Annotated in this window: 43 protein-coding genes (1 of these 43 running past the window's edge); 24 read left to right on the top strand and 19 right to left on the bottom strand. The window is 72.0% G+C overall.

Features of this window, described 5'->3' with window-relative positions; all coding sequences use genetic code 11:
• Window positions 1–12 carry the 3' portion of a helix-turn-helix domain-containing protein gene (locus Cco03nite_RS28440; RefSeq protein WP_203695498.1) on the top strand. The gene continues 936 nt to the left of window position 1, outside the view, so only the last 12 of its 948 coding nucleotides appear in the window; its start codon lies beyond the left edge, outside the window; the stop codon is at window positions 10–12.
• Between the two features lie 77 nt (window positions 13–89).
• Here Cco03nite_RS28440 and Cco03nite_RS28435 read toward each other — a convergent pair whose 3' ends face one another.
• Window positions 90–983, bottom strand: coding sequence for an NAD-dependent epimerase/dehydratase family protein (locus Cco03nite_RS28435; RefSeq protein WP_203695496.1), 894 nt, complete (start codon window positions 981–983; stop codon window positions 90–92).
• A 199-nt stretch (window positions 984–1,182) separates the two neighbouring features.
• Here Cco03nite_RS28435 and Cco03nite_RS28430 point away from each other — a divergent pair, with 199 nt between their 5' ends.
• Window positions 1,183–2,382 carry an MFS transporter gene (locus Cco03nite_RS28430; RefSeq protein WP_203695494.1) on the top strand — a complete coding sequence of 400 codons (1,200 nt, stop codon included), beginning with the start codon at window positions 1,183–1,185 and terminating at the stop codon, window positions 2,380–2,382.
• A 64-nt stretch (window positions 2,383–2,446) separates the two neighbouring features.
• Here Cco03nite_RS28430 and Cco03nite_RS28425 read toward each other — a convergent pair whose 3' ends face one another.
• On the bottom strand, window positions 2,447–3,619 hold the full coding sequence (locus Cco03nite_RS28425) for a hypothetical protein (protein WP_203695492.1): 1,173 nt from the start codon (window positions 3,617–3,619) through the stop codon (window positions 2,447–2,449).
• Between the two features lie 340 nt (window positions 3,620–3,959).
• Between Cco03nite_RS28425 and Cco03nite_RS28420 the strand changes: the two genes are divergently transcribed.
• Entirely contained in the window at window positions 3,960–4,418 is a 459-nt protein-coding gene (locus tag Cco03nite_RS28420) for a hypothetical protein (protein WP_203695491.1), read from the top strand.
• A 66-nt stretch (window positions 4,419–4,484) separates the two neighbouring features.
• Here Cco03nite_RS28420 and Cco03nite_RS28415 read toward each other — a convergent pair whose 3' ends face one another.
• The 3 genes from Cco03nite_RS28415 to Cco03nite_RS28405 form a co-directional block, all read right to left on the bottom strand.
• Window positions 4,485–5,738: an amidohydrolase/deacetylase family metallohydrolase gene (locus Cco03nite_RS28415; protein WP_203695489.1), complete on the bottom strand. Its 1,254-nt coding sequence runs from the start codon at window positions 5,736–5,738 to the stop codon at window positions 4,485–4,487.
• A 110-nt stretch (window positions 5,739–5,848) separates the two neighbouring features.
• Window positions 5,849–6,751, bottom strand: a complete 903-nt coding sequence (locus Cco03nite_RS28410) for an HAD family hydrolase (RefSeq protein WP_203695487.1) — start codon at window positions 6,749–6,751, stop codon at window positions 5,849–5,851.
• The gene (locus Cco03nite_RS28405) at window positions 6,751–8,610 is read right to left on the bottom strand and encodes an arylsulfatase (protein ID WP_203695485.1); all 1,860 of its coding nucleotides are present in this window, start codon (window positions 8,608–8,610) and stop codon (window positions 6,751–6,753) included. Before Cco03nite_RS28405 ends, Cco03nite_RS28410 begins: the two co-directional genes overlap by 1 nt.
• A 111-nt stretch (window positions 8,611–8,721) precedes the next feature.
• On the opposite strand from Cco03nite_RS28405, the gene Cco03nite_RS28400 reads away from it, so the two are divergent.
• The 5 genes from Cco03nite_RS28400 (at window position 8,722) to Cco03nite_RS28380 (ending at window position 14,230) form a co-directional block, all read left to right on the top strand.
• Window positions 8,722–9,429 (top strand): ZIP family metal transporter, encoded by a 708-nt coding sequence (locus Cco03nite_RS28400; RefSeq protein WP_203695483.1) that lies wholly within the window; start codon window positions 8,722–8,724, stop codon window positions 9,427–9,429.
• 158 nt (window positions 9,430–9,587) lie between these two features.
• Window positions 9,588–10,358: an HdeD family acid-resistance protein gene (locus Cco03nite_RS28395; RefSeq protein WP_203695481.1), complete on the top strand. Its 771-nt coding sequence runs from the start codon at window positions 9,588–9,590 to the stop codon at window positions 10,356–10,358.
• Window positions 10,359–10,426: 68 nt separating this feature from the next.
• Complete coding sequence (locus Cco03nite_RS28390; RefSeq protein ID WP_203695528.1) at window positions 10,427–11,350, top strand: formylglycine-generating enzyme family protein; 924 nt, start codon at window positions 10,427–10,429, stop codon at window positions 11,348–11,350.
• A gap of 205 nt (window positions 11,351–11,555) precedes the next feature.
• Entirely contained in the window at window positions 11,556–12,797 is a 1,242-nt protein-coding gene (locus Cco03nite_RS28385; RefSeq protein ID WP_203695479.1) for a hypothetical protein, read from the top strand.
• A 104-nt stretch (window positions 12,798–12,901) separates the two neighbouring features.
• Window positions 12,902–14,230 (top strand): ATP-dependent 6-phosphofructokinase, encoded by a 1,329-nt coding sequence (locus Cco03nite_RS28380; protein ID WP_203695477.1) that lies wholly within the window; start codon window positions 12,902–12,904, stop codon window positions 14,228–14,230.
• Window positions 14,231–14,296: 66 nt separating this feature from the next.
• Here the strand turns inward: Cco03nite_RS28380 and Cco03nite_RS28375 are convergent, their stop codons facing one another.
• Window positions 14,297–15,649 (bottom strand): Fic family protein, encoded by a 1,353-nt coding sequence (locus tag Cco03nite_RS28375; protein ID WP_203695475.1) that lies wholly within the window; start codon window positions 15,647–15,649, stop codon window positions 14,297–14,299.
• Between the two features lie 134 nt (window positions 15,650–15,783).
• Window positions 15,784–18,372, bottom strand: a complete 2,589-nt coding sequence (locus tag Cco03nite_RS28370) for an MGH1-like glycoside hydrolase domain-containing protein (RefSeq protein WP_203695473.1) — start codon at window positions 18,370–18,372, stop codon at window positions 15,784–15,786.
• Between the two features lie 253 nt (window positions 18,373–18,625).
• On the opposite strand from Cco03nite_RS28370, the gene Cco03nite_RS28365 reads away from it, so the two are divergent.
• The 10 genes from Cco03nite_RS28365 to Cco03nite_RS28320 all read left to right on the top strand — a co-directional run bounded on the left by Cco03nite_RS28365 (window position 18,626) and on the right by Cco03nite_RS28320 (window position 32,032).
• On the top strand, window positions 18,626–20,587 hold the full coding sequence (locus tag Cco03nite_RS28365; RefSeq protein ID WP_203695471.1) for an amylo-alpha-1,6-glucosidase: 1,962 nt from the start codon (window positions 18,626–18,628) through the stop codon (window positions 20,585–20,587).
• Between the two features lie 146 nt (window positions 20,588–20,733).
• Window positions 20,734–22,068 (top strand): glycosyltransferase family 4 protein, encoded by a 1,335-nt coding sequence (locus tag Cco03nite_RS28360; protein WP_239167728.1) that lies wholly within the window; start codon window positions 20,734–20,736, stop codon window positions 22,066–22,068.
• 137 nt (window positions 22,069–22,205) lie between these two features.
• Window positions 22,206–24,047 (top strand): 1,4-alpha-glucan branching protein GlgB, encoded by a 1,842-nt coding sequence (gene glgB, locus Cco03nite_RS28355; RefSeq protein WP_239167727.1) that lies wholly within the window; start codon window positions 22,206–22,208, stop codon window positions 24,045–24,047.
• Window positions 24,048–24,204: 157 nt separating this feature from the next.
• On the top strand, window positions 24,205–26,487 hold the full coding sequence (locus tag Cco03nite_RS28350; protein WP_203695466.1) for a sensor histidine kinase: 2,283 nt from the start codon (window positions 24,205–24,207) through the stop codon (window positions 26,485–26,487).
• Window positions 26,484–26,888 (top strand): roadblock/LC7 domain-containing protein, encoded by a 405-nt coding sequence (locus Cco03nite_RS28345; RefSeq protein WP_203695464.1) that lies wholly within the window; start codon window positions 26,484–26,486, stop codon window positions 26,886–26,888. Before Cco03nite_RS28350 ends, Cco03nite_RS28345 begins: the two co-directional genes overlap by 4 nt.
• A complete protein-coding gene (locus Cco03nite_RS28340) occupies window positions 26,878–27,267 on the top strand; it encodes a DUF742 domain-containing protein (RefSeq protein WP_203695462.1) in 390 nt (129 codons plus the stop codon). The genes Cco03nite_RS28345 and Cco03nite_RS28340 overlap by 11 nt, the downstream gene beginning before the upstream one ends.
• Window positions 27,260–27,859, top strand: a complete 600-nt coding sequence (locus Cco03nite_RS28335; RefSeq protein ID WP_203695460.1) for a GTP-binding protein — start codon at window positions 27,260–27,262, stop codon at window positions 27,857–27,859. The genes Cco03nite_RS28340 and Cco03nite_RS28335 overlap by 8 nt, the downstream gene beginning before the upstream one ends.
• Window positions 27,860–27,936: 77 nt before the next feature.
• A complete protein-coding gene (locus Cco03nite_RS28330) occupies window positions 27,937–30,324 on the top strand; it encodes a hypothetical protein (protein WP_203695458.1) in 2,388 nt (795 codons plus the stop codon).
• Window positions 30,325–30,333: 9 nt separating this feature from the next.
• Complete coding sequence (locus tag Cco03nite_RS28325; protein WP_203695456.1) at window positions 30,334–31,533, top strand: YibE/F family protein; 1,200 nt, start codon at window positions 30,334–30,336, stop codon at window positions 31,531–31,533.
• Window positions 31,534–31,618: 85 nt separating this feature from the next.
• On the top strand, window positions 31,619–32,032 hold the full coding sequence (locus Cco03nite_RS28320; RefSeq protein WP_203695454.1) for a DUF7144 family membrane protein: 414 nt from the start codon (window positions 31,619–31,621) through the stop codon (window positions 32,030–32,032).
• A 105-nt stretch (window positions 32,033–32,137) separates the two neighbouring features.
• Here Cco03nite_RS28320 and Cco03nite_RS28315 read toward each other — a convergent pair whose 3' ends face one another.
• Both Cco03nite_RS28315 and Cco03nite_RS28310 read right to left on the bottom strand, forming a co-directional pair.
• Entirely contained in the window at window positions 32,138–33,703 is a 1,566-nt protein-coding gene (locus tag Cco03nite_RS28315) for a CocE/NonD family hydrolase (RefSeq protein WP_203695452.1), read from the bottom strand.
• Window positions 33,704–33,879: 176 nt separating this feature from the next.
• Window positions 33,880–34,638: an SDR family oxidoreductase gene (locus tag Cco03nite_RS28310; protein WP_203695450.1), complete on the bottom strand. Its 759-nt coding sequence runs from the start codon at window positions 34,636–34,638 to the stop codon at window positions 33,880–33,882.
• A gap of 248 nt (window positions 34,639–34,886) precedes the next feature.
• On the opposite strand from Cco03nite_RS28310, the gene Cco03nite_RS28305 reads away from it, so the two are divergent.
• From Cco03nite_RS28305 to rocD, 4 genes are all read left to right on the top strand, one after another.
• Window positions 34,887–35,444, top strand: coding sequence for a sigma-70 family RNA polymerase sigma factor (locus Cco03nite_RS28305; protein WP_203695448.1), 558 nt, complete (start codon window positions 34,887–34,889; stop codon window positions 35,442–35,444).
• A complete protein-coding gene (locus tag Cco03nite_RS28300; RefSeq protein WP_203695446.1) occupies window positions 35,437–36,213 on the top strand; it encodes a hypothetical protein in 777 nt (258 codons plus the stop codon). Before Cco03nite_RS28305 ends, Cco03nite_RS28300 begins: the two co-directional genes overlap by 8 nt.
• Before the next feature lie 174 nt (window positions 36,214–36,387).
• Window positions 36,388–37,221, top strand: coding sequence for a dimethylargininase (gene ddaH, locus Cco03nite_RS28295; protein ID WP_344350260.1), 834 nt, complete (start codon window positions 36,388–36,390; stop codon window positions 37,219–37,221).
• Window positions 37,218–38,438: an ornithine--oxo-acid transaminase gene (rocD, locus tag Cco03nite_RS28290; protein WP_203695442.1), complete on the top strand. Its 1,221-nt coding sequence runs from the start codon at window positions 37,218–37,220 to the stop codon at window positions 38,436–38,438. Before ddaH ends, rocD begins: the two co-directional genes overlap by 4 nt.
• Before the next feature lie 106 nt (window positions 38,439–38,544).
• Here rocD and Cco03nite_RS28285 read toward each other — a convergent pair whose 3' ends face one another.
• The 6 genes from Cco03nite_RS28285 to Cco03nite_RS28260 form a co-directional block, all read right to left on the bottom strand.
• Complete coding sequence (locus Cco03nite_RS28285; RefSeq protein ID WP_203695440.1) at window positions 38,545–39,597, bottom strand: FHA domain-containing protein; 1,053 nt, start codon at window positions 39,595–39,597, stop codon at window positions 38,545–38,547.
• Window positions 39,598–39,666: 69 nt separating this feature from the next.
• Window positions 39,667–40,287 (bottom strand): SHOCT domain-containing protein, encoded by a 621-nt coding sequence (locus tag Cco03nite_RS28280; protein ID WP_203695438.1) that lies wholly within the window; start codon window positions 40,285–40,287, stop codon window positions 39,667–39,669.
• Between the two features lie 62 nt (window positions 40,288–40,349).
• The gene (locus Cco03nite_RS28275; protein WP_203695436.1) at window positions 40,350–44,051 is read right to left on the bottom strand and encodes an SCO7613 C-terminal domain-containing membrane protein; all 3,702 of its coding nucleotides are present in this window, start codon (window positions 44,049–44,051) and stop codon (window positions 40,350–40,352) included.
• Window positions 44,052–44,079: 28 nt separating this feature from the next.
• The gene (locus tag Cco03nite_RS28270; RefSeq protein ID WP_203695434.1) at window positions 44,080–45,747 is read right to left on the bottom strand and encodes a hypothetical protein; all 1,668 of its coding nucleotides are present in this window, start codon (window positions 45,745–45,747) and stop codon (window positions 44,080–44,082) included.
• On the bottom strand, window positions 45,747–46,199 hold the full coding sequence (locus tag Cco03nite_RS28265) for an SHOCT domain-containing protein (RefSeq protein WP_203695432.1): 453 nt from the start codon (window positions 46,197–46,199) through the stop codon (window positions 45,747–45,749). Before Cco03nite_RS28265 ends, Cco03nite_RS28270 begins: the two co-directional genes overlap by 1 nt.
• Window position 46,200: 1 nt before the next feature.
• The gene (locus Cco03nite_RS28260; protein ID WP_203695431.1) at window positions 46,201–46,641 is read right to left on the bottom strand and encodes a DUF6325 family protein; all 441 of its coding nucleotides are present in this window, start codon (window positions 46,639–46,641) and stop codon (window positions 46,201–46,203) included.
• A gap of 79 nt (window positions 46,642–46,720) precedes the next feature.
• Between Cco03nite_RS28260 and Cco03nite_RS28255 the strand changes: the two genes are divergently transcribed.
• On the top strand, window positions 46,721–47,326 hold the full coding sequence (locus Cco03nite_RS28255; RefSeq protein WP_203695429.1) for an HdeD family acid-resistance protein: 606 nt from the start codon (window positions 46,721–46,723) through the stop codon (window positions 47,324–47,326).
• Between the two features lie 146 nt (window positions 47,327–47,472).
• Here the strand turns inward: Cco03nite_RS28255 and Cco03nite_RS28250 are convergent, their stop codons facing one another.
• The 4 genes from Cco03nite_RS28250 to Cco03nite_RS28235 form a co-directional block, all read right to left on the bottom strand.
• The gene (locus Cco03nite_RS28250; RefSeq protein WP_275412083.1) at window positions 47,473–48,288 is read right to left on the bottom strand and encodes a patatin-like phospholipase family protein; all 816 of its coding nucleotides are present in this window, start codon (window positions 48,286–48,288) and stop codon (window positions 47,473–47,475) included.
• A 136-nt stretch (window positions 48,289–48,424) separates the two neighbouring features.
• Window positions 48,425–51,007 (bottom strand): chitinase C-terminal domain-containing protein, encoded by a 2,583-nt coding sequence (locus tag Cco03nite_RS28245; RefSeq protein WP_203695427.1) that lies wholly within the window; start codon window positions 51,005–51,007, stop codon window positions 48,425–48,427.
• A gap of 211 nt (window positions 51,008–51,218) precedes the next feature.
• Window positions 51,219–52,679, bottom strand: a complete 1,461-nt coding sequence (locus Cco03nite_RS28240) for a sensor histidine kinase (protein ID WP_203695425.1) — start codon at window positions 52,677–52,679, stop codon at window positions 51,219–51,221.
• Window positions 52,680–52,687: 8 nt separating this feature from the next.
• Window positions 52,688–53,401, bottom strand: a complete 714-nt coding sequence (locus Cco03nite_RS28235) for a response regulator transcription factor (protein ID WP_203695423.1) — start codon at window positions 53,399–53,401, stop codon at window positions 52,688–52,690.
• A gap of 320 nt (window positions 53,402–53,721) precedes the next feature.
• Here Cco03nite_RS28235 and Cco03nite_RS28230 point away from each other — a divergent pair, with 320 nt between their 5' ends.
• The gene (locus Cco03nite_RS28230) at window positions 53,722–56,931 is read left to right on the top strand and encodes an efflux RND transporter permease subunit (protein ID WP_203695421.1); all 3,210 of its coding nucleotides are present in this window, start codon (window positions 53,722–53,724) and stop codon (window positions 56,929–56,931) included.
• Window positions 56,932–57,671 lie beyond the last annotated feature (740 nt).

Raw genomic sequence — 57,671 nt, 5'->3', positions numbered from 1 at the left:
GGCTGGATCTGACCGCCCCGCTGCAGTTTCGGGGAAACCGGCCCTTCACCCGGCCGGGTTACTGCAGTTTCCCCGAAACTGCCGGAAGCTCACGGGCGCGGGTTGTTCCGGACGAAGTCGGCGATGTACGCGTCCAGGGCCACCTTGGGCTCCCAGCCCAGGTCGCGGACCTTCGTGTTGTCGGCGCGGCCGTGGGTGCGCTCGCCACGCTTGGCCGGGATCATCACGTACTCGGTGCCGAACATCTTCGCGACCTCGGTCAGCTCCCACTCGCGGCCGTTGCCGAGCAGGTAGCCGTCGCCCTTGCCGCCCTCGGCGGAGACCAGGATGCCGGAGATGATGTCCGAGATGTGGGTGAAGTCGCGGGTCTGGGTGCCCGGGGACACCACGGTCAGCGGCTCACCGGCCAGGTACTGGCGCTCGAAGATGCCGAGCACGGTCGCGTAGGTGCCGGCGCTGATCTGGCCCGGCCCGTAGGCGTTGTAGAAGTACGTGATCACGTAGTCGAGGCCGTACCACTCGCCGTAGTTCTTGATCAGCTCGACATTCTTGGCCTTGGTCCAGGCGTACGGGTTGAGGTGCTCGTCCTTGCCCTCGTTGCCGAACTTCGAGCTGGACGCCGAGTAGACCAGACGCGCGCCGTGCTGGGCGGCGAAGCGGATGACCTCCTTGGTGCCGTGGGTGTTGTACTCCCAGGTGCGGTCGAACTCGTCGAACGACTGCACGATCCGGGCGTACTCCCCCAGGTGGAACACCATCTTCGGGGACTCGAAACCGTGCTCGGCCCAGATCTTGAAGATGTCCACCGTCGAGCCGTCGAGGTACGTCACCCGCTCGTCGACGATCTCGTTGTCGTGGCGGCCGGTGAAGTAGTTGTCGACGGACACGATCCGCGCGGTCGGACGGGTGTCCAGCAGTGCCCGGATGAGATGTGTTCCCACGAAGCCGGCACCACCGGTGACCAGCAGCGTCTCGTTCGACATGATTCTCGGCTCCCGCAGTTCTCGACCGGCACTAGTCAGCTCCCGGCCGGCCACGAGCGGGCCCGCCGCTCGAACCCAGGGCCTGGCCAGGGCACTGCGCAGCATACAGGCTCGCCCGCCGGGGCGACCGGGCTGCGGGCGGCGCGAGGGGCGCATACATTCATGATGTTCGCACCCGCCCCCCTCGGAGACGGACCCCATGACCTCGTCACTGCCTGACCGCGTCCCGCTGTACCGGGCCCGGATCGCCGTCTGCCTGCTCTTCGGGCTGTACGGCGTGATCCTCGGCACCTGGACCGCCCGCATCCCGGCGATCAAGGAGGGCCTGCGGCTCAGCGACGGTGCGCTCAGCCTGGGCCTGCTGGCGTTCGCCGCGGGAGCGATCATCGGCATGCAGGCGGCGGGGCGGCTCGTCGACCGGTACGGCACCGGCCGGCTGCTGCTGCCCGTGGTGCTCGCCGACGGCGCGCTGCTGGTCTCCCCCGCGTTCGCGCCTAACCTGGCGGTCCTGGCCGGCTGCCTGCTGGCCTTCGGCACCGCGCACGGGCTGCTCAACATCACCATGAACACGGCCGCCGTCGAGGTGCAGCGGGCCTGGCAGGCCCCGATCATGTCCTCGTTCCATGCCGTGTACAGCATCGGGGGCTTCCTCGGGGCGGCGGTGGGCGGGCTGTGCGCGTATGCGGGGCTCGGCGCGACGGCCACGTTCCTGCTCGTCGCCGCGGTGGTCGCGGTGACCGGCCTGGTGGCCGCCCGCTGGCGGCTCGCCCCGCAGGCCGTCCCGGCGGCGGAGACCGGGCCGGGCGGGGGCGGGCTGCCGGGCGTGACGTTCCTCGGGGTGCTGGTGTTCTGCTGCCTGGTCGGCGAGGGCGCGGCGGCCGACTGGAGCAGCGTCTACCTGCGCGACAGCCTGGGCAGCACGGCGGGCTTCGCGGCAGCGGCATACGCCGCGTTCTCGATCATGATGATGGCCGGCCGCCTCGTCGGCGACCGCCTCACCGCCCGCCTGGGCGCGGTACGCCTGGTCCGCTACAGCGGCGTGCTGGCCGCCGCGGGCCTCGGCACCGCCCTGCTGATCGGCCACCCCGTCGCCGGGGTCGCCGGCTTCGGCATGCTCGGCGCGGGCCTGGCCTGCATCGCCCCGCAGGTCTTCTCCGCCGCCGGCACCCAGGACCCGGCCCGCGCCGGCCAGGCCATCGCCCGCGTCGCCAGCCTCGGCTTCCTCGGCTTCGTCATCGGCCCCCTGGTCATCGGCGCCCTCGCCGAGGTGGTCGACCTGCCCGCGGCGCTCGCGGTGCCCGCCGTGCTGGCCCTGTTCGTCGCCGCAGCCGCCCCCGCCCTCCGCCCGAAGGAAGGGCACCTTCCCATCGCCATACGTAGCGGAAGGGCACCTTCTTAACGCTCAGGCCCTGCGGGCCTGCGGGTTTGCTGCGGCCTCGCGGGGGGGTGCTTGCGCGGGCGGGTCATCTGCGGAGGGTGGAGGACTTGACGGTGGGGTTGCGAGCGCCGAGGAAGAAGATGCCGGGGAAGCCCTGGGTCTCGAAGCCGTCGCTCGGGTTGCGCTGGAGGGTGGACGATTCGATGGTCATCGTGCCGGTGCGGTCGTTGCTGACGAAGAAGACCGCGCCCCCGCCCTCCTCGGCGTGGTTGTCGGTGACGATCGAGCCGGCGATGCGTACCGTGAACAGGTTGCCGTCGGTGTAGATCGCCCCGCCGCTGCCACCGCCGGGTTTGCCCGCGCGGGCCGGGTTCGCCCCGCTGCCGATGGCGCTGTTGTGGGTGAGCACGCTGTTGAGCACCACCCACGAGACGCCGATGCTGCTCAGCGCGCCGCCGTTGGAGCAGCGCCCGCCCAGGCCCTTGCCGCCGCCGAAGGTGCTGTTCACGATGTACACCGGCAGGCCCTTGGACTGGCTGAGCACCCGGATCGCCGCCCCACCGAGGTCCGGGCCGGTGCTGTCGCAGCGGTTGCGGATGAAGCGCGAGTTGACGACCTTCAACCGCCCGCCGCGTACGAAGATCGCGCCGCCGCCCCCGCCCTCCGCCGTCTCGCCGGTCGAGTTGCCGTCGGCGAAGGTCAGGTTCTGCACCGTGAGCTGCGGATGGTCCTGGTCCTGGCAGTGCGAGGTGGTCCAGCCCTGGGCCTTGTCACAGGTGTTCATGTAGAGGATGCGCCGCTTGCCGCCGCCGCTGAGGGTGATCTTCCCGCCGCCGTCGAGCACGATCTTCGGCCCGTTCGCGTTCCTGACCTTGGCCGTCGCCGCCATGGTGATGGTCAGCGGATCCGGCCCGCAGTCGAACGTGATGATCCCGCCCGCCGCGACCGCCGCGACGACCGCCTTCGAGGTGCAGCTCGCCGGGGTGCCGTCACCGATCTTCCGAGTGGGCCGCGAGGTGTCCACGGCCTTCGCCTCGGCCGGCACGGCCGCCCGGCCCTTCGGGTTGCCCACCACCACCTGGGCGGGCGCGGGCGACGGGGGCGCCGCGCTCGGGGCCGACGACGACGGCGCGGCACCGGCCCCGGCCGCCACCCACTCGCCCTGCGGCTGCTCCGGGGCAGCCTCCGACCCGCACCCCGCCGGCAGCAGCGCGATCAACGCACCGGCGACGACCGCAACACAGGAACGCCAACGCACCGCAGGAGCCTAAGCCCTCACCCCGCATCCGGCACCCCGTGCCGGGCCGCCCGGACCCGACCACCCCGCACCTCCGCCAGCCGCCACGTCCCGCCCGCTCGCAAGATCGTTCGACTTGCCTGGCAGGTGGCCGTATCTTGACCCGCGTTTCGACCATTTGCCCGGCAAGCCGAGCGATCTTGGATGCACTGTTCGGGCAAAAAGGCATATACGGTACGCATCAGCGGCGGTCCTGTTGCCGGGTTCGCGGAGTTCGCCCAGGCCCCAGGCGCGCGGGCGGACAATGGTCGTCTTGGGTCGGCTCTCCCAGCCGGGCCCGCGGCCCCGATTGGAGGACGTCATGCGACGCCTCTCACGTGCAGCCTGCATCCTCTCCACCACCGTCCTGGCCGCGCTCGGATTCAGCGCGGTGCCCGCCGCGGCGGAACCCACGCCGCAGGTCTGCACCAAGACCGCCAAGACCGTCGAGGACGGCCTCAGCCAGTTCGCGCGGGAGCTGACCAAGGTCACTCAGGCCGCCGACTCCGGCGACATGGCCGCCGCCGACCAGTCCGTCAAGGCCGCCGGCGGCGAGCTGGTCGACCTCGCCGCCAACCTGCGCACCGACGCGTCCACGGCGGACGCCGCCGACGTCAAGAGCACGCTGGGCCAGCTCGCCGACGAGTTCGAGGCCCAGGGCAAGAGCCTGACCGACATGAACTCGCTGCAGAAGCTCGACGTCACCAAGATCGACGCCCTCTCCGACCAGATGATCGCCATCTGCGGCGCCGCCTCCGGCACCCCGGCCACGCCCCGCTGACCAGATCCGGCCTGCTCCCACTCCGAACGCGGGTCGCGTGCCGCTGATCAGCCTCGGGTGGGCCGGTCAGGCGCGGGGGAACTGCTCGGCCAGGCCGCCGGGGGGCACCAGGGGCACGGTGAGCAGGGCGCGGACCGCACGGTCGCGGTCGGCGAGCGCGGCGCGCTGGGCGGCGGTGAGCGGGACCCACGGCGGCGGCGGCGCGGGCAGGCTCGGCGGGAGCAGCCGCCCGGCCACGTACGTCGCCTCGTTGCGCAGCCGCATCGGCGCACTCCGGACCTGGCCGTGCGCGTCGGCGAGCGGGAAGCCGCCCCGCTCCACGGCGAACACGGCGAGGTCCGCCGGCGCGCCGACGGCGAGCGTGCCGGTGCCCGCGGGCAGGCCGAGGGCACGGGCAGGCGCGCAGGTCGCCGCCGCGACGACCTGCCCGAGCGGCAGGCCCACCGCGAGCAGCTTGGCCATGGTGGTCGGCAGGTCGAAGGCCGGCCCGTGCAGCGAGCGCGCATGCAGGTCGGTGGAGACGACGTGCGGCGGCATACCGGCGGCGAGCTGGGCTTCGAGCACGTCGTACGCGAAGCCGCCGGAGCCGTGGCCGATGTCGAACAGCACGCCCGCGTCGTACGCGCGGCGCAGCGCCGGGTCCAGGCCGCCCCGGCCCAGGGCTATGCCGCTGGCGCAGTGCGTGACGATGTCGCCCGCCCCGAGCAGTGGCAGCAGTTCGGCGACCGTGGGCGGCGCGACTCCCACGTGCACCATGACGGGCACCTCGCAGGCCCGCGCGACGGTGATCGCCCGGCGCAGCGGCTCCAGCCCGTTCGCCCCGACGGTGTTGGCGTCGATGCGGGCCTTGACGCCGTACACCACGTCGCGGTTGGCCGTGATCGTGGTGATCGCGAGGTCGGTGTCGCAGGCGGCGAGGTCGCGGGATTCGCCGGTGAGCCCGGTCAGACCGACCGCGGAGATGTTGAGCAGCACGGGCACCCGGACCCGGTGGCCGCGGATCGCGGCGCGCAGCGCGTCGATGCCGTACGCCCCGGCGGAGCCCGCGTCGACCCAGGTGGTGACGCCGGAGCACCAGGCGGCCGGGCCCGGGTCGATGCCCCAGTAGGTCGCGCCGGGGAACACGTGCGTATGCAGGTCGACCAGCCCCGGCGTGACCAGGCGGCCGGTCACGTCGACGACCTCGCGGGCGGCCGCGCGGGGCAGGTCCGCGCCGACCGCGGCGATCCGGCCCCCGGCGACCGCCACGTCGGCCGCCCCGTCCCGGCCGCCGTCCGGATCGATCACCCGGCCGCCGACGAGCAGCAGGTCGTAGGGCATGCCGACGCTCCTCCGGTTGGCAAAGCACCTTGCCCGACGCATAGCGATGTGCCGCGCTGACGCGAGCCGACGATGCCCTTACTTTGTTCTGGGGGAGTTTAGTGGGCGGGTCAGGCCGGGAAGACGGTCGACCAGTCGTCGCGCATGGACACCACCGTCCAGCCCAGACGGTGGGCCGTGGCGGTGATCGGTTCGGTGTCGGTGAGGGTCACCGCGGCGGAGGCGTACGCGTACTCGCGCTCGGCGTCGTCGTGGTCGATGAGCACGGCGAGGCTGGGCGTGCCGGCGGCGCGGGCGTACTCGAGCATCTCCCGGTCGCCCGCGGAGTTGCCCGCCGCGAAGATCGGGCGGCGGCCGAGCTGGGTCTGGATGTGCTCGACCTTCGCCCAGCCCTCGTTGACCTCGGCCTGCGCCTGCGCGGTGCGCACCAGCGCCGGCCCGTCGCCGTGCTGCTCGTGGTGGTACTCGACCAGCGTGCCGACCACGTCGTCGGGGCGCACGCCGTACAGCTCGCGGCTGACCGCGCGGACGAACTCGGTGCCGCCGCCGGTGACGATGAAGACGTCGAAGCCGCTGCCGTGCAGCGCCTCCAGCAGCTCCAGCATCGGCTGGTAGACCATCCTCGGGTACGGCGCGCCCCGCCCCGGGTGCTTCTCCTGGGCCATGAAGTCGCGCACCCGGCCCGTGAACTCGTCCGGCGTCCAGCCCGCGCACAGCTCCAGCAGGGCCAGCGCGACCCGCTGCAGCCCCAGCTCGCCCAGCGTGGCCCGGTCGCCGTCGAGCAGCGCGCGGTACTCGGCGCGCTCGCCGAGGCCGGGGTCGTGCTCGACGGCGGCGTGCAGGGTGCGCACGAGGAAGTCGTACTGGACGTAGTTCGGTTTCTCGCACCACAGCGTGCCGTCGTTGTCGAGCACGGCGACCCGCTGGTCGGCGGGCAGCGCCAGCGACTCGTCGAGGAACGACGTGATCGCGTCGCGGGCGGGGCCCGGCCGCCAGGACGGGAGAAACGACATCAGTGGCTCCCTATGCCTTCCATCATCTTCTCCATGACCTGGTCGATGGTGAAACTCGCCGCCTCCTGCCGCGGTGGGAACTCCCGGAAGGTGGCCAGGAAGTCGGCGGCCAGCTTCTGCGCGGCCCCCAGCAGGTACGCCCGGTCGAGCAGCCAGTCGTAGTAGCTGTTGGAGGTGACGTCGGCGCGCTCGAACGGGTCCGTGCGCAGGTTGTAGATCTTCGGCACCCGCAGCACCGTGAACGGCTCGGCCCATACCCGCAGCGTGCCGGGGGCCCGCTGCTCCATGAAGACCAGCTTCCAGTTGTCGAACCGGATCGCGGTCAGGTCGCCGTCGTCGGAGAAGTAGAAGAAGCCCTCGCGCGGGCTGTGCGGCTCGCCGTCGGTGAGGAACGGCAGCAGGTTGAAGCCGTCCAGATGCACCTTGAACGTCCGGCCCGCGGCCTCGTGCCCGGCCTTCAGCTCCTCGACGACGTCCGGGTCGCCCGCGGCGGCCAGCAGCGTCGGCAGCAGGTCCAGGTGGCTGACGATCTCGTTGGAGACCCAGCCGTCGGGGATCCTGCCGGGCCAGCGCAGCATCGCCGGCACCCGGTAGGCGCCCTCCCAGTTGGAGTTCTTCTCGTTGCGGAACGGCGTCATGCCCGCGTCGGGCCACGTGTTCATGTGCGGGCCGTTGTCCGTGCTGTACATGACGATGGTGTCGTCGGCGATGCCGAGCTGGTCGAGCAGGTCGAGCAGCTCGCCGACGATCCGGTCGTGGTCGACCATCACGTCGTGGTAGTCGGACTGCCACGGTCCGGCCCAGCCCTTGATCTCCGGTCGCGGATGCGTCTTGAAGTGCATGTGCGTGGTGTTGAACCAGACGAAGAACGGCGTGTCCGCGGCGGCCTGCCGCTGGATGAAGTCGGACGCGTGCTCGAAAACCTCGTCGTCGATGAGCTCCATGCGCTTGCGGGTCAGCGGGCCGGTGTCCTCGATCTTCTGGCCGCCGCCGGGCAGCGCCCAGCAGTGCAGCACCCCGCGCGGGCCGAAGTTGCGCCGGAAGTCCGGAAAACGCCGCGGGTCCGGGTAGTCCTCGTGCTCGGGCTCCTCCTCGGCGTTGAGGTGGTAGAGGTTGCCGAAGAACTCGTCGAAGCCGTGCGCCGTCGGCAGGAACTCGTCCTTGTCGCCCAGGTGGTTCTTGCCGAAGTGGCCGGTGGCGTACCCGTGCGGTTTGAGCAGCTCGGCGACGGTCGGGTCGGCTGCCTGCAGGCCGAGGTCCGCGCCGGGCATGCCGACCTTCGACAGGCCGGTGCGGAACACGGCCTGGCCGGTCAGGAACGCGGCCCGCCCCGCGGTGCAGCTCTGCTCGCCGTAGTAGTCGGTGAAGCGCACGCCCTCCGCGGCGATCCGGTCGATGTTGGGGGTGCGGTAGCCCATCAGCCCGTCGCTGTAGCAGCTCAGGTTGGTGATGCCGATGTCGTCGCCCCAGATCACCAGGATGTTGGGTTTGCGGCCCGCGCCCGCGCCGCCCGCCGCGGCTCGGGGCGCGGACTTGCGGGCAGGGCCCCGGTCGGCCGCGGTTCGCGCGGCGGCCCGGGTGGGTGGGGCTTTCTTCGCGGGTACGGGCGCGGCGGCCTTCTTGCCCGGCCTCGCCCTGCGCGGCGTCGGGCTGCCCACGGGCGGGGCGGCGGCCGTCTTGCGCGTCCGCTTGGCGGGAGCGGCCTTCGCGGTGCCGGCGACCGGCGACGTCGCCTTCGCCGGGGCGGCCTTGCGGGCGGCCTTCGCCACGGTGGTCCCGGAGACGCCGGCGGCGGCGCCGCTCTTCTTCGCGGCCTTCTTCGCGGGGGTCTTCTTCGCCGTCGGCTGCGTACGCGGCATGTCGCCTCCCAGAGACACGGATACCGCGGTCCAGTATTCCGGAGATGCGAACCATATTTCCGTTATCACCGTATTGCGTTGATACCGTCGGGTGCAGACGATGGAGGTCCGATGGGCGTGCTGGCCGCGGCCGGGTGGGCCGCACTCGCAGCGTTCTCCCTGGTCATCGGGGCGTGGTTGGCGTACCGGCCGACCCCGGTGCCCCCGTCGCGGGTCGGCATGGTGATGGGCTTCGGCTCCGGCGCGATGCTCGCGGCGATCGCCTACGAGCTGGTGCCCACCGGATTCCACCAGGACGTGCTGCTGTTCTCCGCGTTCGGCCTGGGCGCGGTCGTCTTCTTCACAGCCGACGCGGTCGTCGCGGGCCGCCGCAGCATGGGCGCGGCCTCTGCCGAGCGCTCCCTGGTGATCGGCGCGCTGCTGGACGGCGTGCCGGAGTCGCTGGTGCTGGGCGTCGGCGTGGCCATGGGCGGCGAGGTCGCGGTGGCCTTCCTGGTGGCGGTGTTCGTGTCCAACCTGCCCGAGGCACTCGGCGCGACGGCGGCCATGCGCGCCCACGGACACACCAAGGCCCAGGCCTACCGGGTCTGGTGGACCATCGTGGCGGCGTCGGCGCTCGCCGCGTCGCTCGGCTACCTGGCCTACCGGGTGGTGCCCCGGGCCGACGGCGGTTACGTCGAGGCGTTCGCGGCCGGGGCGGTGCTGACCATGCTGGCCGACTCGATGATCCCGGAGGCCTACCGGCAGGGCGGCAAGGCGACCGGCCTGCTCGCGGTGCTCGGCTTCGCGGTGGCCGGCGCGCTGTCGGCCCTGGATTAGCCGAATGTTCGTGACAGATTGCCGAATCGCCGCATATCACCATGAGCCGGTGCATAGTCTGCAACCGGATGGCTCTTACTTCCGGCGGCACGCATAAGCGAGCGAGGAGAAGGCATGAGCGAGCCTCGCGAGCGAATCAACAGCAGTGAGGAGAAGGCATGAGCACCGCATCGCCCAGCAGCCCCAGCACCGGTAAGCCGGGCCAGGCCGCCGCGGCCGGCGCGCACGCGGCGAAGGAGGCCGAGGGCGTGGCCACCGGCACCGCTCGGGCCGCCACCGGGGCCAAGCCCGGCCCTGTGCCACCGGGCACGACGTCGACCGGCGACGTCTTCAGCGGCGCGACCCCGCTGCCCGCGTCCCGCGTGCCGTGGTGGCTGTTCCTCATCACCGGCGTCTGCTGGATCATCGTCAGCTGGTTCGTGCTGGCGTTCAACCAGTCGCCGGTACGCAGCATCGGTGTCGTCGCCACGCTGGCCGGCATCGTCGTGCTGGTCGCCGGCGTCTTCGAGCTGTTCCAGGCGTTCACCGCGCCCGGCTGGCGCTGGCTGCACGCCATCCTCGGCGTGCTGTTCCTGATCACCGGCTTCATCTGCTGGATCAACCCCGGCGGCACGGTGTTCTGGCTCGCCGCGTTCATCGGCTGGTATCTGCTGTTCAAGGGGGCAGCCGACATCGTGCTGGCCTTCCTCACCAAGAAGGAGCACGACGGCTGGTGGCTCGGCCTGGTCGTCGGCATCATCGAGATCCTGCTCGGCTTCTGGGCCGCGGGGCGGTTCACCCGCTCGTTCTTCCTGCTCATCGTGTTCGTCGGCGCGATCTGCCTGGCCCGCGGCATCACCGACTTCATCATGGCGTTCCGGATGCGCGACCTGAAGCACAAGGCCGAGCAGGGGCTGGTGGGCCCCGGCGGCACGGTGCTGCCCGCGTGAGCGGACCATTGACCCTGACCCGGCCCGGCCGGGACGGTGAGGCGCCAGGCCCGCCGCCCCGGCCGGGCATGGTGTGGCTGCCGGGCGGCACGTTCCGGATGGGCTCCGACGCGCACTACCCGGAGGAGGCCCCCGCGCACCGGTCCCGGGTCGGCGGCTTCTGGATCGACCGGCACCAGGTCACCAACCGCCGGTTCGCCGAGTTCGTACGGCAGACCGGCCACGTCACCGTCGCCGAGACCGCCCCCGACCCGGCCGACTACCCGGGGGCCGACCCGTCGCTGCTGGTCCCCGCCTCGGTCGTGTTCGTCAAACCGCGCCACCGGGTGGACCTGCGCGACGTGCGGCACTGGTGGCAACTGCTGCCCGGCGCGCACTGGCGGCGGCCGTACGGCCCCGGTTCGGACCTGCGCGGCCTCGACGACCACCCGGTCGTGCACGTGGCCTGGGCCGACGTCGCCGCGTACGCGGCCTGGGCGGGCGGCGACCTGCCGACCGAGGCCGAGTGGGAGTACGCCGCGTCCGGCGGCGCGAGCGACCCGGCCGAGTACGCCTGGGGCGACGAGCTGACCCCGGGCGGCGAGCACCTGGCCAACGTGTGGCAGGGCGAGTTCCCGGTGCTCAACCTGGCCGCTGACGGCTACGAGAGGACCTCGCCCGTCGGCTCGTTCCCGCCGAACGCATTCGGGCTGTCCGACATGATCGGCAACGTGTGGGAGTGGACCTCCGACTGGTACGGCCCGCACGAGCCCGCCGGGCAGCAGGCCTGCTGCGCCCCGGCCCGCCCGCGCGGCGACGCCGAACGGGCCAGCTGCGACCCGGCCACGCCCGAGGTCCGCATCCCGCGCCGGGTGAGCAAGGGCGGCTCGTTCCTCTGCGCCCCGAACTACTGCCGCCGCTACCGCCCCGCCGCCCGCATGCCCCAGGCCGTCGACACCTCGACCTGCCATCTCGGCTTCCGCCTGGTGATCCGCCCCGACGCGCGACCCTGACCGGCCGCATCGCGCAACGCGCCGTCCCGCCGGGCACGCCGCGCCCGGCACGGCAGCCATGATCGTTCGATTTGCCTGGCACCTGTCGGTATGCGGCCTCAAGATACGCACAGGTGCCAGGCAAGTCCGACGACCTTGGTGACGGTCGCCGCCGGGTGGGGACCCGGGCTGCGGGCGGGGACGGGTTCCGGGGAGGATTCTGTCCATGTCCTCAGCGCCCGCCGCCGTCCTCACCCGCGAGGCCCCGGCGACCGCTCCCCAGGACGCGCCGCGATGGCGAAGCAGAGGCCGGGCGCTGCTGCCGCCGGTGCTGGCATACCTGGTCGGGCATCTGCTGTACACGGTGGCCGGGGCGCTGGTGGCCGAGCCGTTCCTGCCGATCACCGGCCGGGTCCGCGCCGACTCGGGGCTCTACGTCAAGATCGCCGAGCAGGGGTACGAGCTGTTCCTGTGCGACAGCGATCCGATCCTCGCTCCGCAGTTCGCGCCCGGCGCGTGGTGCGGCACCGCGGGCTGGTTCCCGCTCTACCCCGGCCTCATCCGGCTGCTGACGTCCATCGGGCTCGGCTCGTACGAAGCCGCCCTGCTCGTCACCGAGGCCAGCCTGCTGCTGTCGTTCGTGCTGCTGTGGCGGCTGCTGCGGAACACGGCGCGACCCGTCGCCGCGGCGGTGCTGGCGCTGGCGACGCTGCTGCCGGCGGGCGTCTACCTGCACGCCGTCTTCCCGATGGCGCTGGCCGGGGCGCTGCTGCTGGGCTGCGTCACGTTCACGGCGGCCCGCCGGTGGGTCCTGGCGGGAGTCGCGGGCGCGCTGGTCGCCGCGGCGTACCCGATGGGGGTCGCGGTCGCCGCGATCGGCTTCGGCGCGGTGGCGACCCTGCTCGGCCGCGGTGAGCTGCGCCCGTGGGCGGCGCTGCGGGCCGGGCTGGCCGTGGTGGGCCTGCCGCTGGCCGGGCTGGGCGCGGTGTTCGGCCTGCACCACCTGACGCTCGGACACTGGAACGCGTACCTGCTGATCCAGGAGCACTACGGCAACGGCGTGCACAACCCGCTGCACTCGCTGGCCAAGCTGGCGATCGAGCCGTCCGTGATCGTCATCGCCGAGCCGCGGCAGGACCTGCTCTGGGTGCTGCACACGTTCACCGACGCCGAGCTGTGGTGGGCGCTGGCGCTGGCGCTGCTGGCCGTCGCCGCCGCGGTGATCGCGTCGGGCCGCGGGCGGCTGCGGCCGTTCGACGCCGGGCTCGCGCTGTACGCGGTGGCCATGTTCGTCGGCCCGCTGATCGCCGGACCCGGGGTGTCGCAGTACCGGTCGCACACGCTGCTGCTGCCCGCGCTGCTGGTGCTGCGGCACCTGCCCGCGCGCCTGCTGTGGCCCTACGCCGCCGTGGCGGGTGTGATCGCGCTGCCGATGGGCATGCTCTTCTCGACCTGGCTGCTTTTCTGAGCGATGATCCACCTGCCGGTACGCGGCGGCGCAGCCGCGCACCTGGCGAAACATTGTCACGACGGGCTGCCCGCCCCGCTGCGGCAGCCGCTTGGAGGACGGCGATGGCTCCCGAGTCCGTTGACCTGACCGTGCGCACGCTCGGCGACTGCCGCATCGAATCACCGCTGGCACCGCTGCTGGCCTCGTCCGAGAGCACCGAGCACTACGTCGACGAGAACGACCGGGTGCTGTTCGACGACACCGTGCGCATGGTCGCCGCACGCAAGGCGAAGCTGGACGCGCTGCCGAGCTTCGAGCCCGGCGGACCCCGCCGCAAGATCTTCTTCCAGCCGTCGAAGACCCGCGTCGGCATCGTCACCTGCGGCGGCCTCTGCCCCGGGCTCAACGACGTCATCCGGGGCCTGGTCCTGGAGCTGACCTCGCACTACGGCGTCACGAAGATCTACGGCTTCCAGAACGGCTACCAGGGCTTCATCGCCAAGTACGGCCACCCGCCGATCGACCTCGACGCCGAGGCGGTCAGCGGCGTCAACGAGTACGGCGGCACCATCCTCGGCACGTCCCGGGGCAGCCAGGACCCGTACGAGATCGTCGACTGCCTGGAGTCGATGAGCATCAACGTGCTGTTCGTCATCGGCGGCGACGGCTCCATGCGCGGCGCGCTGACCATCGCCGACGTGGTCAAGGAGCGCGGCCTGAAGATCGCGGTGATCGGCGTGCCGAAGACCATCGACAACGACATCCCGTACATCGACCAGAGCTTCGGCTTCCAGACCGCCTTCTCCAAGGCCACCGAGTCGCTGCGCAGCGCCCACGTCGAGGCCCGCGCGGTGCCCAACGGGGTCGGCCTGGTGCAGGTCATGGGCCGCCACTCCGGCTTCATCGCCTGCTACGCGGCGCTGGCCAACAACGACGCCGACTACGTGCTCATCCCCGAGGTGCCGTTCCAGCTCGACGGCGACGACGGTTTCCTCGCCCACCTGCGCCGCCGCGTCGCGCAACGCGGGCACGCGGTGGTCGTCGCCGCGGAGGGCGCGGGCCAGGAGTACCTGGAGTCCGACGAGCCCGGCCAGGTCGACAAGTCCGGCAACCGCAAACTCAAGGACATCGGCCTCTACCTGCGCCGGCGCATCGCCGACGACTTCGCCGCGCACGGCATGGAGACCAGCCTCAAGTACATCGACCCGAGCTACGCCATCCGCAGCGTGCCCGCCAACCCGTACGACAGCGTCTACTGCATCCGCCTCGCCCACGCCGCCGTGCACGCCGCCATGGCCGGCCGCACCGCGATGGTCGTCGGCCGCTGGCGCGGCCGCTTCGTCCACGTCCCGATAGAACTCGCCATCAGCAAACGCAACCAGGTGGACCCTGCAGGCGATCTTTGGATGTCGGTCCTGGAAACCACCGGCCAGCCACGGACCTTCGGCTGACCAACGAATCCAGTCAGCCGGAGCAGCACCCTGGGGCAGTACGGGCGGTCGCGGGTCGCCCCAGGGTCAGCCGATCCTCGCACCTCCGTCACGAAGTCTCTCGGCGAGGTCAGCAACCGGACGATAGATGAACTTTTTTCCGGAGCGCTGCCTCACCAACAGGCTGGCCTCTTCGAGTTCGACCAGATCTTTGCGAGCAGTCTCCATCGCAATGCGATGTGCCCTCATGTGCGACTGCACCGAGTACGGGAAGGTAGAATTCCTGAGCGCATTCCTGATGACAGCGATCTGACGAGCGTTGAAGTTCTCCTCTTCGCGGGCCAGCAAGTTTCTGACCTCGCTCATCTCTTCGGCCTTGCGCGCAAGATAGGAATTCAGCTGGTCGATGCATCGATGAAGGATGCTCAGATGGTAGATGAAGAAGTAGGTGAGATCACCCTCGTCGGTCTCGGTATAAAGGAAAGACCTTCCATACTGAACCTTTGCCGCGTTCAGCAAACTGGAAACACTGATGAACTCGGTCAGCCAGTAACCCTTATTGAGCATCGACCAGTAAAAGAGGATGCGTGCGGTACGGCCGTTACCGTCCTCAAACGGATGTATGTAACCGACCATGAAGTGAATCGCCAATGCACGCAACACACCGGGCAGGTAGTACTTCGACGACTCCTCGTTTGCGAAGGCGCACAGCTGGGCCATGCGCGATTCGATCTCCTCGGCCGGAGGCGGCTCGTGCAGCAGCTGGCCCTGATCATCGAAGACCCCAACGCGTTCCTCGCTCACCAACTGGAACCGACCCGCGCAATCGGGGTTGTCCAGCGTACCTTCCGTCACTAGCCGATGCAGCTCACAGATCACTTCAACCGTCAGCGGCTCGTCCCGCAATTGACTAACGCGTTCCATCGCGTAGTAGTTGTTCAGGATCATGCGTTCGCTGCGATCGCGCGGCTGTCGCCCTGACTGGATCATTTCCTTGGCGACACGCTTGCTAGTGGAAGCACCTTCTAGCTGGCTGGACGTGATCGCCTCTTCCATCAACGATCCGACCAGATACTGCTCACGTGTCGCCGGATTGGTGACCTGTTCGTTAACTGCGATCCGACCCCGAAGATAGGATGCGCCGAAGTCCAGCTCCCGGAGCACTTCGTCAGGCAGGTTATAGCGGAACTTGCCACCGTCGAGGTCCTTGAGCGGGAGATCACGCATACCAGACGCACGGGACAATTTAGTCAGGAACCACCACTCTTCGATGGTTTCCACCTTGTCAGGCGGTTGGCGGTGCCGCAACTCGTCCCAGTGTCGGTACGGCTGGCTCTCGCGTAGCTCGGGAAACACGGACATCAGGCGCGGCAGAGCACCTGAGTTCGCAATGCGTTCTACAACTTCAGGCCAAGGCGGCGGTGCCATGGGACGGCGCATCAAGATTCCTCACGTCTCGTTGCTCCCACACCGGCATTGTCGTGGTAGTTGAAACTACCAGTTTGCTCCCACCAACTCCCAATCGTGGGAGTTGGTGGGAGCAAACTGGTAGTTAGTAAGGCCGTAACGTCTGTTCAGCGACTTGGCCGGTTGCGGGTCAGGATCAGGTCGAGGACGAGGGCCGTCCAGCCGGTCTGGTGGGTGGCGCCAAGGCCTGTGCCGTTGTCGCCGTGGAAGAACTCCGGGAACGTCAGGTGGGCCGTCCAGTCCGGGTGGTCACCGAGCATCGGGTGTTTCGGCAGGTAGGGGCGGTTGCCGTCCTTGTCGGGCAGCCACAGGGCGATGAGCCGGTCGGACAGGTCGTCGGCGATCTGGTCCAGGGTCAGCTTCTGGCCGGACCGGGTCGGGTACTCCACCAGCAGGTCGTCGTGGAAGAACCGGGCGTAGTGCCGGATGCCCTCGATGAGCAGGTAGTTCGTCGGGAACCAGATCGGCCCGCGCCAGTTGGAGTTGCCGCCGAACAACCCGTTCGTCGACTCGGCCGGCTCGTACCCCACCGTGTAGTCGTGCCCGCCGAGCCGGATCGTGTACGGCTTCTCCAGGTGCGCCCGGGACAAGGTGCGCAGCCCGTAGTCGGACAGGAACTCCTCGGTGTCGAGCATCCGGCTCAGCAGCCGGCGCAGCTGCTCCGGCCCGACCACCGCGAGCAGCCGTTGCTGCTGACCCCCGTCGGAGATCCGCCGCGCCCCGACGACCTCGGTGAACTCGGGCCGGTTGGTCAGGAACCAGCGCAGCCGCGCGGCGATCTCCGGCAGCCGGACCAGGGTCACCGAGCTGAGCGTCGTCGTCGCGCACAGCGGCAGCAGGCCGACGACCGAGCGCACCTTCAGCGGCACCTCCCGGCCGTCGGTGCGCCGCAGCAGGTCGTAGAAGAACCCGTCCTCGTCGTCCCACAGGCCCTGGTGCGAGGCGGCGTTGGCGATGTACGCGAAGTGCTCCAGGAACTTGGTGGCGATGTCGGTCCACACCCGGTCGTGGGTGGCCAGGACCAGCGAGATCTCCAGCAGGTTGAGGGCGTACATCGCCATCCAGGCGGTGCCGTCGGACTGCTCCAGCACGCCGGGCACGGGCAGCGAGGCCGACCGGTCGAACGGGCCGACGTTGTCCAGGCCCAGGAAGCCGCCCTCGAACAGGTTGTTGCCGCCGGTGTCCTTGCGGTTGACCCACCAGGTGAAGTTGAGCAGCAGCTTGTGCATGACCCGGGCGAGGAATGCGTAGTCGCGCCCGCCGTCGATCTCGAAGACGCGCAGCGCCGCCCAGGCGTGCACGGGCGGGTTGACGTCGCCGAACGCCCACTCGTACGCCGGGATCTGCCCGTTGGGGTGCAGGTACCAGTCGCGCAGCAGGAGCAGGATCTGCTCCTTGGCGAAGTGAGGGTCGACGCGGGCCAGCGCGACGCAGTGGAAGGCCAGGTCCCAGGCGGCGTACCAGGGGTACTCCCACGGGTCGGGCATCGAGATGACGTCGAAGCTGGTCATGTGCCGCCAGGCGCTGTTGCGCCCGAACCGGCGGCCCTCCGGCGGGGCGGGCGAGGCCGGGTCGCCGTCGAGCCAGCGCGCGACGTCGTAGTGGTAGAACTGCTTGCCCCACATCAGCCCGGCGACGGCCTCGCGCACCACCTGCGCCTGCGCGGGCGGGGTGCCCGGTGGGACCAGCCAGCCGAAGTACTGGTCGGCCTCGGCCTTGCGCGCGGCCATGACCTGGTCGAACTCCGCGCCCAGCGAGGGCGCCGGGCGGGCCTTGCCGCCCGGCGCGGCGAGCTGCGTCAACCGGAGTCTGAGCTGCGCCGTCTCGCCCGGCGGCACGGTCAGCACGTAGTGCAGCGCGGCCTTGGTGCCGGTGCGCCGCGGGTTGACCGTCGGCAGGCCGTGCACGACGTGGTCGGCGATGCCGTCCTTCGGGTAGTCGGGCGTCTCCTCGTATCCCCACAGCCGCGCCGCGTTGGTCTCGTTGTCGCAGGCCAGCGGCTCGGGAGCGCCGTCGCCCTGGAGCACCAGCCGGCCGAGGATGCGGTGCTGGGCGCGCAGCTCGCCGCCGCCGGCGACGTGCTCCGCGACGATCTCCGGTTTGTCGTCGCGGCCCGGCAGGCCCCACGACCAGGTGTTGCGGAACCAGAGGGTGGGCAGCACGTGCAGGGTCGCCGGGTCCGGGCCCCGGTTGGTCACCGAGACGAGCATGCACAGGTCGGTCGGGGTCGCCTTGGCGTAGTCGACGGTCACCACCCAGTACCGGTCGTCGGCGAAGACGCCGGTGTCGGCCAGCTCGTACTCCGGCTCGGAGCGGTCCAGCTGCCGGTTGACCGCGACCAGCTCCGAGTACGGGAACTCGCGCTGCGGGTAGTGGTAGCGCCACGACATCCACGAGTGCGTCGGCGTGGAGTCGGTGTACCACCAGTACTCCTTGGCGTCCTCGCCGTGGTTGCCCTCGTTGCCGGTCAGCCCGAAGATGCGCTCCTTGAGGATCGGGTCGGCCCCGTTCCACAGGCCGAGGCTGAAGCAGAACGTCTGCCGCTCGTCGCAGATGCCGGCCAGCCCGTCCTCGTTCCACCGGAACGCGCGCGAGCGGGCGTGGTCGTGCGGGAAGTACTCCCAGGCCGTGCCGTGCTCGCTGTAGTCCTCGCGCACGGTGCCCCAGGCCCGCTCGGAGAGGTAGGGCCCCCACATCCGCCAAGGCTCGGCCCCGGCATCCGCATCGGCCAACCGTCTACGTTCGGCATCCGTCACGCGAGTTCCTCGCTTCGCTCGTCACCCGCGGTGAATCCGTGCCATCCGGTTCGCTCGCTGCGCTCGCTCACACTTCCCCGCTCTGCTCGCCCACCCCGTGATTGTCTCCTGCCTCTGTTACGGGTCTGCGTAACTTTGGCGGAGTCGCGCGATCACCATCCCGATTGCCCTGATTTTTTGGCAGAGTTGCTGCATGCGATTCGGTACGCAGGTATGTGGTGAGCCGGCCCTCGGCGCGGCGCGGGAGTGGTTGGTGGCCGACGGGCGCGGCGGCTTCGCGATGGGCACGGTCAGCGGGCTGCGCACCCGCCGCTACCACGGGCTGCTGGTGGTCGCCGGGGACACGCCGGCGTCGCGGCACGTCGGCCTCGCGGCTCTCGACCCGGTGGTACGCATGCCCGGCGGCCGCATCGTCCGGCTGGGCGCGCACGAGTGGGCCGACGGCACGCTCGCTCCCCGCGGAGACCTGCTGCTGGAGGAATTCGCCCTGGTCGACGGGCTGCCCCGGTGGCGCTGGCGGATCGGCGCGACGGTCCTGGAACGCACCCTCGCCATGCGCCACGGCTCGTCCTGCGTGGCCGTGGTCGACCGGCTGCTCGGCGGCGGCCCGGTCGAGCTGTCGCTGGAGGCCCTGTGCACCTGGCGTGACCAGCACGGCGAGCGCCGCGCGGGCGATCTGCCGGTGCGGGAGGCCGCGGGCGGCGCGGTCGTCGCCGACGCGTACCGCCTGCGGGGCCGCCTGGCCGGCGGCGGTCACGCGGCGCAGGCTCCGGCCGGGCCGCCCGACACGCGGCCGTGGTCGGAGCGGCAGGCCGACGCCGTCTGGGCTCCGGACGGCGCCTGGCTACTGAACGTGCACCACCGCGTGGAGGCCGCCCGCGGCTACGTGGCGAACGAGGACCTGCTGCTGGCGGGCCGGTTCACCGCGACGCTGGCCGAGCCGGGCGACGCGCTGGAGGTGACCGCGTGGGCCGGTGACCTGGCCGTCGAACCGCCCCCGGCGGCGGAGATCGTGGCGGCCGAGCGCGACCGCCGCCGCGTCCTGACCGCGGGCGCGGCCGACGCGACCGCCGAGCTGACCCTGGCCGCGGACGCGTTCGTGGTCACCACGGCGAACGGGCCGGACGTGGTGGCGGGTTACCCGTGGTTCGGCGCGTGGTCACGGGACACGATGACCTCCTACGAAGGGCTGTTCCTCGTCACCGGACGCGCCGCGCAGGGGCGGGAGCTGCTGCGGGCGTACGCGGCGACGCTGTCGGAGGGCATGCTCGCCAACACGGCCGACGGCGGCGCGGTGGGGCACAACACCGCCGACGCGACGCTGTGGTTCCTGCACGCGATCGACCGGCACGTACGCGCCACCGATGACGACGACCTCGCCGCGGAGCTGGTGCCCGCGCTGGACGAGGTGCTGGCGGCGCACCTGCGCGGCACCCGGTACGGCATCAAGGTCGACGAGAGCGACGGGCTGCTCGTGCAGGGCGTCGACGGGGAGGCGCTGACGTGGATGGACGCCCGCGTCGACGGGATGGGGGTGACCCAGCGGTCGGGCAAGGCCGTCGACATCAACGCGCTGTGGTGCAACGGGCTGGCGGCGCTGGCCGCGCTGCGGGAGCGGGCCGGGCGGCACAGCGACGACGTGCGGCGGCGGCACGCGGTGACGGAGGCGGCGTTCCGGCGGCGCTTTCCCGCACCGGCCGGGCACCTGTATGACGTGATCGATCCGGACGACGCCGCGCTGCGGCCGAACCAGCTGCTGGCCTGGTCGCTGCCGTACGCCCCGATGGAGCCGGACCCGGTGGCGCTGCGCCGGATCACCGACGCCCTGCTCACCCCGCTCGGATTGCGCAGCCTCGACCCGGCCGACCCGGCGTACCGTCCGGTGCACGGCGGCTCGCTGCGCGAGCGCGATCTCGCGTACCACCAGGGCACGGTGTGGCCGTGGCTGATCGGGCCGCTGGCCGACGCGCGGCGCCGGGCCGGGCTGCCGACCCGGGAGGTGTTGACGGGCCTCCTGGCGCACCTGGGTGACTTCGGTCTCGGTTCGGTCAGCGAGACCGCCGACGGGGATGCGCCGCACGGGGCGACGGGCTGCCCGTTCCAGGCGTGGAGCGTGGCCGAGACGTTGCGTGCTCACCTCATGTCTACTGAGTAGTAGCAGAGCGTAACAGACACGAAACACAAGGTCCCCAGCTCGAAATTGGTATCAGTCAGACTTTGTACAACCCCAATGGCGTACGGCACCGAGTGTCCGGTGCCTAGTTCCGTATGCCCGGGAGTCTGCGAGGGGGCCGCATGACCATGAACCTTCCCGTCTCATCAGGTCCGCCGGCGGCAGCGAAGCCGCTCCGGATCATGATGCTTTCCTGGGAATACCCGCCGGTTGTGGTCGGCGGCCTCGGCCGGCACGTGCACGCGCTGGCCAATTCGCTGGTGCTGGCCGGGCACCACGTCACCGTCGTCACCCGGCACGCGCCCGGCGCCCCGCTGGAGGAGTACGCTCCCCCGCCCGCGCCCGGCTTCCAGGGCGTGCGCGTCGTGCGCGCGCCCGAGGACCCGCCGCTGTTCCCGCTGGCCACCCCGACGCTGCTGGCCTGGACGATGGCGTTCAACCACACCCTCACCCGGGCGGCGCTGCGGGCCGCCGAGGCCGACGACTACGACGTGATCCACGGCCACGACTGGCTGGTCACGCACACCGCGGTCACCCTCGCCGAGCACCTCGGCAAGCCGCTGGTCGCCACCATCCACGCCACCGAGGCCGGCCGGCACCAGGGCTGGCTGCCGGAGGACCTGAACAAGAGCATCCACTCCGTCGAGTGGTGGCTGGGCCACCGCGCCTGCCGGGTGCTGGTCTGCTCGGAGTACATGCGCTGGGAGGTCACCCGGCTGCTCAACCTGCCCATCAACAAGGTCGACGTCATCCCCAACGGCGTCGACGGCCGGGTCTGGAAGGCCCCCGCGCAGAAGGTCCGCGAGGCCCGGTCCCGGTTCGCCGGGGACGGCCCGCTGGTCGGCTTCGCCGGGCGACTGGTGTACGAGAAGGGCGTGCAGCACCTGGTCGACGCCGTGCCGCAGCTCGCCGACGAGCACCCGGGCCTGCGGGTGGTCATCGCCGGCGACGGCCCCTACCGGGAGCAGCTGGTCGAGGCCACGCACCAGCTGAAGATCGAGAAGCAGGTCAGCTTCATCGGCTTCCTGTCCGAGCGCGAGCTGCCCGCCGTGCTCGCGGCCACCGACGCCACCGTGGTGCCCTCGCTCTACGAGCCGTTCGGCATGGTCGCCCTGGAGGCGGCCGCGGCCGGCGCGCCGCTGGCCGTCGCCGCCACCGGCGGCCTGGCCGAGATCGTCGAGCCCGGCGTGACCGGCATGACCTTCCCGCACAGCGACCCCGAGGCGCTGGCCGGCGCCGTGGGCACGCTGCTCGCCGAGCCGGTCAAGGCCAAGCAGATCGCCAAGCGCGCACTGACCATGGTGTCCAAGCGGTACGGCTGGCAGACCATCGCCGCCAGCACCGTGCAGACCTACCGCGGCGCCATCGCGCAGGAACCTGCCTTCCAGGTCGAGCGCCTCGCCGAGCAGGCCGGCGGTGAGCGTCCCCAGATCGTCGTCCCTGACGGAAACCTGCTCCGATGAGCGTGCGCGCAGCGGGCCCGGCCGACGGACAGGCCCGCCCCACCCCTACCGCAAGCGAAGCGATGAGCAGCGATGACGGTGCGGATACGGCGTCGGCTCGTTGGTCATCGGGGCAACCGGAACGGCGAGGAGAAGCGATGAACCTGATCAGCGATCTTGATCTTTACCTCATCGGCGAGGGCAGGCACGAGCGGCTCTGGAAGGTGCTCGGGGCCAATCCGGAGCCCGACGGCCAGGGCTGGCGCTTCGCGGTGTGGGCTCCCAACGCCCGCGAGGTGCAGGTCATCGGTGACTTCTCGGGCTGGTGGCCGGGCGACGGCATCGCCATGAGCCCGCAGGGCGGCAGCGGCGTGTGGGCGGCGACGGTGCCGGACGCCGTGGCCGGCCAGCGCTACCGCTACCGGGTGCACGGCGCGGACGGCCGCTGGACCTACCGCGCCGACCCGCTGGCCGTCGCGGCGCAGTGCCCCCCGGAGAACGCCTCGGTGCTGTTCTCCTCCGACTACACCTGGAACGACGAGGCCTGGATGGCCGGGCGAGCCAAGCGCGCCGACCACCACGCCCGGCCGATGTCCACCTACGAGGTGCACCTGGGCTCGTGGCGGCCCGGCCTGTCCTACAAGGAGCTCGCCGACGAGCTGGTCGCGTACGTCACCGACCTGGGCTTCACGCACGTTGAGTTCCTGCCGGTGATGGAGCACCCGTACGGCGGCTCCTGGGGCTACCAGATCACCGGCTTCTACGCCCCGACCGCCCGGTTCGGCGACCCGGACCAGTTCCGCCACCTCGTCGACCGGCTGCACCAGGCCGGCATCGGGGTGCTGCTGGACTGGGTGCCCGCCCACTTCCCCCGGGACGAGTGGGCGCTGGCCCGATTCGACGGCACCCCGCTCTACGAGCACGAGGACCCGCAGCGCGGCGAGCACCCCGACTGGGGCACGCTGGTGTTCAACTACGGCCGGCGCGAGGTGCGCAACTTCCTCATCGCCAACGCCCGCTACTGGTGCGCCGAGTTCCACGTCGACGGCCTGCGCGTGGACGCGGTCGCCTCGATGCTCTACCTCGACTACTCGCGCCAGGACGGGCAGTGGACGCCCAACGTGTACGGCGGCAACACCTACCTGGAGGCGGTGGACTTCCTCCAGGAGCTCAACACCGCCGTGTACGCGGACCAGCCCGGCATCCTCACCATCGCCGAGGAGTCGACGGCCTGGCCGGGCGTCTCCCGCCCGGTCGAGTTCGGCGGCCTGGGCTTCGGCATGAAGTGGAACATGGGCTGGATGCACGACACGCTGGAGTACCTGAAGAAGGACCCGGCGCACCGCAGCTACCACCACGCGCAGCTCACCTGGCCCAGCTGCTACGCCTTCGACGAGCAGTGGGTGCTGCCGCTCAGCCACGACGAGGTGGTGCACGGCAAGCGCTCGCTGCTGGGCAAGCTGCCCGGCGACCGCTGGCAGCGGCTGGCGGGCCTGCGCGGGCTGCTCGGCTACATGTACGCCTTCCCCGGCAAGAAGCTGCTGTTCATGGGCGCGGAGCTGGCCAGCGAGTCGGAGTGGAGCGAGCAGTTCGGGCTGGACTGGGCGCACGCCGACTACCACGGCGACGTTCGCGGGCTGGTGCGCGACCTGAACCGGATCTACCGGGACAGCGCCGCGCTGTGGGCGCGTGACACCGAGCCGGGCGGGTTCAGCTGGATCGACCCGCACGACTCGGGCAGCAACACGGTCTCCTTCGTACGCCACGGCAAGACCTCGAAGAAGCTGCTGGCCTGCGTGGCCAACTTCTCCGGCATCCCGCTGCACGACCACCGGATCAAGCTGCCGCGTACGGGGGCGTGGCTGGAGGTGCTCAACACCGACGCCGAGGTGTACGGCGGCTCCGGGGTCGGCAACATGGGCCGGGTGCGCACCGACGCCGAGGGCAACGCCGTCGTCGCGGTCGGACCGTACGGCGCGGTCTGGTTCGCGCCCGCATAACGATCTACGTCAGCACGTGACCGGCACCGGCATCGGTGCCGGTCATCGTGTTTTCAGCGTCCTACCTGGTGAACTGGCGACACCCGAAAGATGTGCCGGGGCCGTGAGATCAGTAGTATTTCCACGTTTCCCTCGCGCCGTCGCTGATGAGGTCGTTATGCCCCGACGCTTCTTCTCCCAGCAGAGCTGGTCGATCCGGTCGCGGGTGATGCTGCTCCTGCTGGCGCCACTCGTCCCGCTGGTGGGCATGTGGCTGTTCAGCACCACCGTCACGGTCGTCCCGGCCGCGAACCTGCTCGACGTCAAGTCCGGCGTGGACATGTTCGGCACCCCCGCCTACGAACTCGTCAGCGAGCTCCAGGCCGAGCGGGCCCTGTCCATGCGCTTCCTCAGCGGCGGCCCGGACGTGGCGACCGAACTGGATACCCAGCGGGCCGAGACCGACACGGCGCTGGCCGAGTTCCGCCGGCTGACCGGAAGCGACGACGCCGAGTCGGCGGCGAGCGCGCTCACCAGGCAGCACCTGGCCGCGGTCGGCAAGGCGCTGGAGGAGCTGCCGCTGGGCCGGGCCGTGGTGGACACCCGGCAGTACGACCGGGTGCAGATCATGCGGCTGTACAGCGGGATCATCGACAAGACCTTCGGCCTGTACGGCTCGGTATCCGGCCTCGACGACCACGAGCTGAACCGGCAGGCGGGCACGGTCATCGCGCTCACCGAGGCGCGGGAGCTCTACGCCCGCGAGAACGCGCTGATCAGCGCCGCCATCGCGGGCGGCGGCATGTCCGCGGCCGAACGCGCCGAGGCGGTGTCGCTCATCGGCCTGCAGCGGCGCGCGCACGACACGGCGACCCGCTACCTGCACCCCGACGACGCGGTCCACTACACGGCCATCCTGGACAGCGCCGCCTACCTGCGCATGCGGGCCGTCGAGGACCGGCTCGCCGACCTCGGCCGCCCGGCTCCCGCGATCGACGCCAAGCAGTGGTCCGCCGACTACGCCACCGTCGACGGCAAGCTGTACGAGCTGGAGTCGGCCACCGCGTCCCGGACCATCGACGCGACCATGCCCGCGGCCACCGCGATCCTGGTCCGGCTCGGCCTGGCCGGCGGGGCCGGCCTGATCGCCATCGTGGTGCTGGCGCTGGTCTCGTTCCGGGTGGCGCGCTCGATCATCCGCCGCATCAACGCCCTGCGCAGGCAGGCCCTGCACGTCGCCGAGCACAGCCTGCCCGACGTGGTGGCGCGGCTGCGCGCGGGCACGGACGTGGACGTGGACGCCGAGGTGCCGCCGCCGGGCGCGGTCGAAGACGAGCTCAACGAGCTGGAGAACGCGTTCGCCCAGGTGCAGCGCACCGCCGTGGCCTCGGCGGTGCAGGAGGCGACCCTGCGCAACGGGCTCAACCAGGTCTTCCTCAACATCGGCCGGCGCAGCCAGGTGCTGCTGCACCGCCAGCTCGCCCTGCTGGACGCGATGGAGCGGCGGACCACCGACCCGCAGGACCTCGAAGACCTGTACCGCGTCGACCATCTCGGCGCGCGGATGCGCCGGCACGCCGAGGACCTGGTGATCCTGGCCGGGGCGAAGCCGGGCCGGGGCTGGCGGCACCCGGTGCCGCTGCACGACGTGATGCGCTCGGCGGTGTCCGAGGTGGAGGAGTTCACCCGGATCACCGTGGTGCCGCCGCAGGAGCTGGCGCTGCGCGGCCGGGCCGTCAGCGACGTCATCCACCTGCTGGCCGAGCTGCTGGAGAACGCCACCGCGTACTCGCCCCGCGACACCCACGTCACGGTCACCGGCCAGCTGCTGCCCAACGGGTACGCGATGGAGATCGAGGACCGCGGCGTCGGCATGCCCGCGGCGGCCGTGGAGGAGGCCAACCAGCGCCTGGCCGACCCGCCGGACTTCGATCCCGCGCACAGCTCCCGGCTCGGCCTGTTCGTGGTGGCCCGCCTGGCCGCCCGGCACGGCATCCGGGTCACCCTGCGCCCCTCCCCGTACGGCGGGCTCACCGCGGTGGTGCTGCTGCCGCGCGAGCTGGTCGTCGACGGCAACGCGACCACCCCGCCGCAGGCACCCGCCGCCCCGCCCGCGCTGGCCACCCCGATCGCGGCCCTGACCGCGGGCGCCGCGCCGGCACCGGCCGCGCCGGTGCCCGCCGACGTGCTCGAAGGCGGCCCCACGACCGAGGCCGAGCTGCCGGTACGCGCGCCGCAGACCCACCTCGCCGCGCCCCTGCGCGAGGAACCGGTGATCGTGCTCGACGCCGAGCCGGGCGCCGCGTCGCCGGCGCGCCCCGCCGAGCGCACTCGCAGCATCCTGACGTCCCTGCTCGCGGGCGCGCACCGGGGCCGGTCCGCGGCCGCGGTGAGCACCCTCTCCGCCCCTCCCGCTGACACCCCCGCAGCGGCCGAACCGCCTGAGGAGTCGACATCATGAGCAATCCCGCGGGCCTGGACTGGCTGCTCGACGACTTCGTGGACCGCATACCCGCGGCGCTGCGGGCCGTCGTGTTCTCCGTGGACGGGCTGCTGCTCGGCGCGTCCCGCGACCTGTCCCAGGCCGACGCCGACCACATGGCCGCGATCGCGGCCGGCTTCGCCAGCCTGTCGCGCAGCGCCGGCCGGCACTTCAAGGCCGGCCCGGTGCGCCAGGCCGTGATCGAGATGGAGGAGGCCGTCCTGCTCGTCACCGACGCCGGCCAGGGCAGCTGCTTCGCGGTGCTGAGCGACGCCGAGTCCGACATCGGCATGGTGGCGTACGAGATGGCGATGGTCGTCGAGCGCATCGGCCACAGCCTCGGCACGCAGCCGCGGCCCACCTCGACCCATGCCCGCTGACGACGACGATGCGCACGAGTGGCTCGATGCCGACGCCGGGCCGCTGGTGCGGTCGTACGCGGTCACCGGCGGCCGGGCGCGCCCCGGAGCGAGCACGTTCGACCTGCTCACCTATGTCGTGGCGACACCGGCGGGGCAGCGTCGCCACGCCGTCCGCCTGCAACCCGAGCACCGGGCGGTCCTCGCCCTCGCTCAGGAACCCATCTCGGTCGCCGAGCTGTCCTCCCGTGCCGGGTTTGCCCTCGGCGTGGTCCGGGTACTCCTCGCAGACCTATTCGACGAGGGCGCCGTCACTCGTATGGCACCCGCAGTGGCCCCCGGCCACATTCCGGACGACCACATCCTCCAGGCGGTGATCCTTGGCCTCCGTCATGCGTGACGAGCGTGCCCGGTCCATTCCCACGGCGATCAAGATACTGGTCGCCGGGGGCTTCGGCGCGGGCAAGACGACAATGGTGGGCAACGTCAGTGAGATCCTGCCGCTGCACACCGAAGAGGTGCTCACGTCGGCCGGCACCGACTCCGACGACCTGTCCGGGGTGGAGGCCAAGCGCACCACCACGGTCACCATGGACTTCGGCCGGATCACCATCGGCGACAGCGCGGTGCTCTACCTGTTCGGCACACCGGGCCAGGACCGGTTCTGGTTCCTCTGGGACGAGCTGGCGATCGGCGCGCTGGGCGCGGTCGTGCTGGCCGACACCCGGCGGCTGGCGGACAGCTTCCCGTCCATCGACTACTTCGAGCGCCGGGGCATCCCGTTCGTCGTCGCGGTGAACTGCTTCCACGGCCACCAGCCGTTCGGCGTCGACGCGGTGCGCGGGGCGCTGTCGCTCGACCCGGAGGTGCCCGTGGTGATGTGCGACGTGCGGGACCGCCGCTCCGGGCGGGAGGTGCTGGTGACCCTGATCGAGCACGTCCGCGCGATCACGCTCGGCCCCGCGCACACCGCCGTGGCCGGCACGAGCTGACCTGTCGCGCCGTGCCGACTTTTCGGGTGACGTCACAGCCATAGGCGTGACACGCGTGTCGCCGGTACGCTGCGCCGGTGCCGAACGCCGACCGCCTCGCCAGCCGGAGCCTGCCGGCCATCCTGCGCGACGCCGCCGACCTCGCCCTCAAGCAGTGGCGCGGCCTGCTGGTGGCCGCCGCGGCCGCGCTCGTGCCGGCGCTGCTGGCACGCCAGGTCATCGGCTTGTTCGCGCTCAACACCAACGCCACGGTGGTGGACGGGACCTTCACCCCGGTGCCCGCGGCGGCCGCCGGCGGGGCGGGACTGGTCGCGCTCGGGCTCGGCTGGATCGTGGCACTGGTCGCCGGCATCGCGGTGGCGTCCGGCGGGCTGCGCGGCATCCCGGTCGATCCGCGGGCCGCGCTGCTGCTGGCCCTGCGCCGGCTGCCCGCACTGGTGCCGGCCCTGCTGCTGATCGCCGTCGCCGCGGTCGGGCTGCAGGTGCTGACCCTGGTCGCGGTCGCCTTCTTCGACATCGCCCTGCCGCAGGACCTGGCCACGGCGGCCGTCTTCGGCCTCTTCGTGCTGGCACTGGTCGTGCTGGCCAGCAGGCTCCTGTCGCTGCCCGCGATCGTGCTGGGCGACGGCACGGTCTCCTGGCTGCTGCACGCCCACGCGCTCGCCGCGGGCCGGATGCTGACCACCGGCGGCGCGCTGGCGACCGGCGTGGTGGTGGCCCCGGCGCTGGTGGGCATGGGCGCGGCCGCGCTGACGCAGGCGCAGCCGGCGTTCGCCCTGCTCTTCGCCGCGCTGGCCGGGGTCATCGTGCCCGCCGTCCAGGCCGCCGTGCTGGTCACCGTGTATCTGCAACGCCGCCCGGCGGGCAGCCGCGGCGCGGAGGCCGACCTCGATCGTGTCGACCAAACGCTGTCGGCGCTGTCCCCCGCGACCGCAGCCGTCCGCGCGGACCCGGCCGACGCCGCCGCGCCCAGCTCCGCTGACGGCATGGCGTCCACGGTGGAGCCGTCCGCAGCCGTCGACGCTCCGGCCGACGGAGCAGGTGCCCCGGCGACTCACGCGCTGCCCGACCGCACCAGGTCCACGCACACCGCTGCGTTACGGGCCAGAGGCCCGCGGCACGGCGCGGTGCGGCGCACGGGACGTGTCGTCGTGCCCGCCCAGGTGCGCGCTGCGCTCCGCCGCTCCGTCATCGTGCTCCGCCGGTCCCACGCCGCGCTCGGCCGGCCCTGGACCGGCCGTCCCGCGCTGGTCGCGGCGCTGGCTTCGCTGCTGCTGCCGGCGCTGCTCGGGCTGGGCTTCGCGGCGACCGACCCGTGGGACAGCCCGCACGCGAGCCGGCACGGCGTCTCGTGGAGCGGTGAGGTGCTGGCCACGGCCTGGCCGGCGGGCCGCCACCCGGTTGTGGTCACCGACTACGGCCCCCACTGGTGCCTCGACGACGGGTGCCACTCCGTGCGGTCGCGCAGCTCCGAACCGCTGATGCTGGGCGCGCCGATGCCCGCGACGGCGATCACCCCCGACGGCGACGTGGTCTCGGCGGGTATCCGCGGCCGGGAGAGCCAGGCGGTCAAGACCGGCGGCGACGACGCGGTCCAGATGCAGCGCTGCACCGCCCCCTGGGGCCCGGCCACCGCCCGGCCGAAGCCGGGCAGCTGCGAGGACGGCATCACCCGCTGGCACAGCGGCGGCAACGAGGGCCAGGCGCACCTGGCTGTCGCGGCCGGACCCGACGGCTCGGTCGTGGTCGCCACGGCCCGCCCGCTCCAGGTGCGCAGCGGGGCCCGGCCGCGGGTCCAGCTGGCGGTCACCCGCTGCAATACGGTGCACTGCAACCGGCGCTCGCTGGACGTGCTCGGCACGGTCGAGGTCGAGCTGAGCGCGTGGCTGCCCGAGGGCATGGTGGCGGCGCCCGCGTACGCCCCGCTGCTCGAGCTCACCCTCGACGCGTCGGACCGGCCGACGGTGCTGCTGCGCGACCCGGCCGGGCGCCGGGCCTGGCTCGCGACCTGCCCGACGGCCGCCTGCGACACCGCCCGGATCACCGAGATCGGCGCTCCGGAACGCGCCACCGACCAGGCCGTACTGCTGCCGGGCAGCACGCCGCGGCTGGTCGCGGGCGGCGACGCGATCACCTTCCACGCGCCGGTGGCGATCGGCGCGGGCGGCCCCGGCCTGTACGTGCTCGGCACGGAGTCCGATCTGGCCGCCCCGGTGCCGCTGGCCCCCGCCGAGTACGGCACCGGCCAGCTGGTGCTCTGGCACTGCCCGCCCGGCTCGGCCGACCGGGCCCGCCGGGTGGCGCTGCCGCTGCTGACCGGCGACCTGTTCCATGTCGCCCTGGTGACCAGCGGCGACGGCAAGGTCCTGGTGACGTACTCCGACAGTGGCCACCGGTACGCCGTGCTGGTGACCGGACCACCCAACCCGGGCAAAGGCCCCTACTGCGCGGGGTTCGACGGCTAGGTTCGGCTCATGGGGGCCGGACACAGTCACGAGCCTGGTGAGACGCTGCCACCTGCCCCGCCCGACCTGCGCCGCATCGTCACGATGATCATCATTCCGCTGGTCGTGGCGACCCTGATCGGGCTGATCGTGCTGTGGCCCCGCGGGCCGAGCCCGCAGCAGGCGTCGGACACCACGCAGCGGCTGCACGGGGAGATCGTGTCGGCGACGCCCGCCTGCCCGCGCGAGGTCCCGGCCCAGCCCGGCGGCGACTGCGGCACCGCCCAGGTGCGGATCGGCGACCAGGTGGTCGACGCGGTGGTGCCGACCGGGCCGAGCGCGCCCGTGGTCGGCGTCGGCGACGACGTCGTACTGATCGCCTCGGTCGACGCCGAGGGCGGGCAGCGCTACGCGGTGGTCGACCACGACCGGTGGGGCTGGCTGCTGGCGCTGGTCGCGCTGTTCGTGGCCGCGGTGATCGCCTTCGCCCGCTGGCGCGGGGTGGCGAGCCTGGTCGGCCTCGTTGTGAGCTTCGCGGTGCTGCTGGGCTTCATCCTGCCCGCGATCGTGCGCGGCGAGCCCCCGCTGGCGGTCGCGATCGTCGGATCGGCGGCGATCATGTTCGCGGTGATCTACCTGACGCACGGGGTCAGCGTGGGCACCTCGATGGCGCTGCTCGGCACGCTGGCGGCGCTGGTGCTGACCGGCCTGCTCGGCCTGCTCACCACGAACCTGCTGCACCTGACCGGCTCCGGCAGCGACGAGGCCGCCATCCTCGCCAACGTGCTGGCCGGGGTGGACCTGCGCGGCCTGCTGCTGGCCGGCATCATCATCGGCACGCTGGGCGTGCTGGACGACGTCGCGATCACCCAGACGGCCATCGTCGGCGAGCTGTCCCTGGCCGACCCGACGCTGAACGCGCGGCAGCTGTACCGGTCGGCGATCAAGGTGGGCCGGTCCCACGTCGCCTCCGTGGTCAACACCATCATCCTGGCGTACGCCGGCGCGTCGCTGCCGCTGATGCTGCTGCTGGTCACGGCGGGCACCGGCACCCGCGACGTGCTCTCCACGCAGGTCATGGCGGCCGAGATCGTGCGCGGCGTGGTCGGCACCATCGGCCTCATCGCCGCGGTTCCGATCACGACCGCACTGGCCGCCTGGGCGGTCGCCCGTTCGCACCGGCACCGGGCGGACCACCCCCATGCCCATCCCGAACCGGACGCGAGCTGAGCCGTTTCCGGCGTTCGCCCTGATCAGCGGAGCGTTCGGCGTTAACGTGAAGGTGCTTCGTCCGTTTCGCACGAAGGTGGGTGCTATGTCGACCGTGGCGAAAGCGACCGAGCGCGTCGGCTCGGGCTGGCTGTCGTTCGCCGGCCTGCTCATTCTGCTGCTGGGGGTGTTCAACGTGGTGGAAGGCCTCTTCGCGATCACCAACGACCGGTACGCCGCGTATGCCACGTCCACCCAGGGTGAGCTGTACGTGTTCAACCTGCACACCTGGGGCTGGCTGCACGTGCTGCTCGGCGCGGTGCTGATCGCCGTCGGCGCGGGCATCTGGTCCGGCAAGGACTGGGCGCGCGGCGCGGGCATCGGCCTGGCCGGCGCGACCGCCCTGCTCCAGATGCTCTACCTGCCGGTGTACCCGTTCTGGTCCCTCATCAACATCGGCCTCTGCATCCTCGTCATCTACGCCCTCGTCGTCCCACCCCGCGGCAGCACCGCCGACTGACCCGCCCACGTGAGAGGCGCAACTCTTGACGAGACGCGCCTCTCAGGTGACTGCCAGGCCCCGACTCTTCAAGAGTCGCGGCCTGTCGAGGGCGACATGGGAGGGTCAGCGGATGGGGAGGTCGAGCCAGGATTGGCCGGAGAAGAGGACGGAGCCGAGCCAGCCGTTCTCGTCCAGGTAGAGGCCGTCGTGGCCGTCGATCACCAGCGCGAGCCGGTGGCCGGCGGGCAGGTCCCAGCTGGTCGCGGGGAGCGGGATGTCGGCGGTGCGGGTGGTGTTCGCGGTGGCGTTCAGCCACGACACGGGGGCGTGGGTGATCAGCTTCCCGGTGCCGAGCGCGTCGACGTCGTAGAGGTAGGCCACGATGGTGCCGCTGCGCTCGGTAGGGGTGAACCGGGCGTGCACGGTGGCGCTGCCGCGGATGCGTACCGTGGCCCCGGCCTCGTCGCCGAGCCAGACCCCGGCGTTGTCCCGGTCCACCGCGGGCAGCCAGGCCGTCGGCGGGATGCCGGTCAGCGCCTGCAGGCCGTTGGACAGCAGCACCAGGCCGCCCGCGGCGACCGTGTCGTCGTTGAACCACGTGCGCCGGGACCAGCCGGTGCTCGCCGTGCCGCCGAGCCTGCCGGTGCCGGTGAGCCAGTTGACCTCGCCGAGGCCGTACCGGCTGGTCGTGGTGCTGGTCGCGGCCCAGTTCGGGTAGGACTCGACCGGACCGCCGGTCAGCGAGCGCAGCACCACCGGCGGCTCGGTGTCGATGCCGTTGGCGATGCCGGACAGGTGGCGGTCGAACCAGCGCCGCACCGACGTCCACACGTGGTTGTCCAGGCCGATGAGGCCGGTCAGCTCGGGGATGGCGTGGTCGCCGGGGGCGAACTCGAGCCGCTTCGGGCCGGCCAGCGCGCCGTAGAAGTCGATCAGCTGGTTCGGCGGGAAGATGCTGTCCCCGTACCCGTTGGCCAGCAGCACCGCCGGGCGGTTGGCGTTGATGCCGGCCAGGTACGTGCCCGCCGACCGGAGCCGGGCGAACTCCTTGACCCCGGCGATGTTCCGGTTGGCGTAGAAGTCGTCGATGATCGCGTCGAATTCGTCGCTGGTGTCGCCGAGCAGCGCCGCCGAGCCGACCAGCAGCGCGGAGGACTGCAGCCGCCGGGTGTCCCCGCCGTACAGCGAGGCGACCAGGTCGCTCCAGCCGGACAGCGCCGCCACGGCCCGCACCCGGCTGTCGTGGCCGGACGCGATCAGGCTGATGCCCGCGCCGTACGAGACCCCGGCCATGCCGATGCGGGACGGGTCGGCAGTGGTGTTCGCGACGAGCCAGTCGAGCACCCGGGACACGTCGGCGATGTCCTTCGGTCCTGCGGTGTCGATCTCGCCGCCCGACGCCCACCAGCCGCGCGGGGTGTACGACAGCACGGTGTAACCGCCCTGGGCCAGCGCGTTCGCCTGGGCGATGTACTCCAGGTCGTTGAGCGACCAGCTGGCCGGGAAGACGACGGCGGGGTGCCGGCCCGGGGTGGTGGGCTCGATGACGTTGGCCTTGAGCACGGTCCCGTCGGGGACGGTGATGTCGATGAAGCGGAAGCCGGTGGTCGGGGCGGCGGCCTGGGCGGGAGCGGCCCAGGTGACGAGCGCCAGCACGACCACCGTCAGGAGGGAGGGGAGCTTCCTCACGGCGGACCTCACGGGTGTCGGCCTTGCTTCGAAAAAGTTACCGAGAGGTAACCACGCCGTGAGCTAGATCACAATACCCGCGAGTAGCTTTTTATGGACGATGGCCTATCTCATCGAATTCGATCTGCTGATATTCGATGAGATAGGCCATCGTCTACGTCAAGGACGGGGCCGGGTCAGCCGCGCGGACCGCCCGCGACGTAGATGACCTGGCCGGTGACGAAGCCCGCACCCTCGCTCACCAGGTACGAGATGGCGTGGGCCACGTCGGCGGGCGTGCCGACCCGGCGTACCGGCGTCTCCGCCGCCCGCGCGGCCTGGAACGCCTCGAAGTCGACGCCGACGCGCGCCGCGGTGGCGGCGGTCATCTCGGTGACGATGAAGCCCGGCGCGACCGCGTTCGCGGTGATGCCGAACGGACCCAGCTCGATGGCCAGGGTCTTGGTGAAGCCCTGCAGACCGGCCTTGGCCGCGGCGTAGTTGGCCTGACCCCGGTTGCCGAGCGCCGAGGTGCTCGACAGCGACACGATGCGGCCGTACTTCTGGTCGACCATGTGCTTCTGCACGGCCCGGCTGCACAGGAAGGCCCCGCGCAGGTGCACCGACATGACGGTGTCCCAGTCGCTGTCGCTCATCTTGAACAGCAGGTTGTCGCGCAGCACCCCGGCGTTGTTGACCAGCGCGGACGGCGCGCCGAGGGTGGCCGCGACGTGCGCGACGGCGGCGTCCACGGCGGCGGAGTCGGACACGTCCGCGCCGACCGCGATGGCCCGGCCGCCGCCCGCGGTGATCGCCGCGACGGTGTCCGCGCAGTTCTCCTCGGTCAGGTCCACGGCGGCGACGGCGAACCCGTCGGCGGCCAGCCGCCGGGCGGTGGCCGCGCCGATGCCCCGGGCCGCGCCGGTGACGATCGCTACTCTCTGGCTGTCAGTCATGCGCCGCACTTTAACGACAGTTCAGCGCCTCACGGAACCGCCCCACGCGGGTCGGCGCGCATCTTCGCCGGCGGCGGCGCACCGCCCCCGCCCGGCCCGCGCACGGCACCGCCTTCGAGGGGAAAGCCGGGCTGACTACAGTGACCGGACCTGAAAAAACCTCCGATCGGCCTGCAACCTTGCGGACACCTGCGTGGTGATATCGCGACGAGCCGGAAGTCGGCTCACGGGGACGAACGGATTGGCAGATGACGGCGTTGTCGATCAGACAGGCTGACTCACCGCCGGAACAGGCGGGAACGGGACGCGAGAGCACCGTGCTCGCGGACTTCGAGGAGTGTTACGCCGCCAACTTTCACAAGATCACGATCCAGCTCGCGGCGTATCTGGGCAGCCTGGCCGAGGCGCAGGACGTCACCCAGGAGGCGTTCGCCCGCGCCCTGCCCCGGTGGGGCCGCCTCACCGGATACGCCGATCCCGGCGCCTGGGTGCGGCACGTCGCGTGGAACCTGGCCAAGACGCGCCAGCGACGCCAGCGCCGGCTGGCGTTGTTCCTGCGCCAGCAGCAGGAGGAGCCCGTGGCCGGACCCGAGCCGGATCGCGTCGCCCTCATCCGCGCCCTGTCGAAGCTGCCCGAGCGGCAGCGGCGCGCGTTCGTGCTGCACTACCTCGCCGACCTGTCCATAGCGCAGATCGCGGATCAGGAGCGCACCCCCGAAGGAACCGTCAAGTCGTGGCTGCACCGCGCGCGGGCCGCCATGGCGGCGCACCTCACCGGTGCGGCAGAGGAGGGTCGCGATGTCTGAGTCGCAGCACGAAGAGCTCTTCGCCCGAGCGGTCGGCGACTTCAGGACGGCCGCCCTGCCGCAGATCACGCCACCGGGTCCGGCCGGGGCGCTGCAGCGCGCCCGCGTCCGCCGCCGCAACCGGGTGCTGGTGCTGTGCGCCGCACTCGCCCTGCTGACCGCGGTGCCCGCGACCGTGCTGGCGCAGCAGCGCCCAGCACCGGTGCCGGTGGTGAACCCCACGACCACGCCGATCCCGTCGCCGAGCGGCACCGCGTCCCCGTCGGCCACCCCCTCGGCCTCGCCGAGCGGCGTCTCGCCCTCGCCGGCGCAGGTCACCCCGTCGGCAGCCCGCCCGACCACGAGCCGCACGTCCTCCGGCAGCGGGAGCAGCAAGAACTGCCGACCCGGTGGCTTCATCTCGGTGGTGAACGACGGACCGCCCGCCCAGGTCGAAGTGGACGCGCTGCCGAACCTGTGCGCCGGGGAGAAGCTGTACTTCTTCTGGGCCGTCTACCGGGTGCAGGACGCGAACACCCTGGTGCTGACCTCGTCCGGCCGTAGCTACGTCGACCACGCCCATGTCCGGCGCTCGATCGGGCTGCCCGGCTGGAACGGCCGCGAGGACGTCGAGAACTGCTACGCGGCCTTCATCGTCCAGGGCCGCGGCGCCATCAAGAGCACCATCCCCTGGTCGAGCGGCCAGGAGGCGTTCAAGGGTGGCAGCCCGTACGCGGCGTTCACGCCGCTGCACTGGTACCCGTGGCACTACTACTGCGATCCCGCTTAGCCGGGTCCGGGTCGCGTCGCCCACGGGGGGCGATGCGGCCCGGACCACAGCTGGGGGTTCGGGAAAGCGGCCGGAAAGCGCCTCCCCCGCGGCACGCAACGGATCGTTGGTCGACAGGGGCAACTACGCAAGAAACCAAGGTCATAAGCATGGCCGAATGATGGTTATGCTGCGATCTCCCCCTCTAGCGTTAGTGCCATGCAGAAGCGCTTTCTGATGTGCCGGCCCACCCACTTCGCCGTCACCTACAAGATCAACCCCTGGATGGACCCGGCCGCGCCGTACGACACCACCCTGGCGATCAGCCAGTGGGAGAGCCTCAAGGCCACGTACGAGAACCTGGGACATCAGATCGAGCTCATCGACCCCATCCCCGGGCTGCCCGACATGGTCTTCGCCGCCAACGGCGGCACGGTGATCGACGGCGCGATGTTCACGGCGCAGTTCCGGCACGCCGAGCGCGCCGACGAGGGCCCGGCCTACCGTGACTGGGCCGAGCGCGCCGGCTACGAGGTGCACGACGCCAAGCACGTCAACGAGGGCGAGGGCGACATCCTGCTGGCCGGCGAGTACGTGCTGGCGGGCACCGGTTTCCGCACCGCGCACGCCTCGCACGCCGAGGTCCAGGAGATCTTCGGCCGCCCCGTGATCACCCTGCAGCTGGTGGACCCGCGCTTCTACCACCTCGACACCGCGCTCGCCGTGCTGTCGACCGGCGCCGACGGCAAGCCCGCCAACATCGCGTACCTGCCCGAGGCGTTCTCGCCCGGCAGCCAGAATGTGCTGCGTCAGCTGTACCCGAACGCCGTGATCGCTAACATCGAGGATGCGGAGGTGCTGGGACTCAACGCGGTCAGCGACGGCGAGAACGTCGTGCTGCCGGTCCAGGCCACCCACCTCGCGGAGGAGTTGCGCAAGGCCGGCTACGAGCCGATCGGAGTCGACGTCTCCGAGCTGCGACTGGCCGGTGGTGGCCCCAAGTGCTGCACCCTGGAGCTGCGGTCATGAACTCGATCGTCGACAGCCGTACCCCGTCCGCGGTGGACGCGGCGGAGCGGTACACGGCGCACAACTACCATCCGCTGCCCGTCGTGATCACCGAAGCCGACGGCTGCTGGGTCACCGACGTGGACGGGCGGCGCTACCTGGACTTCCTGTCCGGATACTCGGCGCTGAACTTCGGCCACCGGCACCCGGCGCTGATCGCCGCCGCGCACGCCCAGCTGGACCGGCTCACGCTGACCAGCCGCGCGTTCATCCACGACCAGTTCGCCGAGTTCTGCCAGCGGCTGGCCGCGCTGACCGGCCAGGACCTGGTGCTGCCGATGAACACCGGCGCGGAGGCGGTGGAGACCGCGATCAAGGTGGCCCGCAAGTGGGGCTACCAGGTCAAGGGCGTTCCCGACGGCCAGGCGAAGATCATCGTGGCGGCGGACAACTTCCACGGCCGCACCACCACGATCATCAGCTTCTCCACCGACGAGGACGCGCGGGCCGACTTCGGGCCGTACACCCCGGGCTTCGAGATCGTCGCGTACGGCGACCTGGAGGCGCTGGCCGAGGCGATCGACGACTACACGGTCGCGGTGCTGCTGGAGCCGATCCAGGGCGAGGCCGGCGTGCTGGTCCCGCCGGACGGCTACCTGTCCGGCGTCCGCGCCCTGTGCAGCAGCCGCAACGTGCTGTTCCTGGCCGACGAGATCCAGAGCGGCCTGGCCCGCACCGGGCGTACGTTCGCGGTGGACCACGAGGACGTCAAGCCGGACATGCACATCATGGGCAAGGCGCTGGGCGGCGGCATCGTGCCCGTCTCCGCCGTCGCCGCCAGCCGCGAGGTGCTCGGCGTGCTCAAGCCCGGCCAGCACGGCTCGACGTTCGGCGGCAACCCGCTGTCCTGCGCGGTCGGCATCGAGGTCATCAAGCTGCTGGAGACCGGCGAGTACCAGCAGCGCTCGGCGCAGCTCGGCGCGATGCTGCACGAGCAGCTCCGGGCGCTGATCGGCCGGGGCGTCACCGCGGTGCGCGGCCGGGGCCTGTGGGCCGGGGTCGACATCGACCCGGGCGTGATGACCGGACGCCAGGCGTCCGAGAAGCTGATGACCCGCGGCATGCTCGCCAAGGACACCCACGGCACCACGATCCGCCTGGCCCCGCCCCTGGTCATCGAGGAAGACGAGATCACCTGGGCGGTACGCCAGCTCGCCGAGGTCATCGGCGCCGCCTGACCTCGCGCTTTCCATAGACATTGGCCTATCTCATCGAATTTCCGTGAATCGGATTCGATGGGATAGGCCAACGTCTGTTAAAGGCGCGGGCCGCCGCCGCGGCGCGTCAGTAGCCGGGGCGGAAGGTCATGGTGGGGGCGTCGGACATGACGGAGGCGGAGTCGAGGGGGCGGCTGCTGGCCAGGGCGCCGATGCGGCCGATCTCGACGCCGGGGAAGAGTTCGACGATGTCGGAGACGCCGAGCTGGCGGGTCGCGCCGCGGCTGAGCTGGAGTTCGCCGTCGGCGGCGCCGCCGAGGCGGACCAGGGTGCCGTTCATGCTGAGGTCGGTGACGGAGATGCCCTGCGGGCCCAGCGCGACCGAGACGTGGGCGCGGCTGACCTTGGCCCTCGCGTCCTCGCTGAGCCACGGTCCGAGCTGGACGCCGACCTGGCCCTGACCGCCGTCGGGGGCGCGGCCGACCACGACCGGGCCGGCGGCGGTGACCACGAAGCGGGTCCGGATCACGCCGTCCACGCGTACCGCGAGCACCTGCTGCGGCGGGCGCGGCCCGTTGTCGCCCAGCGGCGCGTCGTGCCGGGGGCAGATCGGCTGGCCGTTGCGCAGCCGCGGCACGGGCTGGCCGCTGCCGCGGCGGGCCGGGCCGAAGTTGGCGCAGTCCGGGTCCGGGCAGTGCCACCAGCGCGCGGTGAGCTGGCGGCCGACCGGCGACGGGCCGGTCGGCACGGGCCCGCGCGGCTGCAGCACGACGCCGCCGGCGCCGGGCAGCGGCGACCAGACCGCGGGCAGCACGCGCGAGACGATCGGCAGGCCGGTGAGCTCGGAGACCTCGACGACGCGGGCGGCCGCGCCGACGACGACCTCGACGATGCCGTCGTCGCCCCAGCGGCGCATGACCATGCGCTCGTTGGAGGTCAGATCCTGGTTGGAGAGCAGGGACTTGTCGACGACGCAGTATGCCGACACGTGCTCCTCGCCGACCTGGCGCGCGAGCGCGTCGACCACCATGCCGAGCCGGACCAGGTTGGCGGGGCGGCCGCCGTCCAGGTCGGCGCAATAGATCAACTCAGCCACGTCGAGCACCCCGGCGGCGAGAGCCGGGTCGGTGCCCAGCCGCCGCTCGATCGCATCCAGTACATGACTGACCTCGAACCTCATAGTCCAAGACCCTAGGTTCGGTGCGCGACCTGCCGCAACCCGCAAACGTCCAGCGTCACAGCCCGCCGTCTATGCACCGAAGCCCCGGGGCCGGCGCGGCGGCTCGCTCCCGCCCGTGGCCGGGGGTGGCTCGGCGGGTCCGGCCGAGTCGCCGGCGCCCGCGGCCGGTGCGGCCGGGCCGCCCGCGCCAGGGGCCGCGCCACTGCCCCACGAGGTGCTCTGATCGTCCGGCGAGCGGGTCCACGAGGCGGTCGACCCGGTGCTCGGCGTTCCCTGGCCCGCGGGAACGCCCGGCGCGGCGTCTTTCGCGCGGGCGGCGTCGTGGGCGCGGGCGGCGTCGAGCACGCGGGACTTCTCCTCGGCGAACTCCGCGTCGGTCAGCTTGCCCCGGTCGTGCAGGTCGGACAGCAGTTTGAGCTGCTGCGCCGAGTCGCTCGGCGAGTACTTCTCGACGAACTCGCGGCTGGCCTGGTCCATCGCCCGGCGCTCCTGGGCGGTGGCCCCGGGCTGCCGGAAGATCAGGTAGATCAGCGTGCCGAGGAACGGCAGCAGGATGACGACCACGATCCACAGCGCCTTGAGCCAGCCGGACAGGTCGTCGCGGCGGAAGATGTCCACGATCGCGAAGGCCCAGATCAGCAGTAGCGGAATGAAGATCAGCAACAGCCAGAAGACGTCCCAGAAGTCCATCTTCCCCCCTAATGTGGCGCTCTCCCCCATTCTTGCGGTAAGAGCGCCACATGGGGAGGTGGTTACCGCATCCGGCCGACGGCCCCCCGCAGCCGGGCCACGTCGCGCCGGCTGCGCTCGTAGGTGATGGCCAGCGCCAGCAGCACCGCCCCGCCGACCGCGATCGGCACCCACGTCGGCAGCAGCCGGGACACCAGCAGCAGTTCGTGCAGCGCCAGCACCAGCAGCGTGCCGCCGCCCAGCACCACCGGGGCCTGCAGGCGGCGCATCGAACCGAAGACGGTGATCGCGAGCGCGCCCAGCCCGAGCAGCAGCCGCCGCAGCGGCGTGCCCGACTCCTCGGTCAGCGCACCGGCCAGGCTGGGCAGCAGCGCCGCGGCCAGCGCCGGACCGGCGAACAGCCAGCTGGACAGGTCCGGCCGGGCACGCGCCGCGTACCAGCCGACGGCCAGCGCGAGCAGCGCCACCGGCAGGGTGTACGCCTCCAGCAGCCCGACGCCCTGCGCGGCGAGGATCACGCACCACGCGACCGCCTCCACCACCGCGACCGCGGCGGCCCGCAGGACTCGCTGACCGCGCGGTGCGGCCAGCACGGTCAGTCCGACCGCGACCCCCCACACCGCCAGCACCAGGGCGATCGACCGGGCGTACCCGTGGCACAGCGTCAGCGCCACCAGCGCCGCCGCGTGGGCCGCCGCCTCCGCCGCGGCCCGCTGCTCCCGGGCGAACGGCGCGTACGCCAGGCCCAGCACGATCGCCGCGACCCCGAGCACGAGATACGCGGTGAGCTCGAAGCTCAGCTCGGCCGCCTCGCCGACGGCGATCGCCAGCAGCACCTTCACCGCGGCCCCGACCAGCCAGCCCGCGGTGCGCACCGGCCGGGTCCGCCCGCCCACCGCGATGACGGCCAGCGCCACGGTCACCAGCGCCAGCGCGGCGATCGTCGACCACTTCTCGGCCAGCGACCCGGCCAGACCCGCCCCGGTCAGCAGCACCCCGAACAGCCCGCCCGCCAGGGTCAGCGCGCCGTACGGCCGCTGCCCGGCCAGCACCAGCAGTGCCGCGCCGAGCACCAGCTGCACGGCGCTGATCACCGGCCAGGGCGCCTGTGCGGCGGCCAGCGCCGCGAGCCCGGCGACCCCGGCGACGACCCCGCCGGCCGCCGCCATCAGGCGCACCCCGCCCCGGCGGAACCACGCCGCGACCGCGGGCGCGAGCAGCAGCAGCGCCACCGCGTACGCCCAGGGCAGCCGCTCACTCGGGTAGGCGGTCAGGCCGGTGCCGACCGGGTCGCCCGCCCAGACGCGGTCCAGCCAGCTCCACGGCGCGATGAAGATCAGGTGGAGTGCCTCGGCGCACATCAGCAGCGTCAGCGCCAGCACGGCCTGTGCCGGGAGCTCCGCCCGCGCCCAGCGGGACCGCATCGCGACCAACGCGAGGGCCAGCGTGCACAGCGCGGCGTACACCGCCGCGGAATCGCCCGGCGGCTGGCCGCCCGGCAGCGCCCACAGCGCCCCCACCAGGCCGCCGACCACGGCGTAGTCCCGCAACCGGGCGGGTGCCAGGTACACCCACAGCGGCGACAGCAGCGCGGTGGCCAGCAGCGCGCGGCGCGACCACGGGTCGTCCACCCCGGCCGCGGCGACCACGCTGTGCACCGCCGGCGGCAGCAGCGCCAGCGCCACCGCGCCGCCCACCCCGCCCAGCACGCGTACGCCGTGCAGCGCGCTCGCGGTGCTCACCGTGCCCGTCCCGCCCAGGGTCCGCGTGCCGTCCTCGGGCACCAGGGCGCTGCGCCAGCCGATCGCCGCCGCGGCCAGCCCGAGCAGTACCACGCCGCCCAGCGCCCACGCCGACAGCACCGGGCTGCCTGCCCCGGCCAGCAGCGCATGCCCGGCGAGCAGCCCGGCCACCACACCCCAGAGCACGACGTGGCGGCGCAGCAGCAGCGCCACGGCCAGGGCCACGGCCGCCGCGACCAGGTCGCAGGCGAGCGCCGACCACGGCATCAGCGCCGGGTGCCCCGGCACCGTCAGCGGGAGCAGCAGCACCGCCCAGGCCGCGACCCACGCCCGCACCGGCTCCGGCACCGGCGGCCCGGTCAGCAGCCAGGCCGCGGCGGCCACCAGGGCCAGGCTCACCGGCAGCTGCCAGCCGTACGAACCGTCGAACGGCGCGGGATCGGCGGCCCACCACGGCGTCGCGTCCAGCACCGACTGCCAGCCCTCGCCCAGCGCCCAGCCGGTGGCGCACAGCGCGGGCACGCCCAGTGCCAGCGCCGCGCCGCCGATCATTCCGGCGCGGACCCCGGGCCACCGGGCCGCCAGCGTTCCGCCCAGCACCTTCACCAGCACCGCCACCAGCGCCGCCGCGCTCGCCATCACCAGCAGCCAGTAGTGGTGCCACTGCACGAGCGCCGGACGGGCCAGCGCCGCGGCGAGTGCCACGGTCACCACCCCACCGGCCGTGGGCAGGGCGAATCCCGCGGCGTCGCCGCCGCGCGCCTGCCCAAGCCCGGCCGCCAGCACCCCCGCCGCGGCGAGCAGCGCCAGCGAGCCGGTGACGGCGGTGTCCGGATCGGCCCCGAGCAGCCACGCGACCAGCGCCAGCAGGCCGCCGATCCCGAGCATCCCCAGGTACGCCAGCAGCGCCAGCACCCGCAGCCCGGCCCGCCCCGGCAGCCCTGCCGTCCGCGCGGGAGCCGCTGCCGGGCCGGATTCCTGCCCCGGCTGCCTCGGCACGGAGGCTCCGGCCGCCGGCTGCTCGCCCGGTGACGCCCCGGTCTCCGGTGTCGCCGCCGTGCGCGCCTGCCCGCTGTCCGGTGCGACCGACCCGGCCGTGCTCCGGTCCGCGTCACCCGAGGTCGGGGCAGCCGACGGCGCGACGGCGGCGGGACGCAGCGCCCGGTGGAGCAGCAGGTCGCCGAGCGCGACGGCGGTGAACACCGCCGACCAGCCCGCCACGTCCGCGGAGGACTCCAGGAAGAACAGGGGAAGCGCGGGTTGCGCGGCCAGCAGCGCGCCGAACCGGGTCGCGCTCGTGCCGACGACCCGGGCGTAGCCGTAGCCGAGCAGGGCCGTGAACGTGGCCACCGCTCCGGCGTAGAAGCCGCGGTCCCAGTGGTCGGCGACGCCGCCGAGGTTGACATACCAGACGGCGTAGCCGTCGAGCACCACCAGCAGCAACCCCAGCGCGGCGAACGTCTCCGCGGTCGCGGTCAGCGCGCGGCGGCGCACCAGCGGCGGCACGGCCAGCACGCCGACCGTGAGCACGCCGAGGATGAGTGCCCGGCCGACCACGTCGAACGTCGCCCACGCCACGGCGGTGAACACGATCGCGGCGATGCCGAGCAGCAGCCCGCCCAGGATGAACAGCAGGTTCTGCACGGTGCGCGGTGAGGACTCCGGCCCGCGGCCCGGCACGGCGCCGGCGACCGGAGGAACGGTCCCCGGCGGCAGGCTGCCGGTGGTGGGCGGCAGGGTGAGCAGGGTGGGCTGGTGCGCCGACCGCTCCCGGGCCACCGCGACCCGGACCTTCGTCGCGTACGCCTCGCGGTCCCGGCGCAGCTGCGAGAGCTGGCCCGACAGCGACTCGTACGCGCTGCGGGCCTGCTCCACCTGCGGCGCGAGCTCGGCGATCCGCGCATCGTAGGCCAGCACCGCCGCGGCGTCCGGGTCCGGCGCACGGCCGCAGCCGGGGCAGGGTCCGTCCAGGGTGGCGGCGGCTCTGCAGAGCGGGCAGGGGTACGACGCGTGCTCGGTCATGCCGGTCAGCATGCCGTAGTCGCGCCAATCAGGGATCGACCGCTCGGTCGGTGGGGTCTGTCGGCGACCCGTCCGAAGCCGACGGCGGCCCGGCCGGACCGACTCCGCGCTGCTTGCCCGGCTCGTCCGGCGCGGAGCCCGGTTCATCGGCCTCGGCCCGGTCGGCCGGCTCGGTCGGCAGCGGCTCCGACAGCTCCCACGGGGTGGCCTCGTCCGCGTCATCCGGCTCGGCGGCCCCATGGACGGCCGAGCCCGTGGCCGTTCCTGCGGGCGCGGACTCGCCGACCTCGGCGGTGGCCGTGCCCGTGGCCGCTCCCGCGGCGGCGGTCGCAGGCTCGGCGACCGTGGTGGCGGTCCCGAACCCGGTGACGTCGCCCCCGGCCGGCGGGCCGGCGGGCAGCGGTTCCAGGACGGTGGCGGGCATGCGGCGGCCCATCGTCAGGATCAGCGTGACGAGCCCGGCGAGCACGAACGCCCATACCGCCGTCGCGATCGACGGCCGGGCGAGCAGCCACCACCCGGCCAGCACGCCGAGCACGATCGCGAACCAGCGGAAGTGACGGCGTACGAACGCGCCCGTCCGCACCGCCCACGACTCCCGCGCCAGCGGCCGCACGGCCCGGTCGACGACGGCGTTCACGCCCCGGCGCAGCAGCACCGCGGGCCGCGACGGGCCCGCCAGCAGCGCCCACAGCACCCCGAGCAACGCCGCGACCAGCACCGTGACCAGGGCGGTGAGCAGGAACCGGAGCACCGTGTCGTACACGTCCAGCGTCACCGCGCGGTCCAGCCCGCGCTCGGTCGCCCGCTGCGCCACCTTGTCGCGCACCATCTGATTGGCGATCAGGCCCACGACGAGCAGCAGCGCGCTGAGCGTCAGGCCGAGGATCAGCCCGCGCCGCCGGTTCGGGGCGGCCCACACGGCGAGGCCGAGCAGCACCAGCGCCAGCGGCGGCAGCCAGTTCGCGCTGACGTCGAGCAGGCGCACGTAACGCTGGATCTCGGGCAGCTGATCCACCTGCGCGACCGTGTACGGGATGGACATGTCGGGGATGCGGGCCGCCAGGCCGAAGCCGCGGGCGACCAGCTCCTGCCGCGCGGCGGCGAGCACCGGGCCCAGGTCCACCACGACGTCGGTGCCGGAGCTGCGCAGCATCGGCGTGCCCTGGCCGGTGAGCAGCCCTTCGAGGTTCTGGTGGGCGATGCGGTTGACCTGGTTCCACACCGCGGGGAAACGGGGCGAGGTGACCAGCTCGCCCACCACCTTGTGAATCTGGCCCTGCAACCAGTCGGTGATCGCGGGCAGCACCAGCTGGATGACCGCCTCCACCCGCGGCAGGTCGACCGCGGCGGCCAGGTCACCGGCGAGCTTCTCCAGGGGCAGCCGCGCCATGATCTCGTTGGTGACCCGGTCGGTCACCGCCGCCTGCACCTGCGGGTCGGTCGCCAGCGGGGCGACGGTCTCCACGTACCGGTCGGTGTCGAGCAGCTCGGCCCGGGCGAAGCGGGCCGTCACCGAGGCCAGCACCAGCACCGCCGACAGCAGCGCCAGCACGAACGCGCCCGCCCAGCGCAGGGTGCGCGCGGTGCCGCCGGGCCGCCGGGCCACGGGCGCCGCCGGTTCGGGCGCCTCATGGGTGGCGCCGGCGAGCCGCCGCTCCCACGCGGACGGTAGGGGCTCCTCGGGCTCCGTCATCACGTGCCCAGCAGTTTCGCCTTGGCGGCGGTGAACTCCGCCTCGGTCAGCACACCCGCGGCCCGGAGATCCGCGAGCTGCCTGAGCTGCGACATCAGATCCACGCCGCCCGTAGCGGCGGAGGCAGGCGCGACGGACGCCGCGGACGGCGTCGGCCGGGCGGCGGCCTCGGCCTGCGGCTGCCGGTCGGCTCGCGCCTCCTGACCGGCCTGCGCTTCCGGGTCGGCCTGCGCTTGCTGGTCGGCCTGCGCTCCCGGATCCGCCTGCGCCTGCTGGTCGTGTACCGCCTGCTGGGCGGCCTGCGCCTCGGCGGCCGCCGCCTGCTGGCGTTCGGACCAGCGGTGCACCGTGCCCGCCGTGGCGGTCGCCGTGCCCGCCACGACGGCGGTGCGCGCCGCCGAGCCGAGCAGGCCCGGACCGCGCCGGGTCACCACCGGACGTCGTAGCAGCATGTCAGCCTCCCACCGGTGCCGGGTGCACCACCGCCTCGACCGCGTCGGCCACCGGGGCGGGAATGCGTTCGGCGAGCACGATCTCCCCGCCGGCCTCCGCGACCACGGCGCGTACACCGGCCAGCCACCGGTGCTCGAAGAGCAGGACGAGCGCCTGCGCGCCGGGCGTGATCGCCTCGGCCAGGTCCTGCACGTCCCGTTCGGAGATGAGCCCGTCGACCGCCTGGATCGCCGGGTCGATCGCCTCGAAGTCCGCGTCGTCCTGGTACTCCCGCAGCTCGTGCGAGGTGACCGCGCCGTCGGCGGCCCGGTCGACCACCACCATGTCGATGATGCGGACGATCTCCTGGTCCACCAGGCGATGCAGCTCGGGCGCGATGCGGCGCCCGGGGATGCGGCCGGCGAACTCGACGACCACGAACTCGAGCGGACCCCGCTTCATCACTGCCCCCTTCATCTCAGACCGAGGCTACTCATCCGAAAAGGGAGAAATCATGGATATTGCGAGTTATCTTCGCACCATGATTGATCCGTACGGAGATGCCGAACTAGAGGCCGCCGCACTGCGCTCGTTCAAGCGCATGTCGATCATCGGCGGGCTGATCTCCATCGCCGCGGGTCTGGCGCTCACCTTCTGGCCCGAGAAGACGATCGTGCTGATCGCCGCGCTGATCGGCGTATGGCTCGTCGTCGTCGGGATCTTCCGGGTCGCCGAGGGCCTGACCGCCAAGGGCGTCAGCGGCGGCCACCGCGCCCTGATCGCCGTGATGGGCGTGCTCTACATCATCGTCGGCATCATCTGCCTGCGGCACCTGGCCGACTCGATCAAGGTGCTGGCCGTGGTGCTGGGCCTGGTCTGGATCGTCGGCGGGGTCGCCGAGGTGGTCACCGGGTTCGCGCGTACCCACGGCACCTGGCCGAAGATCGGCACCGTGCTGCTGGGGCTGCTCAGCATCGCCGCCGGCCTGATCCTGTTCTTCTGGCCGGGCATCACGCTCACGGTGCTGGTCTGGATCACCGGCTTCTGGCTCATCGCCCTCGGCATCATCCAGCTGATCCTCGGCTTCACCACCGGCCGCGCCGCCAAACGCGCCGCCCGCTCCAACTCCGTCCCCGGCGTCGCCTGACCCACACCATCCCGCCCCGCCCCACCTGCCGCAACTCTCAAAGAGTCGCGGCCTAGGGCGGCTCGGATGCCGCGACTCTTTAAGAGTTGCGGCGGAGGGTGGCGGGCCGGGCCGGGTGGGCCGGGTAGGTGGGCCGGGTGGGTGGGTCAGTGGCCGACGGCGGTGAGGTAGTCGCGGGAGGCGGCGTAGGCGGCGCTGACGCGGCGGCCGACGGCGGCGGCGTCGCGGTAGGCCCAGGGGCTCTCGTCGGCGCCGGCACCGCCGGGGAGCACGTGTACGCGTACGCCCTCGGGGATGGCGGCCAGCTCGCGGGTGAAGCGGACCCGGCGGGCGATCTCCATGGCGACGTTGGTCGCCTCCCACGGCCGCTGCGGCGGCTGCAACGGCCGCTCCAGCCGGCCGACCTGCAGCATGAACACCTCGTCGGCGCCCATCTCCACGGCGTGGTGGATCGGGTACGCCACCAGGTTGCCGTCCAGGTAGTGCTCGCCGCCGATCTCCACCGGCGGCAGCACGCCGGGCAGAGCGGCCGCGGCCAGCACCGCGTCCACGACCCGGCCACTGCTGAACCAGTGCGCCTCGGCGCGCTCCACGTTCGCCGCGCACAGGTGCAGCGGCACGCGCATGTCCTCGAAGGTGACCCCGGCGCGCATCGAACGCTCCAGCACCCGCTGCAGCGGGGCGGGCGAGTGCAGGTGGGCCCGGGTGGCCAGGCGGCGCAGCTGGCGGGGCACCGAGTCGCCGTACACCTCGCTGATCTCGGGGGTGGCCCACAGCCGGACCAGCTTGTCGGTGACCTCGGGTTCGGGGTCCGCGGCGACCAGCGCGGCGTTGATCGCGCCGATGGACAGGCCCACCACCAGGTCGGGCCGGATGCCCGCGCGGAACAACGCGCGCAGCATGCCGACCTCGACGGCGCCGAGCACGCCGCCGCCGCCGAGCACGAATGCGGTGGTCCCCACGCCGCCATCATGCCGGATGCCGGCCCCCTCCGAGCTGTCAGACCTGCTCAGACGATGACCGGCATCACATTTCACGGCAGTGGAGGGGCCGGCCCGGCGCGCCGGTTGGAAGGGGCGGCGCGCCGGGCCGGACCGGCTACAGGGCCAGCCAGAGCGCGCCGACGTTCGGCGGCTCCCAGCCGGTGATGGAGGTGTGCGCCTGGCGGCACTGGTACGAGCGGCCGCCGTAGGTGACCCGCGCGCCGACCGCGTAAGCGGTGTTCGGCGCCCACGCCGGGTACGCCCCGGGCGAGGTGGACGGGCTGGCGCTCGGCGAAACGCTCGGCGAGGCGCTGGGCGACACGCTCGGGGAGGCCGACGGCGAGGCCGACGGCGACGCGCTGCCGCCCGAGCACGGGCCGAGGTCGACCCACACCGAGGCGCTGCCCGGGGTCTCGTTCTGCGTCCACCACTGGGCGCGGTAGGCGCGGCCGTTGTACGACACCCGGTTGCCACCGGTGTAGATCTGCGTCGGGCTCCACACCGGGTCGGTGCAGGTGCCGGGCGGGGTGCTCGGCGACGCGGACGCGCTCGGCGACACCGAGCCCGAAGGCGACACCGTCGGGGCCACGCCTCCGCGGGTGCGGTTGATCGCCAGGTTGTACGTCTGCCCGCCGAAGGTGAGCGTGTAGTTCGACGGCGTCGCGATCGGCAGCACGTAGTTGAGCGTGAGCTCGATCGACGCGCCCGGGGCCACCGACTGCCAGCTCGGCAGGGTCAGCTTCACGTGGTGGAAGTCGCCCTTGAGCCCGCCGACGTTGTTGCCGGTGTGGCCCGGGGTGACCGCCATCGTCCAGCCGGACTGCTGGCTCATGTTGCCCGGCGCGGAGGTGCCGTAGTCGAAGTCCAGCACGGCGCCACCGGGGATGGTGGTCGTCGTGTTGTTGACCAGCTTCAGCTTCGGGTTGATCGGGTAGTTCGAGTCGCCCAGGGCGAACCCGCCGAGCTGCACGTCCACGTTGATGGTCTGGGCGGGCAGCGCCGTGTTGGAGCGGCTCGCGCCGTACGCCGGGGCGGTGGCGAACTTGGCGGCGATGGTGTTGGTGAGCGTGTTGCCCATCCGGTACTCACCGGCGGCGGAGTCGAACGCGTAGTCGCCCGCCAGCTCCCAGATCATGATGCCGCCGATGCCCTTGTTCACCACGTAGTCGGCCTTCGCCCCGATGGACTGCTCGTCCTCGGTGGACAGGAAGACCTTCTTCTGCGCGTTCCACAGCCACGGCGCGATCAGCGTCGAGGAGTAGTTGCGCACGTAGGTGCCGGTCAGGGTGTCGGCCGGGTCGGTCGCCGGGGTGAGGCCGTACGCCGCGCGGTAGGAGCCAGCGATGCCGTTCTCCAGGTTCTTGGCGTGCCACATCGGGTTGGAGCCGGCCGGCTCCTCGTTGCCCGCGGTGTCCTTGTCGTGCCACAGGTTGTCGATGCCGATCGCGCCGTTGCCGCACGGGCTCTGCGTGCCGATCGGGCAGTTCGCGGTCTTGGCGGCGGTGCCCCAGAGGCCGTTGACGCCGCCGGTGACGTTCTGGTGGCCGCGGGTGTAGTACGGCACCCCGATGTTGATGCGCCCGCTCTGCACCGCGCCGCGGTAGTAGTGATACGCCCAGTCGGTGTTCAGCGAGCCGATGCCCGCGTAGGCGCTGTACACGCCGCCCGCGGTCAGCTCGTTGTCCTGCCCGTCGTCGTACAGGGCGGCGTTCGGGCCGACGTACTGGTTCCACGCGCCGTGCAGGTCGTACGACATGATGTTGACGTAGTCCAGGTACTGCGTGGCCTGGTAGGACTCCATGCCGCGCAGCAGCCAGCCGGAGGCCGGGGCCGCGACGGTGACCATGTAGTACTTGCCGTCGGACGCGGCGGCGGTGTCGAGCTTCTCCCGCAGCGCCTTCATCAGGATCTGGTACGACGCGTTCAGGCCGGCCCGGCGCGCGTTCGACTGCTGGAAGTCCAGCGGGTGGCCGGCGTCCTTGTTGGACGTCGGGTACTCGTAGTCGATGTCCACGCCGTCGAAACCGTACGTGCGCAGGAACGTCACCACGGAGTCGGCGAAGGTGTTGATGCCGGCCGTGTTGATCGAGCCGTCGGCGTTGGTGGTCATCCGGTAGAAGCCGCCGGAGTCGATCCGCGCGCCGCTGCCGTCGAAGTACGCGCCGGTCTCGGCCCAGCCGCCGACGCTGACCAGCGTCTTGACGTCCGGGTACTGCTTCTTGAACTTGTTGAGCAGGTTGAAGTGCCCGGTGTACGGAAACGCCGGGTCCATCTCCGCGCCGGCGACACCCGGCCAGGTCATGTTCGTGGAGGCGTTGTTGGCCTCGGTCGGGTTGCCGATCGAGATCTTGTTGGTGCCGTCCACGTGCGCGAACGCGTAGTTGATGTGCGTGATCTTCGACCACGGGATCTGGTTGGCAAGGTACGCCGGGGCGCCGTTCTTGCCGGTGCGCCAGTTGGTGAAGTAGCCGATGATGCGGCGCGGGTGACCCGCCCCCATCGCCTCGCGGCCGTTGGTGTCGTAGACGTCGCAGTAGGGCACGGTCACGCCGGGCGTCTGATACAGACCGTCCGGACGGCAGGCGTTGTGGTCCACGGCAGCGCTGTTGGCGGTGCCCGCGACCGCGACGGCCACAGCGGTCCCGACCAGCGCCGTCGCCGTGGCGACGAACAGGTTGAGGAGCGGTTTGCGTTGCATGATCACCCTCCTGGGGCGAAAGCAGCTATGAGGAAACCGTTAGTTAAGTTTGCTAAAAGTTAATCCGGTGACCCCGGCCACACAAGAGGTGACTGCCGATCTTTAACCCCCGCTTAAGGTTCCCCGCAGCGGGTCACCGTTAAGAAGGGCACCTTCCTCTACGCATAGCGATAAGAAGGTGCCCTTCCTTTGTCCTGGGCGGGGGGCGCGGTCAGGCCGGGCAGAGGGGCAGGGTGATGCGGAAGGTGGCGCCGCCGCCGGGGGTGGGGCGGTGGCAGACCTCGCCGCCGTGGGCTGCGATGAGCGCCGCCACGATGGACAGGCCGAGGCCGGACCCGGCTGCCGGTGAGCGCTCGTGGTCGCGGGCGCGGGCCGGGTCGGCGCGGTAGAAGCGTTCGAAGACCCGATCCGCCTGGGCCGGGGAGAGGCCGGGGCCGCGGTCGATGACCTGGAGCACGGCCCGGTCGCCCTCGACGCCGACCCGCACCGTCACCGGCGTGCCCGCGGGCGTGTGGGTCATGGCGTTGCCGAGCAGGTTGGTGACCACCTGGCGGAGCCGGTCCTCGTCGCCGAGCACCACCGGCGGCTCGCCGTCGAGCAGTTCCAGCCGCAGCGGCCGGTCCAGCTCGCGCAGCTGCGCGGACTCGACGGCGTCGGCGGCGATGGGCACCAGGTCGACGGGCTCGCTGCGCAGCGGCCGCTGCTCGTCGAGCCGCGCCAGCATCAGCAGGTCCTCGACGAGCAGGCCCATCCGGGTCGCCTCGGTCTCGATGCGGGCCAGCAGCGCGGAGACCTCGGCCGGGTCGGTGACCACACCCTGGCGGTGCATCTCGGCCAGGCCGCGGATGCCCGTCAGGGGCGTACGCAGCTCGTGCGAGGCGTCCGCGACGAACCGGCGCAGTCGCGCCTCGGACTCGGTGCGTTCGGCGAACGAGCCCTCGATCTGGGCCAGCATCGTGTTGAGGGTGCGCGACAGCCGCCCCATCTCGGTGCGCGGGCCGACCTGCTCGGGCACCCGGCGGGACAGGTCGCCGCCCGCGATGATGTCCTCGGCGGTCTGCTCGACCTCGGTCAGCGGCCGCAGCCCCATCCGGATCACCCATACGCCGAGCGCGGTGGCCAGGCCGAGCACCGCCAGCGTCACCGCGATCTCGATCGCGCCGAGCCGGGCCATCGTCTTGCCCACGCCGCTGAGGTCGTACGCGATGACGACGCTGCCCGTGCCGTCGACCCGCTCCCCCACCAGCACCTGGTAGCCGGGGTGCCGGTGGTAGGAGACCTCGTTGGGCACGAAGAACGGCTTGCCGGCCAGCCGCCGCACCGACTCGATGTCCAGGGGCGGCAGGGCGGGCCCGCCGCGCTGGTCGCGGCCGTACTGCGCCTGGACGCCGCCGTCGTTGTTCCGCAGTTCCAGGATGTACGCGTCGAAGTAGGACCTGCCCTCGGCCTTGTCCTTCGTGAACTTGTCGACCTCGTCCTGCGTGAACTCGCTCCGGTCACGTGTGGTGAGGTCGTGCATGGCGAGGTCGAGCTGGTCGTCGATCTGCTGGATGAGGTACATGCGCAGCAGCGCCACGCTGGCCATGTCGGCGACGACGAACCCGGCGCAGACCAGCGCGAGCACCCCGGCGAGCAGCCGGGCTCGCAGTGACCAGCGTTTCGGCCCGCGCATCAGCCGCCTCACGATCTCGGCAGCCGCAGGGAGTAGCCGAACCCGCGCAGGGTGTGGATGAGCGGCGGGTCGACGGTGTCGACCTTGCGGCGCAGCAGGGAGATGTACGACTCGACGATCCGGGCGTCGCCGCCGAAGTCGTACCGCCAGACGTGGTCGAGGATCTGCGCCTTGCTGACCACCCGGTCGGAGTTGACCAGCAGGTAGTGCAGCAGCTTGAACTCGGTCGGGCTGAGCCGCACCAGCTTGCCGGCCCGGCGTACGTCGTGGGTCTCCTCGTCGAGTTCGAGGTCGGCGAAGCGCAGCGTGGTGTCGTCGGTGGGCACGGCCGCCCCGGTGTACGTGCGGCGCAGCACGGCGCGGATCCGGGCGACGACCTCCTCCAGGCTGAACGGCTTGGTGACGTAGTCGTCGCCGCCCACGGTCAACCCGGTGATCTTGTCCTGGACGCCGTCGCGGGCGGTCAGGAACAGCACGGGCACGTGCGCTCCGCCGGCCCGCAGCCGCCGGACGACCTCGAAGCCGTCGCAGTCGGGCAGCATCACGTCGAGCACCAGCAGCTCGGGCTTGAACTCGGCGGCCACCGCCAGCGCCTCCGCGCCGGTGGCGGCGGTGCGCACCTCGAAGCCGACGAACCGCAGGCTGGCCGACAGCAGCGACACGATGGTGGGCTCGTCGTCCACCACGAGCAGGCGTCGCTGCTCGCCCTTCTCGGGTTTCATCGACAGCTCCCAGGGGTGCGCGCTTCGTCGGGCGTGGCAAGTGTGCCCGAGCCTGCCCGTACGCCCCCTGCAGAGAACCCGAATAAATGCTGAAAGTCACCGAGCTCACGCCCGATATCGTCCGATTCGCCGGTCGGCGGCGCGTACCTTGGGGACTCGTTCCCCCTAGTCGACCGGCAAGCCGCGGAGCGACTGTGACGAATTCGAAGCGGCTTTCGGCTGGCTTTCAGGTTCGGTTCACAGTTCCTGCGCGTTGAGCTGGTTGACTGCGGCGGTCGCATTCCCCCATACCGCTCGACCGTGTTGCACCTGGAGTCGTCATGTCCTTCCTGGCCAGGCTGAGCCTCGCCAACCGCGGGCTCGTCGCGCTGATCACCGTGGCGATCCTCGGCGCGGGCGCTTTCGTGCTGCCGCAGTTGCGCCAGCAGATGTTCCCTGACCTGCAGTTCCCGATGGTCTCCGTAGTCGCCGCATACCCGGGCGCCACGCCGGAGATCGTCGAGCAGCAGGTCGCGATCCCGATCGAGCAGGCGGTCGCGGGCGTCACCGGGGTCACCAACGTGACCTCGACGTCGCGCAACGGCTCCGCCACGATCGGCGTCAGCTTCGACTACGGCGCGGACGTCGAGCAGGTCGAGGGCGACATCCAGCAGGCGCTGGCGCGCATCGACTCCCGCCTGCCGCAGAACGTGGACCCGGCGGTCTTCGCGGGCACCACCGACGACATCCCGGTCATCCAGCTGGCCGCCAGCGGCGCCGGCGGCGACGACCAGGAGCTGGCCCGCCGCGTGCGCGCCACCGTGCTGCCGGCCCTCAACAACATCGAGGGTGTACGCGAGGCGACCCTGTCGGGCGACCGCACCCCGCAGGTCACCATCGACCTGGACCCGGTCAAGCTGGCCGCCAAGGGCCTGTCCGCGCAGGCGGTGACCGGCGCGCTGACCGCCAACGGCATCAGCATGCCCGGCGGCGTGATCACCGACGGCGGCCTGGTCTACTCCGTGGCGGTCGGCAGCCGCTTCACCACCGTCGAGCAGATCGGCGACCTGTACCTCGGCGCGGCCGCCGCCGCGCGCCCGGTGCCGGGCAAGCCCGCCGCCGCCCCGGTGCAGCTCAAGGACGTCGCCACGGTGACCTCCGCGCCCGCCGACGCGACCACGCTGACCCGGACCAACGGCAAGCCGAGCCTGGGCGTGGGCGTCACCGCGCTGCCCGGCGCGAACGCCGTCGAGATCTCCCACCAGGTCAACGACAAGCTGCCCGAGCTCGCCGCACAGCTCGGCGCGGGCGGCGCGCTGCAGGTCATCTTCGACCAGGCGCCCGAGGTCGAGCGCTCGGTCAGCAGCCTGACCACCGAGGGCGCGCTGGGCCTGGCCTTCGCCGTGCTGGTGATCCTGGTCTTCCTGCTGTCGGTCCGCTCGACCCTGGTCACCGCCGTGTCGATCCCGGTCAGCGTGGTCATCGCGCTGATCGCGCTGTGGGCCGGCGACTACTCGCTCAACCTGCTCACCCTGGGCGGTCTCACCATCGCCATCGGCCGCGTCGTCGACGACTCGATCGTGGTCCTGGAGAACATCAAACGCCACCTGGAGTACGGCGAACCGAAGAAGCAGGCCATCCTCACCGCGGTGAAGGAGGTCTCCGGCGCGGTGACCGCCTCGACGCTGACCACCGTCGCGGTGTTCCTGCCCGTCGCACTGGTCGGCGGCATGGTAGGCCAGCTGTTCGGCCCGTTCGGCCTGACCGTGACCGCGGCGCTGCTGGCCTCGCTGCTGGTGTCGCTGACCATCGTCCCGGTCATGGCGTACTGGTTCCTCAAGTCGCCGCAGGGCACCGCCGAGGAGCTGGAAGCGATCCGGGTCCAGGCCGAGGCCAAGGAGCTGCGCAACCCGCTGCAGCGCGCGTACGTGCCCGTGCTGCGCTGGTCGCTGGGCCACCGCTTCGTGACCCTGCTGCTGGCGTTCGGCGTGATCGCGGGCACCGGCTACCTCGCCACCAAGATCGAGACCAGCTTCATCGAGAGCTCCGGCAACTCGTTCTCGATCAGCCAGACCATGCCGATCGGCACCTCGCTGGCCACCACCGACGAGGCCGCCAAGCGGGTCGAGAAGATCCTCGAAGAGACCGACGGCGTCAAGTCGTACCAGGTCACGGTCGGTGGCGGCGGCGGCATCTTCGGCGGTGGCGGCGGCGCCAACACCACCCAGGCCCGCTTCCAGGTGACCTCGGAGACCGGCACCGACCAGGCGGCGCTCACCGAGGCGCTACGCGACAAGATCGACGCATTGGACGACAGCGCGGTCGGCGAGGTCGTGGTCGGCGCGGTGCAGGGCGGTTTCGGCGGCAACGGCCTGGAGGTCGCGGTCGAGGCGGCCGACGACGCCACGCTGCGCGCCGCGGCCGAGCAGATCCGCGCCGCCGTCGCCGAGCTGCCCAACGTCACCGAGGTCGACAGCGACCTGGCCGCCAACACCCCGCAGGTGCAGGTCACCCTGGACCGGGCCGCCGCGGCTCGGGCCGGGCTGAGCGACGCCGCGCTGGGTCAGCTGGTCGGGCAGGCGTTCCGCGGCAGCACGCTCACCCGTGTCGTGCTCAACGGCATCGAGCAGCCGGTCGTGCTGCGTACCGGTGCGGCCCCGGCCGACATCGCCGCGCTGCGCGCCCTGCCGATCGGCCCCGGCGTCACCCTGGACGACGTCGCCGACGTCAACACGGTGGCCGGCCCGAGCCAGATCAACCGCGTGGACCAGGTCCGCACCGCCAAGGTGACGGGCACCCCGAGCCAGGAGGCGCTGGGCACGATCAACGCCGAGCTGGACAAGAAGCTGAAGAGCCTCGACCTGCCCGACGGCGCGTCGTACTCCATCGGCGGTGTCACCGAGGCCCAGCAGGACGCCTTCGGCGACCTGGGGCTGGCCATGCTGGTCGCCATCGCGCTGGTCTTCATCATCATGATCGCCACGTTCCGCGGGCTGGTGCAGCCGCTGATCCTGCTGATCTCGGTGCCGTTCGCGGCGACCGGCGCGCTCGGCCTGCTGGCCGTCACCGGTCAGCCGCTCGGCCTGGCCGCCATGATCGGTCTGCTGATGCTGGTCGGCATCGTGGTCACCAACGCGATCGTGCTGCTCGACCTGATCAACCAGTACCGGGCCGACGGCTACACCACGCGGGACGCGATCATCGAGGGCGGCCGCCGCCGCCTGCGCCCGATCCTGATGACCGCGGTGGCGACCATCTTCGCGCTGCTGCCGATGTCGCTGGGCCTCACCGAGTCGAGCGCCTTCATCTCGCAGCCGCTGGCCGTCGTGGTGATCGGCGGTCTGGTCAGCTCCACGCTGCTCACGCTGGTCCTGGTGCCGGTCCTCTACTCCCTGGTGGAGGGCTTCAAGGCCCGGGTCAAGCGCAAGCGCAACGGCGGCAAGCACGCCGCCCCGCTCGCCGAGCAGCACACCGAGGCGACCGCCGCGACCGTCGCCCAGCAGCCGCGTACCGACCTCACCGACGAGGACCTGGCAGAAGCCCTCCGCTGACGCCGATCCTCCCCCAACCCTGCCCGTCCCGGGGCCGCCTCCCCGGGACGGGCAGCAACCAAAGGAAGGGCACCTTCTTATCGCTCCGCGATATAGAAGGTGCCCTTCTTAACGCGCCAGGGCCGGTGACCTGCCCCGGCAGGCTCGCCTCCCACAACTCACATCGCGCCACCCGCGCATTCGCGCCGGCCCCTAGCGACGCCTTCTCCCCTCGACGCCGACCCGCCCAGCGCCTTTCCCCAGCGCAAGATCTGTTTTTGTGGACGCTGGACGTCCCTATAGCGGCGTCCAGCGTCCACAAAAACAGATCTTGGACAACCCCAGAATCAGACGGCGCACGCCGTGGCAACCATTTCCGGGAAAGAAGGCCCTTACCGATGACGCTCCGCCTCGCGGACCCGCCCGGCACGGCTCGACCCCGGCCCGCTCTGGCCAGCACACCGCCCACCCGTAGTCCGCAACCCCCGCATCACCTCTGCAGCGGCCGCCGTCGCAGTCCGCAGTCGGCGGACACCGGTCGGCGGAAGGCGGTCGGCTGTCGGCGGTCGGCGGTCGGCTGTCGGCTGTCGGCTGTCGGCTGTCGGCGCCGACATGATCGCCGGACTTGCCTGGCAACCGGGCGAATGCGTGCTCAAGATACGCACAGGTGCCGGGCAAGTCGGGCGATCATGGGCACCCGGTGGCAGGGCATAAAGGTGGCGGCGGGTGGTGGTGACCAACCCCGATGGTCACCACCACCC

Origin of the sequence: Catellatospora coxensis (genome assembly GCF_016862635.1) — a bacterium.
In the GTDB taxonomy this organism is placed as follows: domain Bacteria; phylum Actinomycetota; class Actinomycetes; order Mycobacteriales; family Micromonosporaceae; genus Catellatospora; species Catellatospora coxensis.
The sequence above is the reverse complement of the archived record's forward strand: the minus strand, read 5'-3'. Positions and strand labels throughout refer to the sequence as shown.

What these genes read in the sequence shown, in the direction of transcription:
- rocD (WP_203695442.1), top strand. Translation starts at nt 37,218, where the DNA reads ATGAACTCGATCGTCGACAGCCGTACCCCGTCCGCGGTGGACGCGGCG.
- Cco03nite_RS28350 (WP_203695466.1), top strand. Translation starts at nt 24,205, where the DNA reads ATGCCCCGACGCTTCTTCTCCCAGCAGAGCTGGTCGATCCGGTCGCGG.
- Cco03nite_RS28375 (WP_203695475.1), bottom strand. Translation starts at nt 15,649, where the DNA reads ATGCGCCGTCCCATGGCACCGCCGCCTTGGCCTGAAGTTGTAGAACGC.
- Cco03nite_RS28345 (WP_203695464.1), top strand. Translation starts at nt 26,484, where the DNA reads ATGAGCAATCCCGCGGGCCTGGACTGGCTGCTCGACGACTTCGTGGAC.
- Cco03nite_RS28370 (WP_203695473.1), bottom strand. Translation starts at nt 18,372, where the DNA reads ATGTGGGGGCCCTACCTCTCCGAGCGGGCCTGGGGCACCGTGCGCGAG.
- Cco03nite_RS28385 (WP_203695479.1), top strand. Translation starts at nt 11,556, where the DNA reads ATGTCCTCAGCGCCCGCCGCCGTCCTCACCCGCGAGGCCCCGGCGACC.
- Cco03nite_RS28365 (WP_203695471.1), top strand. Translation starts at nt 18,626, where the DNA reads ATGCGATTCGGTACGCAGGTATGTGGTGAGCCGGCCCTCGGCGCGGCG.
- Cco03nite_RS28325 (WP_203695456.1), top strand. Translation starts at nt 30,334, where the DNA reads ATGGGGGCCGGACACAGTCACGAGCCTGGTGAGACGCTGCCACCTGCC.
- Cco03nite_RS28310 (WP_203695450.1), bottom strand. Translation starts at nt 34,638, where the DNA reads ATGACTGACAGCCAGAGAGTAGCGATCGTCACCGGCGCGGCCCGGGGC.
- Cco03nite_RS28400 (WP_203695483.1), top strand. Translation starts at nt 8,722, where the DNA reads ATGGGCGTGCTGGCCGCGGCCGGGTGGGCCGCACTCGCAGCGTTCTCC.
- Cco03nite_RS28255 (WP_203695429.1), top strand. Translation starts at nt 46,721, where the DNA reads ATGATTGATCCGTACGGAGATGCCGAACTAGAGGCCGCCGCACTGCGC.
- Cco03nite_RS28230 (WP_203695421.1), top strand. Translation starts at nt 53,722, where the DNA reads ATGTCCTTCCTGGCCAGGCTGAGCCTCGCCAACCGCGGGCTCGTCGCG.
- Cco03nite_RS28235 (WP_203695423.1), bottom strand. Translation starts at nt 53,401, where the DNA reads ATGAAACCCGAGAAGGGCGAGCAGCGACGCCTGCTCGTGGTGGACGAC.
- Cco03nite_RS28335 (WP_203695460.1), top strand. Translation starts at nt 27,260, where the DNA reads ATGCGTGACGAGCGTGCCCGGTCCATTCCCACGGCGATCAAGATACTG.
- Cco03nite_RS28430 (WP_203695494.1), top strand. Translation starts at nt 1,183, where the DNA reads ATGACCTCGTCACTGCCTGACCGCGTCCCGCTGTACCGGGCCCGGATC.
- Cco03nite_RS28265 (WP_203695432.1), bottom strand. Translation starts at nt 46,199, where the DNA reads ATGCTGCTACGACGTCCGGTGGTGACCCGGCGCGGTCCGGGCCTGCTC.
- Cco03nite_RS28280 (WP_203695438.1), bottom strand. Translation starts at nt 40,287, where the DNA reads ATGGACTTCTGGGACGTCTTCTGGCTGTTGCTGATCTTCATTCCGCTA.
- Cco03nite_RS28240 (WP_203695425.1), bottom strand. Translation starts at nt 52,679, where the DNA reads ATGCGCGGGCCGAAACGCTGGTCACTGCGAGCCCGGCTGCTCGCCGGG.
- Cco03nite_RS28320 (WP_203695454.1), top strand. Translation starts at nt 31,619, where the DNA reads ATGTCGACCGTGGCGAAAGCGACCGAGCGCGTCGGCTCGGGCTGGCTG.
- Cco03nite_RS28395 (WP_203695481.1), top strand. Translation starts at nt 9,588, where the DNA reads ATGAGCACCGCATCGCCCAGCAGCCCCAGCACCGGTAAGCCGGGCCAG.
- Cco03nite_RS28275 (WP_203695436.1), bottom strand. Translation starts at nt 44,051, where the DNA reads ATGACCGAGCACGCGTCGTACCCCTGCCCGCTCTGCAGAGCCGCCGCC.
- Cco03nite_RS28415 (WP_203695489.1), bottom strand. Translation starts at nt 5,738, where the DNA reads ATGCCCTACGACCTGCTGCTCGTCGGCGGCCGGGTGATCGATCCGGAC.
- Cco03nite_RS28340 (WP_203695462.1), top strand. Translation starts at nt 26,878, where the DNA reads ATGCCCGCTGACGACGACGATGCGCACGAGTGGCTCGATGCCGACGCC.
- Cco03nite_RS28420 (WP_203695491.1), top strand. Translation starts at nt 3,960, where the DNA reads ATGCGACGCCTCTCACGTGCAGCCTGCATCCTCTCCACCACCGTCCTG.
- Cco03nite_RS28435 (WP_203695496.1), bottom strand. Translation starts at nt 983, where the DNA reads ATGTCGAACGAGACGCTGCTGGTCACCGGTGGTGCCGGCTTCGTGGGA.
- Cco03nite_RS28285 (WP_203695440.1), bottom strand. Translation starts at nt 39,597, where the DNA reads ATGAGGTTCGAGGTCAGTCATGTACTGGATGCGATCGAGCGGCGGCTG.
- Cco03nite_RS28260 (WP_203695431.1), bottom strand. Translation starts at nt 46,641, where the DNA reads ATGAAGCGGGGTCCGCTCGAGTTCGTGGTCGTCGAGTTCGCCGGCCGC.
- Cco03nite_RS28305 (WP_203695448.1), top strand. Translation starts at nt 34,887, where the DNA reads ATGACGGCGTTGTCGATCAGACAGGCTGACTCACCGCCGGAACAGGCG.
- Cco03nite_RS28270 (WP_203695434.1), bottom strand. Translation starts at nt 45,747, where the DNA reads ATGACGGAGCCCGAGGAGCCCCTACCGTCCGCGTGGGAGCGGCGGCTC.
- glgB (WP_239167727.1), top strand. Translation starts at nt 22,206, where the DNA reads ATGAACCTGATCAGCGATCTTGATCTTTACCTCATCGGCGAGGGCAGG.
- Cco03nite_RS28405 (WP_203695485.1), bottom strand. Translation starts at nt 8,610, where the DNA reads ATGCCGCGTACGCAGCCGACGGCGAAGAAGACCCCCGCGAAGAAGGCC.
- Cco03nite_RS28410 (WP_203695487.1), bottom strand. Translation starts at nt 6,751, where the DNA reads ATGTCGTTTCTCCCGTCCTGGCGGCCGGGCCCCGCCCGCGACGCGATC.
- Cco03nite_RS28360 (WP_239167728.1), top strand. Translation starts at nt 20,734, where the DNA reads ATGAACCTTCCCGTCTCATCAGGTCCGCCGGCGGCAGCGAAGCCGCTC.
- Cco03nite_RS28390 (WP_203695528.1), top strand. Translation starts at nt 10,427, where the DNA reads ATGGTGTGGCTGCCGGGCGGCACGTTCCGGATGGGCTCCGACGCGCAC.
- Cco03nite_RS28300 (WP_203695446.1), top strand. Translation starts at nt 35,437, where the DNA reads ATGTCTGAGTCGCAGCACGAAGAGCTCTTCGCCCGAGCGGTCGGCGAC.
- Cco03nite_RS28245 (WP_203695427.1), bottom strand. Translation starts at nt 51,007, where the DNA reads ATGCAACGCAAACCGCTCCTCAACCTGTTCGTCGCCACGGCGACGGCG.
- Cco03nite_RS28380 (WP_203695477.1), top strand. Translation starts at nt 12,902, where the DNA reads ATGGCTCCCGAGTCCGTTGACCTGACCGTGCGCACGCTCGGCGACTGC.